This is a genomic window from Bacillus sp. FJAT-29814, from assembly GCF_001510715.1.
Classification (GTDB): Bacteria; Bacillota; Bacilli; order Bacillales; family Cytobacillaceae; genus Neobacillus.
Map to the genome: position 1 here is coordinate 386,872 of NZ_LMTJ01000003.1, position 57,671 is coordinate 444,542.

54 protein-coding genes are annotated in these 57,671 nt (G+C 42.8%); 40 read left to right on the forward strand and 14 right to left on the reverse strand.

Going from position 1 to position 57,671, the window contains the following annotated elements; genetic code table 11:
* Nucleotides 1-72: 72 nt before the first annotated feature.
* The 4 genes from AR334_RS09625 to AR334_RS09640 all read left to right on the forward strand — a co-directional run bounded on the left by AR334_RS09625 (nucleotide 73) and on the right by AR334_RS09640 (nucleotide 5,081).
* Nucleotides 73-1,590: a malate:quinone oxidoreductase gene (locus tag AR334_RS09625; RefSeq protein ID WP_066309388.1), complete on the forward strand. Its 1,518-nt coding sequence runs from the start codon at nucleotides 73-75 to the stop codon at nucleotides 1,588-1,590.
* A 111-nt stretch (nucleotides 1,591-1,701) separates the two neighbouring features.
* Nucleotides 1,702-2,637, forward strand: coding sequence for an HPr(Ser) kinase/phosphatase (gene hprK, locus AR334_RS09630; protein ID WP_066308817.1), 936 nt, complete (start codon nucleotides 1,702-1,704; stop codon nucleotides 2,635-2,637).
* Nucleotides 2,638-2,876: 239 nt separating this feature from the next.
* Nucleotides 2,877-3,488 carry a hypothetical protein gene (locus AR334_RS09635; protein ID WP_066308820.1) on the forward strand — a complete coding sequence of 204 codons (612 nt, stop codon included), beginning with the start codon at nucleotides 2,877-2,879 and terminating at the stop codon, nucleotides 3,486-3,488.
* Nucleotides 3,489-3,569: 81 nt separating this feature from the next.
* Entirely contained in the window at nucleotides 3,570-5,081 is a 1,512-nt protein-coding gene (locus AR334_RS09640) for a hypothetical protein (protein ID WP_066308821.1), read from the forward strand.
* 93 nt (nucleotides 5,082-5,174) lie between these two features.
* Here the strand turns inward: AR334_RS09640 and gntK are convergent, their stop codons facing one another.
* Together gntK and AR334_RS09650 are read right to left on the reverse strand one after the other, a co-directional pair.
* Nucleotides 5,175-6,713, reverse strand: coding sequence for a gluconokinase (gene gntK / locus AR334_RS09645; protein WP_066308822.1), 1,539 nt, complete (start codon nucleotides 6,711-6,713; stop codon nucleotides 5,175-5,177).
* 14 nt (nucleotides 6,714-6,727) lie between these two features.
* The gene (locus AR334_RS09650; RefSeq protein ID WP_066308825.1) at nucleotides 6,728-7,552 is read right to left on the reverse strand and encodes a TetR/AcrR family transcriptional regulator; all 825 of its coding nucleotides are present in this window, start codon (nucleotides 7,550-7,552) and stop codon (nucleotides 6,728-6,730) included.
* Nucleotides 7,553-7,649: 97 nt separating this feature from the next.
* Here AR334_RS09650 and AR334_RS09655 point away from each other — a divergent pair, with 97 nt between their 5' ends.
* A complete protein-coding gene (locus AR334_RS09655; RefSeq protein ID WP_066308827.1) occupies nucleotides 7,650-10,733 on the forward strand; it encodes an efflux RND transporter permease subunit in 3,084 nt (1,027 codons plus the stop codon).
* A 129-nt stretch (nucleotides 10,734-10,862) separates the two neighbouring features.
* Nucleotides 10,863-12,002 (forward strand): hypothetical protein, encoded by a 1,140-nt coding sequence (locus AR334_RS09660; RefSeq protein ID WP_066308833.1) that lies wholly within the window; start codon nucleotides 10,863-10,865, stop codon nucleotides 12,000-12,002.
* 33 nt (nucleotides 12,003-12,035) lie between these two features.
* Here the strand turns inward: AR334_RS09660 and AR334_RS09665 are convergent, their stop codons facing one another.
* Complete coding sequence (locus AR334_RS09665) at nucleotides 12,036-13,442, reverse strand: LysM peptidoglycan-binding domain-containing protein (RefSeq protein WP_066308836.1); 1,407 nt, start codon at nucleotides 13,440-13,442, stop codon at nucleotides 12,036-12,038.
* Nucleotides 13,443-13,594: 152 nt separating this feature from the next.
* Between AR334_RS09665 and AR334_RS09670 the strand changes: the two genes are divergently transcribed.
* The 9 genes from AR334_RS09670 to AR334_RS09715 all read left to right on the forward strand — a co-directional run bounded on the left by AR334_RS09670 (nucleotide 13,595) and on the right by AR334_RS09715 (nucleotide 22,826).
* Nucleotides 13,595-14,653, forward strand: coding sequence for an LLM class flavin-dependent oxidoreductase (locus AR334_RS09670; RefSeq protein ID WP_066308839.1), 1,059 nt, complete (start codon nucleotides 13,595-13,597; stop codon nucleotides 14,651-14,653).
* 151 nt (nucleotides 14,654-14,804) lie between these two features.
* Entirely contained in the window at nucleotides 14,805-16,073 is a 1,269-nt protein-coding gene (locus AR334_RS09675; RefSeq protein WP_066308843.1) for a nitrate/nitrite transporter, read from the forward strand.
* Nucleotides 16,074-16,240: 167 nt separating this feature from the next.
* Nucleotides 16,241-17,863 carry an ATP-binding protein gene (locus AR334_RS09680; protein WP_066308850.1) on the forward strand — a complete coding sequence of 541 codons (1,623 nt, stop codon included), beginning with the start codon at nucleotides 16,241-16,243 and terminating at the stop codon, nucleotides 17,861-17,863.
* Between the two features lie 149 nt (nucleotides 17,864-18,012).
* Complete coding sequence (locus tag AR334_RS09685) at nucleotides 18,013-18,858, forward strand: VOC family protein (protein ID WP_066308855.1); 846 nt, start codon at nucleotides 18,013-18,015, stop codon at nucleotides 18,856-18,858.
* 607 nt (nucleotides 18,859-19,465) lie between these two features.
* Nucleotides 19,466-20,428 carry a peptide-methionine (R)-S-oxide reductase MsrB gene (msrB, locus tag AR334_RS09695; protein ID WP_066308859.1) on the forward strand — a complete coding sequence of 321 codons (963 nt, stop codon included), beginning with the start codon at nucleotides 19,466-19,468 and terminating at the stop codon, nucleotides 20,426-20,428.
* Between the two features lie 521 nt (nucleotides 20,429-20,949).
* Nucleotides 20,950-21,330, forward strand: coding sequence for a hypothetical protein (locus tag AR334_RS09700; RefSeq protein ID WP_066308864.1), 381 nt, complete (start codon nucleotides 20,950-20,952; stop codon nucleotides 21,328-21,330).
* Between the two features lie 23 nt (nucleotides 21,331-21,353).
* Nucleotides 21,354-21,656, forward strand: a complete 303-nt coding sequence (locus tag AR334_RS09705; RefSeq protein ID WP_066308867.1) for a hypothetical protein — start codon at nucleotides 21,354-21,356, stop codon at nucleotides 21,654-21,656.
* Nucleotides 21,657-21,732: 76 nt separating this feature from the next.
* Entirely contained in the window at nucleotides 21,733-22,131 is a 399-nt protein-coding gene (locus AR334_RS09710) for a hypothetical protein (protein WP_253701242.1), read from the forward strand.
* Complete coding sequence (locus tag AR334_RS09715; RefSeq protein ID WP_066308871.1) at nucleotides 22,128-22,826, forward strand: aspartate/glutamate racemase family protein; 699 nt, start codon at nucleotides 22,128-22,130, stop codon at nucleotides 22,824-22,826. The genes AR334_RS09710 and AR334_RS09715 overlap by 4 nt, the downstream gene beginning before the upstream one ends.
* 13 nt (nucleotides 22,827-22,839) lie before the next feature.
* On the opposite strand, the gene AR334_RS09720 is transcribed toward AR334_RS09715, so the two are convergent.
* Nucleotides 22,840-23,463, reverse strand: coding sequence for a hypothetical protein (locus tag AR334_RS09720; protein ID WP_066308877.1), 624 nt, complete (start codon nucleotides 23,461-23,463; stop codon nucleotides 22,840-22,842).
* A gap of 240 nt (nucleotides 23,464-23,703) precedes the next feature.
* Here AR334_RS09720 and AR334_RS09725 point away from each other — a divergent pair, with 240 nt between their 5' ends.
* The 7 genes from AR334_RS09725 (at nucleotide 23,704) to AR334_RS29890 (ending at nucleotide 29,391) form a co-directional block, all read left to right on the forward strand.
* The gene (locus tag AR334_RS09725) at nucleotides 23,704-24,396 is read left to right on the forward strand and encodes a response regulator transcription factor (RefSeq protein ID WP_066308886.1); all 693 of its coding nucleotides are present in this window, start codon (nucleotides 23,704-23,706) and stop codon (nucleotides 24,394-24,396) included.
* A complete protein-coding gene (locus AR334_RS09730; RefSeq protein ID WP_066308892.1) occupies nucleotides 24,374-26,614 on the forward strand; it encodes a sensor histidine kinase KdpD in 2,241 nt (746 codons plus the stop codon). The genes AR334_RS09725 and AR334_RS09730 overlap by 23 nt, the downstream gene beginning before the upstream one ends.
* 31 nt (nucleotides 26,615-26,645) lie before the next feature.
* Nucleotides 26,646-27,158, forward strand: coding sequence for an RNA polymerase sigma factor (locus AR334_RS09735; RefSeq protein ID WP_253701243.1), 513 nt, complete (start codon nucleotides 26,646-26,648; stop codon nucleotides 27,156-27,158).
* A gap of 12 nt (nucleotides 27,159-27,170) precedes the next feature.
* Nucleotides 27,171-27,293 carry a hypothetical protein gene (locus AR334_RS30615; RefSeq protein ID WP_301337158.1) on the forward strand — a complete coding sequence of 41 codons (123 nt, stop codon included), beginning with the start codon at nucleotides 27,171-27,173 and terminating at the stop codon, nucleotides 27,291-27,293.
* Between the two features lie 41 nt (nucleotides 27,294-27,334).
* Nucleotides 27,335-27,706 carry an immunity 22 family protein gene (locus tag AR334_RS09740; RefSeq protein ID WP_066308898.1) on the forward strand — a complete coding sequence of 124 codons (372 nt, stop codon included), beginning with the start codon at nucleotides 27,335-27,337 and terminating at the stop codon, nucleotides 27,704-27,706.
* 110 nt (nucleotides 27,707-27,816) lie between these two features.
* Nucleotides 27,817-29,187, forward strand: a complete 1,371-nt coding sequence (locus tag AR334_RS09745; protein ID WP_066308901.1) for an MFS transporter — start codon at nucleotides 27,817-27,819, stop codon at nucleotides 29,185-29,187.
* 63 nt (nucleotides 29,188-29,250) lie between these two features.
* A complete protein-coding gene (locus tag AR334_RS29890) occupies nucleotides 29,251-29,391 on the forward strand; it encodes a hypothetical protein (RefSeq protein WP_172799194.1) in 141 nt (46 codons plus the stop codon).
* Nucleotides 29,392-29,447: 56 nt separating this feature from the next.
* Here the strand turns inward: AR334_RS29890 and AR334_RS09750 are convergent, their stop codons facing one another.
* Nucleotides 29,448-30,254 (reverse strand): GDSL-type esterase/lipase family protein, encoded by an 807-nt coding sequence (locus AR334_RS09750; protein ID WP_066308904.1) that lies wholly within the window; start codon nucleotides 30,252-30,254, stop codon nucleotides 29,448-29,450.
* Nucleotides 30,255-30,391: 137 nt separating this feature from the next.
* Here AR334_RS09750 and AR334_RS09755 point away from each other — a divergent pair, with 137 nt between their 5' ends.
* Entirely contained in the window at nucleotides 30,392-30,943 is a 552-nt protein-coding gene (locus tag AR334_RS09755) for a DUF421 domain-containing protein (protein WP_066308906.1), read from the forward strand.
* 33 nt (nucleotides 30,944-30,976) lie between these two features.
* On the opposite strand, the gene AR334_RS09760 is transcribed toward AR334_RS09755, so the two are convergent.
* Nucleotides 30,977-31,888, reverse strand: coding sequence for an MBL fold metallo-hydrolase (locus AR334_RS09760; protein WP_066308911.1), 912 nt, complete (start codon nucleotides 31,886-31,888; stop codon nucleotides 30,977-30,979).
* Between the two features lie 72 nt (nucleotides 31,889-31,960).
* Here AR334_RS09760 and pepF point away from each other — a divergent pair, with 72 nt between their 5' ends.
* Complete coding sequence (gene pepF, locus AR334_RS09765; RefSeq protein WP_066308921.1) at nucleotides 31,961-33,793, forward strand: oligoendopeptidase F; 1,833 nt, start codon at nucleotides 31,961-31,963, stop codon at nucleotides 33,791-33,793.
* Between the two features lie 349 nt (nucleotides 33,794-34,142).
* Here pepF and AR334_RS09770 read toward each other — a convergent pair whose 3' ends face one another.
* From AR334_RS09770 to AR334_RS09780, 3 genes are all read right to left on the reverse strand, one after another.
* A complete protein-coding gene (locus AR334_RS09770; protein WP_066309397.1) occupies nucleotides 34,143-34,940 on the reverse strand; it encodes an EcsC family protein in 798 nt (265 codons plus the stop codon).
* Nucleotides 34,941-35,305: 365 nt separating this feature from the next.
* Nucleotides 35,306-36,517 (reverse strand): MFS transporter, encoded by a 1,212-nt coding sequence (locus tag AR334_RS09775; RefSeq protein ID WP_066308925.1) that lies wholly within the window; start codon nucleotides 36,515-36,517, stop codon nucleotides 35,306-35,308.
* 13 nt (nucleotides 36,518-36,530) lie between these two features.
* Nucleotides 36,531-36,950: a MarR family winged helix-turn-helix transcriptional regulator gene (locus AR334_RS09780; protein ID WP_066309400.1), complete on the reverse strand. Its 420-nt coding sequence runs from the start codon at nucleotides 36,948-36,950 to the stop codon at nucleotides 36,531-36,533.
* A 192-nt stretch (nucleotides 36,951-37,142) separates the two neighbouring features.
* On the opposite strand from AR334_RS09780, the gene AR334_RS09785 reads away from it, so the two are divergent.
* From AR334_RS09785 to yiaA, 3 genes are all read left to right on the forward strand, one after another.
* Nucleotides 37,143-37,556 (forward strand): MerR family transcriptional regulator, encoded by a 414-nt coding sequence (locus tag AR334_RS09785; protein ID WP_082692872.1) that lies wholly within the window; start codon nucleotides 37,143-37,145, stop codon nucleotides 37,554-37,556.
* A 63-nt stretch (nucleotides 37,557-37,619) separates the two neighbouring features.
* A complete protein-coding gene (locus tag AR334_RS09790; RefSeq protein WP_082692873.1) occupies nucleotides 37,620-38,930 on the forward strand; it encodes a hemolysin family protein in 1,311 nt (436 codons plus the stop codon).
* Nucleotides 38,931-39,153: 223 nt separating this feature from the next.
* Nucleotides 39,154-39,624 carry an inner membrane protein YiaA gene (gene yiaA / locus AR334_RS09795; RefSeq protein ID WP_066308930.1) on the forward strand — a complete coding sequence of 157 codons (471 nt, stop codon included), beginning with the start codon at nucleotides 39,154-39,156 and terminating at the stop codon, nucleotides 39,622-39,624.
* Nucleotides 39,625-39,701: 77 nt separating this feature from the next.
* Here the strand turns inward: yiaA and AR334_RS09800 are convergent, their stop codons facing one another.
* Nucleotides 39,702-39,995 (reverse strand): hypothetical protein, encoded by a 294-nt coding sequence (locus tag AR334_RS09800; RefSeq protein WP_172799195.1) that lies wholly within the window; start codon nucleotides 39,993-39,995, stop codon nucleotides 39,702-39,704.
* Between the two features lie 197 nt (nucleotides 39,996-40,192).
* Between AR334_RS09800 and AR334_RS09805 the strand changes: the two genes are divergently transcribed.
* From AR334_RS09805 to AR334_RS09820, 4 genes are all read left to right on the forward strand, one after another.
* Nucleotides 40,193-40,780 carry an SMI1/KNR4 family protein gene (locus tag AR334_RS09805; protein WP_066308937.1) on the forward strand — a complete coding sequence of 196 codons (588 nt, stop codon included), beginning with the start codon at nucleotides 40,193-40,195 and terminating at the stop codon, nucleotides 40,778-40,780.
* A gap of 139 nt (nucleotides 40,781-40,919) precedes the next feature.
* The gene (locus AR334_RS09810; protein WP_066308939.1) at nucleotides 40,920-41,525 is read left to right on the forward strand and encodes a hypothetical protein; all 606 of its coding nucleotides are present in this window, start codon (nucleotides 40,920-40,922) and stop codon (nucleotides 41,523-41,525) included.
* A 193-nt stretch (nucleotides 41,526-41,718) separates the two neighbouring features.
* Nucleotides 41,719-43,173 (forward strand): glycoside hydrolase family 1 protein, encoded by a 1,455-nt coding sequence (locus tag AR334_RS09815; protein WP_066308946.1) that lies wholly within the window; start codon nucleotides 41,719-41,721, stop codon nucleotides 43,171-43,173.
* A 115-nt stretch (nucleotides 43,174-43,288) separates the two neighbouring features.
* The gene (locus AR334_RS09820; protein ID WP_066308949.1) at nucleotides 43,289-43,591 is read left to right on the forward strand and encodes a hypothetical protein; all 303 of its coding nucleotides are present in this window, start codon (nucleotides 43,289-43,291) and stop codon (nucleotides 43,589-43,591) included.
* A 15-nt stretch (nucleotides 43,592-43,606) separates the two neighbouring features.
* Here AR334_RS09820 and AR334_RS09825 read toward each other — a convergent pair whose 3' ends face one another.
* The 4 genes from AR334_RS09825 to AR334_RS09845 all read right to left on the reverse strand — a co-directional run bounded on the left by AR334_RS09825 (nucleotide 43,607) and on the right by AR334_RS09845 (nucleotide 47,709).
* Entirely contained in the window at nucleotides 43,607-44,179 is a 573-nt protein-coding gene (locus AR334_RS09825; protein ID WP_066308957.1) for a GNAT family N-acetyltransferase, read from the reverse strand.
* Between the two features lie 295 nt (nucleotides 44,180-44,474).
* Nucleotides 44,475-45,419 (reverse strand): ABC transporter permease, encoded by a 945-nt coding sequence (locus AR334_RS09835; protein ID WP_367576356.1) that lies wholly within the window; start codon nucleotides 45,417-45,419, stop codon nucleotides 44,475-44,477.
* Between the two features lies 1 nt (nucleotide 45,420).
* Nucleotides 45,421-46,326, reverse strand: coding sequence for an ABC transporter ATP-binding protein (locus AR334_RS09840; protein WP_066308970.1), 906 nt, complete (start codon nucleotides 46,324-46,326; stop codon nucleotides 45,421-45,423).
* Between the two features lie 612 nt (nucleotides 46,327-46,938).
* Entirely contained in the window at nucleotides 46,939-47,709 is a 771-nt protein-coding gene (locus AR334_RS09845) for a trans-aconitate 2-methyltransferase (protein ID WP_253701244.1), read from the reverse strand.
* Between the two features lie 135 nt (nucleotides 47,710-47,844).
* Here AR334_RS09845 and AR334_RS09850 point away from each other — a divergent pair, with 135 nt between their 5' ends.
* The 9 genes from AR334_RS09850 to AR334_RS09890 all read left to right on the forward strand — a co-directional run bounded on the left by AR334_RS09850 (nucleotide 47,845) and on the right by AR334_RS09890 (nucleotide 57,438).
* Nucleotides 47,845-48,348: a hypothetical protein gene (locus AR334_RS09850; RefSeq protein ID WP_066308983.1), complete on the forward strand. Its 504-nt coding sequence runs from the start codon at nucleotides 47,845-47,847 to the stop codon at nucleotides 48,346-48,348.
* Between the two features lie 276 nt (nucleotides 48,349-48,624).
* A complete protein-coding gene (locus AR334_RS09855; RefSeq protein WP_066308986.1) occupies nucleotides 48,625-49,347 on the forward strand; it encodes a FadR/GntR family transcriptional regulator in 723 nt (240 codons plus the stop codon).
* Between the two features lie 19 nt (nucleotides 49,348-49,366).
* Nucleotides 49,367-50,344 carry a fumarylacetoacetate hydrolase family protein gene (locus AR334_RS09860; RefSeq protein WP_066308993.1) on the forward strand — a complete coding sequence of 326 codons (978 nt, stop codon included), beginning with the start codon at nucleotides 49,367-49,369 and terminating at the stop codon, nucleotides 50,342-50,344.
* A gap of 147 nt (nucleotides 50,345-50,491) precedes the next feature.
* Nucleotides 50,492-52,063: a bifunctional 3-(3-hydroxy-phenyl)propionate/3-hydroxycinnamic acid hydroxylase gene (locus AR334_RS09865; protein WP_066308995.1), complete on the forward strand. Its 1,572-nt coding sequence runs from the start codon at nucleotides 50,492-50,494 to the stop codon at nucleotides 52,061-52,063.
* A gap of 36 nt (nucleotides 52,064-52,099) precedes the next feature.
* The gene (locus AR334_RS09870; RefSeq protein ID WP_066308996.1) at nucleotides 52,100-52,984 is read left to right on the forward strand and encodes a VOC family protein; all 885 of its coding nucleotides are present in this window, start codon (nucleotides 52,100-52,102) and stop codon (nucleotides 52,982-52,984) included.
* A 14-nt stretch (nucleotides 52,985-52,998) separates the two neighbouring features.
* A complete protein-coding gene (locus AR334_RS09875; protein ID WP_066309001.1) occupies nucleotides 52,999-53,289 on the forward strand; it encodes an antibiotic biosynthesis monooxygenase in 291 nt (96 codons plus the stop codon).
* 135 nt (nucleotides 53,290-53,424) lie between these two features.
* Entirely contained in the window at nucleotides 53,425-54,603 is a 1,179-nt protein-coding gene (locus AR334_RS09880; protein WP_066309004.1) for an acetyl-CoA C-acetyltransferase, read from the forward strand.
* Nucleotides 54,604-54,633: 30 nt separating this feature from the next.
* Entirely contained in the window at nucleotides 54,634-55,416 is a 783-nt protein-coding gene (locus AR334_RS09885) for an enoyl-CoA hydratase/isomerase family protein (RefSeq protein ID WP_066309006.1), read from the forward strand.
* A 24-nt stretch (nucleotides 55,417-55,440) separates the two neighbouring features.
* Nucleotides 55,441-57,438: an acetoacetate--CoA ligase gene (locus AR334_RS09890; RefSeq protein WP_216638020.1), complete on the forward strand. Its 1,998-nt coding sequence runs from the start codon at nucleotides 55,441-55,443 to the stop codon at nucleotides 57,436-57,438.
* Nucleotides 57,439-57,671: the final 233 nt, after the last annotated feature.

A 57,671-nucleotide genomic window follows, 5' to 3' on the forward strand; every position in this document is an offset into this window, starting at 1 on the left:
TTTGTTTGGCTGATTATGCGCTCTTCGCCTGCATCCTTTCTGTAAATGATAGGATAATAAGGGATGGGAAAAATGAGTAACATTCAAACGAAAACAGACGTAATCTTAATTGGTGCCGGGATCATGAGTGCCACATTAGGGACACTCTTGAAAGAATTAGTACCGGAATGGAACATTACTGTATTTGAGAAGCTAGATAAAGCAGGGGAAGAGAGCTCCAACGAATGGAATAATGCAGGAACTGGGCATGCTGCACTTTGCGAGTTAAACTACACCGTTGAAAAACCGGACGGAACGCTCGACATAAATAAAGCAATCAAAATTAACGAACAGTTCCAAGTTTCCAGACAGTTTTGGTCTTATCTAGTGAATAGCAATCTAATCCGGAATCCGCATGACTTTATCATGCCATTGCCGCATATGAGCATGGTGCAGGGTGAAAAGAATGTGGAATTTTTGAAAAAACGCTTTAAAGCGCTTTCCAACAATCCTCTGTTCCAGGGAATGGAATTCTCCGAGGATTCGAAAAAATTAAAGGAATGGATTCCATTGATTATGGAAGGGCGGACCTCGAACGTACCGATTGCCGCTACAAAAATCGATTCTGGTACGGATGTCAACTTTGGTGCGTTAACGCGCATGTTGTTTGACCATTTAAAGAAGCAAAATGTAGAAATCAAATATAATCATCAAGTTGAAGATATGAAACGTAAAGAGGACGGTTCATGGGAATTGCAAGTGTGGAATATGGCAACCGGTAACATTGAACGTCATTCCGCTAAGTTCGTCTTTATCGGGGCTGGCGGTGGAAGTCTTCATTTACTGCAAAAAACCGGTATCCCTGAAAGCAAACATATTGGTGGATTCCCAGTTAGCGGGTTATTCCTTGTATGCAAAAATCCTGAGGTTGTCAAAAAACATCACGCAAAAGTATACGGCAAAGCAGCCGTTGGCGCGCCGCCGATGTCTGTGCCGCATCTTGATACACGATATATTGAAGGCAAAAAATCATTGCTGTTTGGACCGTTTGCCGGCTTCTCGCCAAAATTCTTGAAAACTGGTTCTAATATGGATTTAATAACTTCTGTGAACCCGAATAATCTCGTGACAATGTTGGCGGCAGGCGCTAAAAATATTCCGTTAACAAAATACTTAATCCAGCAGCTTATGCTATCAAAAGAGCAGCGGATTGAAGAATTACGCGAATTTATTCCAAACGCGAAAAGCGAAGATTGGGATATCGTCGTAGCAGGCCAGCGTGTACAAGTGATCAAAGATACTGAGGCTGGCGGAAAAGGTACGCTTGAATTTGGAACAGAAGTAGTCAGTGCCGCTGATGGTTCAGTCGCTGCCTTGCTCGGAGCTTCACCAGGCGCATCCACTGCCGTAAACGTCATGCTTCAGGTGATCAAAAAATGCTTCCCGCAGCAGCTAAAAGTATGGGAGCCGAAAATTAAGGAAATGATCCCTTCTTATGGTGTGTCACTGATGGAAAACCCAGAACTTTTGCAAAAGGTGACTTCTTCAACTGAGCGAGCGCTTGGTCTGCGAGAACAACAAGCCGATAAGAAAGGCCGAAACGTATCGTAAGCAGGAAATTTCTTCTTTTTTTTAAAAACTGCGCCTCCGATTGGGGGTGCAGTTTTTTTGTGTATGTTATAATCTTTTTATTAATAAGCTTTTTAGGACGGAGAGGTTATTGTGAAAAGAGTAACAGTTGAAAACTTGGTTCATAGGTTTTCATTAAAGGTACTGGCCGGCGAAGGTCAACTTCAGAATGTGATTACCCAGCCGAGGGTGCATCGTCCAGGCCTGGAATTTGTCGGGTATTTTGATTTTTTTCCGACTGAGCAGGTACAAATTCTAGGAAAAAAGGAAGTTACCTATTTACATAGGTTAAGTGAAGAAGAACGTAAAATACGGATTGGAAATATTGTTCATTATCATCCGCCATGCTTTATTGTCACCTGCGGCGAAGAAGGACTTACCTATTTAAAGCATCATTGCGTAGAGCAGGGGATTCCATTGTTAGTCACTAAGGAGCCAGAGGTGACTTCCGAGTTTATTACCAAATTAGATGGGCATCTGGTGAAAGAATTGGCCGAGGAAATTGCGGTGCACGGGGTTTGCATGAACGTGTCCGGAATTGGCATCTTAATCCGTGGCAATTCAGGTGTCGGAAAAAGCGAGACGGCCCACACCTTAATTCGCCGGGGACATCGGTTGGTAGCAGATGATATCGTAGTCTTAAAGAAATTAAGCCATCAAACGATTCTGGGCACCCACGATGAAAAAACCAAGGAGTTCTTGGCGCTGCGCAGTATTGGATTGTTGAATGTCGTTCGCCTGTACGGCCGCAAAGCGTTTCAAGACGAAACGCGAATAGCGCTAGATATCCATTTAACGAAATGGGAAAAAGATGCCTTATACAATGATTTAGATCAGGAATTTCAGTATGAGGACTACATGGGTGTCAAGATTCCTTCGATTGAAATCCAACTTCAGCCAGGGCGTGATGTAGCCGGCTTAATCGAGGCGGCAGCCAATAACTGGTATTTGAAACAGCAAGGCTACAGTGCCGCGGAAGAATTCATGAGCAGGATTGAGGCTGATATGGGGAATTCAGAGACGAAATAGGTATTAAAGACATTTTGCCAAAAAAATAATAAACCATAGGTTTGAAAAAGATGGAGCTGAACATCGTTCACAACGATTGTTTGTTCTCCATCTTTTTTCTTAGGACTTTTGTCGAGGATGTAAAAATGATGTTGTAAAAATTGGAAAGTTTTTAGATTTAAAGATAGGCTCCCTATAATACTCTTTAATGGTAGCCCAAATTTCCTATGTGGGTGTTACTTTATAAGGGAGGTAAGTGGATGAAAAAATGGATTTATTCGGTGCTAACGGCAGGGCTGATTGCAGTGTTACTGGTTCCATTAATGGGATTCAGTCCTAACGCAAAAGGCAAACCAAAGATTAGCCCGAATCAGATTACATTGGAAAGTGGCGGGGTTGGGGTTCCATTAGGAGAAGCCAATGAATATTTCCCAGGTGTTTACCATCTGCCAACTGATGGGATAATTGGTGGTGTTGCTGGCGGTCTTGGATTTGGCTGTGTTCCTGATGTGCATGAGTTTAGCAAGAGTGTTGAGGGAGAACATATTGTCTTTACAGCCGGCGTTAAAGAGTTTGCCTCTCATGCGGATGCAGAAGCATTGCTTGATGAATTCACTATTTATGTTGAAATCACAAGTAATGGTCAAAAGGTAATAGAGTTGCCTTTCTTTTATCATGGTGAGGATCCGAATGAAAACAAACCGTTCTGGGTAAGTGCTCTCTATTTCAGCGATGCGTATCCTGGTGCTAATGTGATCAACCTGCCTACTGGAGAGTACAACTATAAATTTAAAGCAAAAGCTAATGAGAAAAACGGTCATGTCCTTGCTGTCTGGGTACCGAAAAATCATAAGTTTACAATTGTAGATTAATAGACGTTAGGGGGGATGAGGAGCAGTAAAAAGCTCCTCATTCTATAAATAACAAGATTTTTTTAATAAAGGAGCCAAAAGATGAATAAAGTCTATAAAAATATTTATATCGCCGCAGTATTCATTCTCACAATAATTGTTGCGGGCTGCAGCACGATCAGCACTGCAACAACATCAACAGATAAAAAGAGTGAAGCGAAAAACACTAAAGGTGAACAGGCCAAACAAGAAAAAACACCTGTTTTTCCAGGTGAAATCACCCTTTCCACGGACAAAGGCGAGGTAGGGACACCCGTCCATTTTTCCATAAAGGGGCTTGATCCAAATACAGAAACACAATTGGAGTGGAAAACGGTAGAGGGCAAATATGATCTTAATGGATTGTATGAATTTACTGGCGTTTCGTTTAAGGACAAGGTGGTTCCATTAACTGCTGGTAAAAGTGATGCAAATGGGGTGCTTGAAGGGGACTTTGCTGTTCCAAGCGGATTTGGCGGTAATCATACGATTTTTGTCAAGCAAGGAGACAAATTAATGACGCAAGCCAACATCCATGTCAATCCAACCTTTAAAATGTCACCTGAAAAAGGCCCTGTCGGCACTGAAATCACCATTACGGCTGATGGAATGGGCTATGCGGATATGGAGCGAAACTGGCAGCTGACCTACGATAATAAATTTACAGGCCTTCTAACGGCAATTACGACAGACGGCAAAGCGGTTGCCAAAATTCGTGCTTCAGGCGGAGTGGGGAAGCATACATTGACTGTCTGGCATGGCTATTTAGGAATGGCCTATATTAATCATGAACAAGCACCAACTTCCTATTTGCCTGTACCTTTTTTCACATTTGAAGTGACAGATGGAGAGATCGATAAAAGAAATGTGGTTGAAGCCTTACCAACAGCTGCAGATGGCGGTGTCGTCATGCCAGAGCTAAAGAATGAGTCTGGTGTAAAAGTCAGTTTGGATAAAGATTCTGGCACTGTAGGCGAAACTGTTACCATGACCGCAACCGGTCTCCCGAAGAATCAAAAAGTGGAAGCCATTTTTAATACAATGAGAGGCAGCCGTGTATCCGGAAATGGGTTTGGCGAAAAGCAAATAGAGTTGTTCACAATGGAAACTGACGAGCAAGGTGCGTTGACAAAAACATTTCCTGTTCCAGATGATTTAGGGGGAATTCCACATCGGATTGACTTGAAAGTAAATGGAAAAATATACGGACAGACCTATTTAAGTATTACACCGTCCATTGTAAAAATTACACCAGCATCCGGCCCGGCCGGCACACCATTTCAGATTGAGTTAAAGGGAGTCGGCTGGACCGAATATGATAATACTTACCAGATAGCTTATGATAATGGATATGTTGGCTATGTCTGTGGCTTTAATACGGCCGGCACAGTCATCGTCAATATGGTCGCTTCTGGGGAACCCGGGTACCACATTATCGACTTCTACCCTGGAATTTATCGAGGAAAACAGCAAAAACCTGATATATACTTGGCACCTCAGTTGACATATGGAGACGATCACCCGGGCAGTGCAATTCCGGCCATCAGGTTAGGCTTTGAAGTTACCCGCCCGTAAAATTACCCCTATAAAGTTAAATAAACTTAAAGGCACACTTATAAAAAATGACCGGAAAAATTCTAAAATTCCGGTCATTTTTTATGTGAAATACTAGCTCTTTCCTATTTCCCTTTGATACTTCGCAATTCGGGAGTAATCTTCCTTTAAAACCTCTGTTAAGTGCATGAAAATCGGCAGTAACTGACGGTATTCCTTGACAGCACCCGGGTCAGGTGTGTGTTTATAGGTACTGCCAACCAACTCAGATGCGATATCAAAAGAATTGATTCTCCCTAATGAATATAAACCCAGTATGCAGGCCCCGAGGCATGAGCTTTCAAAGCTTTCAGGCACGACCACTTCAGATTCAAAGATATCGGACAGCATTTGCCGCCAAACAGAGGATCGAGCAAAGCCGCCGGTTGCCTGAATCCGTATAACAGGTCCGTCCATGCATTCTGTTAATGCCAAAAATACTGTGTATAGGTTGTAAATGACTCCTTCAAGGGCAGCCCGAATCATATGTTCCTTTTTATGAGCCATTGTCAGCCCGAAAAACGAACCGCGGGCATTCGGATTCCATAATGGAGCCCGTTCGCCGGCTAAAAAGGGATGGAAAATTAATCCATATGCACCAGGTCTAACCCCTTCGGCAATCTTCGTCAATACCCCATACGGGTCCATTCCCAATCGTTTTGCCGTTTCTACCTCTGCTGCGGTCAGTTCATCGCGAATCCAGCGGAGAACGATGCCGCCATTGTTGACCGGGCCGCCAATGACCCAATGATTTTCCGTAAGCGCATAGCAAAAGGTTCTACCTTTTTCATCGGTTTGCGGCTTATCAATAATCGTGCGGATTGCCCCGCTTGTCCCAATTGTAACGGCAATTTCACCTTTCCCAATCGCGTTTACACCAAGATTAGAAAGCACGCCGTCACTGGCCCCAATAACAAAGGGGGTACTGGGATCAATCCCCATCTGCCTAGCCAAATCCGGATGACAGTCCGTAAATAAGTTGGTTGTCGGTACAAGCTCTGACAATTGTTCCCGACTAATGCTGGCAATGGTTAATGCCTCCTCATCCCAATCTAAGGTGTTGAGGTTCATCATGCCCATGGCTGAAGCGATGGAATAATCGACCACATATTGATCAAAAAGCTTTTTAAAAATATATTCCTTAATACCGATATATTTTTTCGTATTGGCGGCGATTTCGAGATGGTCATTGACAATCCAGGCAATTTTGGAGAGGGGGGACATTGGATGGATCGGTGTGCCTGTGCGCTTGTACACCTCATGGCCATTCCATTCGCCTTTGATTTTTTCTGCCCATCCCGCACTTCGGTTGTCTGCCCAAGTAATGCATGCAGTCAGCGGCTGATCATTCTCATCCATGGCAATCAAGCTATGCATGGCACTGCTGAAGGAGATAAACAGGAGCTTTTTATCCGCGTGCTGTGTAGTGATATTCGATACTGCACGCAAAACAGCTTGAAGGATTTCCTCAGGATCTTGTTCAGCAGTCGATAAATCAGGTGTGTACAGCGGGTAACCAATATTCTCTTGCTGGATGACCTTGCCGTTCTCGCTGAATAACACCGCTTTGGTACTCGTCGTACCGATATCTACCCCTAACATATAGTTAGTCATTTTTTCATTCTCCCTTAAAAAGCATAACGGCGGAGCAAATAAGAAATCCATTTGCAATCCGGATTATTACGGATGTTTTCTAGCAGCCCGTTTACAATGGCAGGACTTAAAGATGGTTCCACCAGCTGCTGTCTTAACAAGATCAACGATTCTTTTTCGATTGGTTCTTCGATTTCCTCCATCTTTTGGCCAATCAAATCAATTAGCTGCTCCTTTGATACTTCTTCATCAATCGGCTGGATCATTTTGATCAGCTCAGCCGAAACAAATGGGATCGTGGCATGCCGTGCCAGCAGGTTTGTTTTTTCCGCAAGCGATTCCGCTAGAAGCTGCAAATCTACTGGAACATTATAGAACACAAATAGATGGGCATAAGTATTCATAAACCCTTTAATAGTATAAATTAAATCATATTTTGTATGTTTGACTGAATTCCCATATAAGCGCTCAATCATCAATAGAATGTTTTTTTCAATTAATTGGTCGTAATATTGCATTTTGGAAAAGAGCTCTTTGTTAAGCGTTTGTGAAAATTCCTTCATAAGTACTTTGGCAAAATCGGAATGCTTGTGAAACGATTGGTAAATCGCAAAATAAAATTCATATAAAAGCTGGTCATCCTTCGTGTTTCTGACTATGTAGTCAATATCGGAAACGCTTTGCATCATAAACTGGTCAATCAAGGCGATAATAAGCTCGTCTTTTGATTTGAATGACAAGTAAAAAGCACCTTTAGAAATCCCGCAGCGCTCGGTGATTTGCTGGACGGATGTGGCCTCAAATCCTTGCTCTGCAAATAGCTCCAATGATTTTTCCATGATTAATTGTTTCTTTACCATGTGATTGTCTCTCCCGAAGTCTTTGATTGACAAATGACTATTTGGTCATTATTATAAGGAATTGAGTGTAATAAGTCAATTTAGGGCAGGTGTAATAGTGAAAGGGCTAGTTAACTTTGTGATTGGAAATAAATTGGCGGTTTGGTTGCTGACCATTATCATTACCGCATCCGGTATTTATTCTGGTACACGAATGAATATGGAGACGATTCCGAATATCTCGATACCATACTTAATGGTTACGGATGTCTATCCAGGAGCTACTCCTGAAAAAGTCATGAACGATGTATCGATGCCGATTGAAAAGGCAGCGGAAAACCTTGACCACGTCAAGGCTGTGTATTCAAATTCTTATTCCAATATGGCAAGCATTCAGGTCGAATATGAATATGGCATCGACATGGATGAAGCGAAACGCGAATTAAAGTCGGCGCTTGATTCGTTGAAATTGCCAGAAGGCGCTGAAAAGCCGACGACAACCGCCATTAGCATGAATATGATGCCGATTATGGCGCTCAGTGTTAGCAGTTCAAAAGAGGATATTGTGGAATTAACCTCAACGGTTGAAGAAAGTCTCGTTCCGAAAATCCAAAAACTTGAAGGTGTTGCCTCGGCCACCATCACCGGTCAACATATTGAGGAAGTTGACCTTACGTATGATCAGGCAAAATTGTCGGAACTGGGTTTAACCGAAGACAAAATAAAAGATATGGTTAAAGCGAGCAACATGGCCGTTTCCCTTGGACTCTACGAGTTTAAAGAAGGGGAGCAGGCGGTTTCGATTGACGGCAAGTTTATGACTGTTGATGAATTAAAAAACATGCTCATTCCGGTTACACCTTCTGCGGCCAGTCCATCACCATTCGTGAAGCTAGGCGATATTGCCAAAATTGAAACGATCGGTAAAGTCCAATCAATATCCCGAACAAATGGGAAAGACGCGATTGCCATCCAGATCGTAAAAGGCCAACAGGCAAACACAGTTGATGTTGTAAATAGTGTTAAAAAGCTAGTTGAGGATGAAAAGAAAAAATATGATGGCCTGGACATCGATGTGACCCTTGACCAAGGTGAACCGATTGAAAAATCAGTGTCAACGATGGTGGAAAAAGCAGTATTTGGCGGTTTGATTGCCGTTCTGATTATCCTACTGTTCCTCCGAGATTTTAAATCAACGATCATATCAATCATCTCGATTCCAGTGTCCGTGTTTATGGCGTTCCTGCTATTACACTGGATGGATATTACCTTGAACATCATGACTCTCGGTGCAGTAACGGTCGCAATTGGGCGGGTCATTGATGACTCCATTGTTGTCGTCGAAAATATTTATCGCCGGCTTCATTTAAAGGATGAACAATTAAGGGGCCGTGCTCTGATCCGTGAAGCAACCATTGAAATGTTTAAGCCGATTCTGTCTTCAACACTTGTAACGGTTGCCGTTTTTGCACCGCTTATGTTCGTTGGTGGCATGGTTGGCGAATTGTTTGTGCCGTTTGCGCTGACAATGGCGTTTGCGCTTGGTGCGTCACTGCTTGTGGCGATCACCATCGTTCCGGCCCTTTCACATACGTTGTTTAGGAAAAAATTATATGGTGAAAAGACGGCGAAACGTCACAAAGAAGCTGGCGAACTGGCAAAATGGTATAAATTTTTCCTAGAAAAATCTCTTAATCATAAGGTGATCTCGTCGGTTGTCGCCATTTTGCTGCTGGTAGGCAGTTTGGCGCTGACACCGTTGATTGGCTTCAGTTTCCTTGGCAGTGAAGAAGATAAGGTCATGTACCTAACCTACACACCAAAAGCTGGGGAACTTCATGATGAGACTTTGAAAAACGTTCAAGCAGTGGAAGACAAAATGCTTGAACGCGATGATGTTGATATCGTTCAAGTTTCTGTTACCGAATCAGGGGACCCGATGGCAGCGATGATGGGCGGTGGTTCAAACGGGGCGTTAATGTTCCTGATTTTTGATCCTGACATGAAGAACTTCCCTGATGTGAAAGCGAAGATTGAAAAATATGTAACGACATTGGATCAATCCGGCACTTGGAAGAGTCAGAACTTCTCTTCGATGGGCGGGGCGTCTGATGAAATCAGCTACACGTTCTACAGTGAAGATTTGACGAAGCTTCATCAATCGGTGAACAAAGTCGAAGACCTCATGAAGAAAAATAAAGATATTAAAGATGTTTCATCCACCGCAGAAGAAGCTTACGTCGAGTATACCCTTCGTGTCGACCAGCCAAATCTGTTGAAGTATGGATTAACAACCGGGCAACTCTTAATGATGCTGGGTCAGGACAGGAAGAAAGATGTATTGACGACAGTGGAAAAGGATGGCAACTCTCTTGAAGTCATCGTCCAGCAACCACAAACCTCCCTGCCGGAATCGATTGATGAAATGCTGGCAAAACAAGTGCCTACAGCGCTTGGCACAACAATGCCACTTTCTGAACTTGTAGAGGTGAAGAAGGGGACAACATTGAATACGCTGGCTCGCAGTAAAGGGGAGTACTTCGCGACTGTTTCCGGAAAAATCACCAGCAAGGATATTTCCAAGGTTACCTCTACTGTAGGGGATAAAATTGATAAAATGGAATTCCCTAAAGGAGTGACTGTGAGCGTTGCCGGCGTCCAGGCGGATATGAATGAAACCTTTACTCAGCTTGGCGTGGCGATGGCTACAGCAATTGCGATTGTATACTTTATCCTGGTTGTCACCTTCCGTGAAGGGGTCGCGCCGTTTTCGATCCTGTTCTCGCTTCCGTTTGCGGTCATTGGGTCATTTGTCGGCTTATTCCTTGCCGGCGAAACGATATCCGTACCGGTCATGATGGGTCTGTTGATGTTAATCGGGATTGTCGTTACAAATGCTATCGTTCTTGTTGACAGGATTATTCATATGGAACGCGATGGATTGAGGATGCGTGAGGCCGTACTTGAAGCAGGGTCAACACGACTTCGTCCAATCTTGATGACAGCCATTGCCACTGTCGGCGCATTAATTCCATTGGCGCTCGGCGAAGGCGGCGGTGGGTTAATCTCGAAAGGACTCGCAATTACCGTGATCGGCGGCTTAACCAGTTCGACATTACTGACGTTATTCGTCGTGCCAATTGTGTATGAAGTACTATCGAAGCTCTTCAAGAAGAATCGCAGAGAAATCATTGAAGACTAATTTTTAAAAAGAAAGACCCATCCGTGAACGATAAAAGCGGAGGGGTCTTTTTCGTTATAAGAAGGAAAATCAGCATTTTTATCGAAATAAATGAAGAGGGAAATTGTCATGGAAGTGTGGTGACCCTGAATGAGAAGCCGGCCGTTCCTGCTCATCTTCAGTATAATAACTGGTGCAATCCTATCATTATTAGTTTACTTTACGATCTTTGTTGAACCTTCCATAAAGTTAAGCGGGATTGAGAATGGAAAGGTGTACGCTGTCCAGCCTATCGTTAAATTGGAGGAAAGTTTCGGCATCACCCGGGTCACGTTAAATGGCACAGAAATAACGCCAAACTATCTTGTGGAGAAGAATGGAACCTATCTCTTACAAGGGGAATCTAAGCTGCTTTGGAAAAAGAAAACTGTTTCCTACAAATTTGAAGTTGATGATCAGCCTCCGCTTGCACCGCGTCTCAAAGAGGGAGTTAAAAAAGTTTACTTCAAACAAGCGTTGTTTAGCCTTGATAAGGAAGAGCGGGTATCTTATACAGCGCAATTGGACGGAAAGCCTGTTTCCCTTGATCAGCCGATAGATGCGCCTGGCGAGCATAAACTAACGATACTAGCTACGAAAATTAATGGATTGACCGCAGCCAAAGAAGTCGCTTTTTCCATTGATAACCGAACCTTTTCGGAAGGAAAAGTGCGACAATTTTTGGATTATTATTTTGGGCAAGATGTCGACAAGCTGAATAAATTTACCGATAAAGTCGCGATTACTCTTGAAGGGGAGTACAACCAGGACGATGTCAAAATGGTGGAGAAGGCCATTGCCGAAATCAAAACCTTTTTTCCATATGAAATGAAGATTGTCGATGACCTCTCTAAGCACGCGGATTTTGAGCGAAGTATTAAAATGAAATTTATGCCAACAGAAGGCTTTAAAGAGTATAACATCTATTTAGATAATGTCCTGGGGGTTGAGATGCCAGTCAGGATCTCCCCGGTTTACGGGAAGATGGAATCGCTTGTTCTGATTGGCACGGACAGATATATTACAAGAGATTATCGGAACGGGGTTATTTTACACGAACTTTTGCATGCAGTCGGCCTCTCTAATCATATCCCGTCACCGGAAAGTAGCCCGCTGTTTGAATATGGAAATACAACCGTGACTTTGGGGGAAGTCGAGAAATTGTACGGAGAACTCCTCTATCTTGATGAACTGACGCCAAATGCTACAAAAAACGTAGCCATGGAACTGTTGTCCAAAAGAATTCAATAGAAAAAGGAATGGTGCCGCCATTCCTTTTTTCTATCATTTTTTTATCGTAAAATTATCCCTCAACAATGCCCAGTTCTGCGGGTAAGGATACCCTAAAGCCCAGTAGCTGACACCTCTTAAATTATAGTCTTTCACCATGTCGAACTTGGCTTGTGCACTTCTGGCATCTTCGAACCAGACTTCATGAGCTTGACCAGTTTCGTCCACGTATCTGAAAAATGGTGATTGGGCAGTGGTGTCATATTGAATGTTCGCTCCATATTTGATTGCCCTTCTGATCGCTTCCTGTGGACTAAATGTTTCCGCCTCTTGCCCTTTTACATGAGGAATTTTCCAATCCCTGGCATAAATTTGGAAGCCCAAAAAGATTTTTTCCGCAGGCATAACAGACAACGCGTATTCAACAACTCTTCTCATTTGGTTGATAGGCGAGATGGCTTGCGGCGGACCGAGCCGGTACCCCCATTCATACGTCATCAGGACAACAAAATCGGCAATTCTTCCATGTGCCTCATAATCATGCGCTTCATATAAGAGGCCTGCTTGTGTTGGGCCGGCCTTTGGCGCTAACGCGGTTGAAACAAAATATCCCTTTGGATGGAGCCGGTCCACAGCCATTTGTAAAAACTGATTGTACAACTCGCGGTCCGCAGGCAAAACATTTTCAAAGTCAATATTTAACCCTTTATATCCTTTACGGTCCATCACTGCAACGATGTTTGTGAGCACTTTTCCTCTAATCTCCGGAGTAGCCAAAATCGTATGAGCCACATTTGAGCCGGCATGGGAGGATGTAAAGTTGGTAACGGACATCATAGGGACAACCCGGTTGGCAACAGAAGCCTGAATAGATGCATCGTCCTTAACCGGCTGTAGTGATCCATCTTCTGCAATTAGATAAGCGAAGGGGCTAAAATAGGTGAGTAAACCTCCTATTTCATTTACGGATTGGGCAGCTGCTTCAGGTGCTTGGTAAGAATAAGCATTCACTTCAATGGCAGGTTTTGCTCTGGGAATGACGAGCTTTAATCCGGGATAAATTAAGTTAGGGTTTGTGATTTGATTTTCACTGATGATTGCTTGGACTGATGTTCCATACCTGCTGGCAATTTGCCATAGTGCTTCACCAGGCTGGACGGTATGGGTTATGGCCGGTATAAACAGGGTGGTGCCAGGATACAAAAGATTCGGGTTTGTTAACTGGCTTGCTTGAACAATGGACTGAATGGTAACTCCGTACCTCTGGGCAATCGCCCACAGTGTCTCCCCAGATTTCACCACATGGGTCGTACCAGGTTTCGGAATCACCAACGCCTGGCCAATCAATAATTTGTTTGGGTCAGGTAGTTCATTTGTTTGAATAATGGAATTCATCGGTACAGCGTAGCGATTGGCTATTTGCCAAAGCGTCTCGCCACGACTGACAACATGGATGATCATACATACTCCCCCATAGGCATTTTGCATTAATTCACTATATGACATTTAGGAAAAAATGTTCAATTGGGCCTATAAGATAATTAACTTGAAAAACTTATCGTAATATCTCAAAATAAAGATATTCATTTTAAAAATAAATTGGAGGCTATTTTGTGGAAATAGGAATCAGTACATTTGTAGAGACAACACCAGACCCCCAAACCGGCGAGGTCATCAGCCATGCCCAGCGTATACGGGAGGTAGTGGAGGAAATTGTGCTGGCTGATCAAGTTGGCTTAGATATCTTCGGTGTCGGTGAGCACCATCGCAAGGATTACGCAGCATCTTCCCCAGCGATTGTTCTGGCTGCTGCGGCATCACAAACAAAACGGATTCGTTTGACAAGTGCAGTGACTGTTCTTTCATCCGCGGACCCTGTTCGAGTTTTTCAGGACTTTGCCACCCTTGACGCGATTTCAAACGGACGTGCCGAGATAATGGCAGGGCGAGGCTCGTTTATCGAATCGTTCCCGTTGTTTGGCTATGATTTAAAGGATTACGACGAGCTTTTCGATGAAAAATTGGAGCTGTTGTTAAACATTCGTGAGTCAGAGGTCGTGAACTGGACAGGTAAACACCGCCCGGCGATTCATAATCGCGGAGTGTATCCAAGACCGGTTCAGGACCCGCTGCCAGTCTGGATCGGCAGCGGGGGAAATACCCAATCATGTGCGCGTGCCGGATTACTCGGCTTGCCGCTGGTATTAGCGATTATCGGAGGCAGACCCGTACAGTTCGCACCGCTTGTTAAGTTGTATCAAAGAGCTGCTGAACGGGCTGGGCATGATGTTTCAAAGCTTACGGTTGCGTCACATTCCCATGGCTTCATTGCTGAGACAACGGATGAAGCGGCCGAAAAGTTTTTCCCATCAACTCAACAAGCAATGAACGTTCTTGGCCGGGAGCGGGGCTGGGGCCATTATAGCCGTGAAAGCTTCGATGCGGCCCGCAGCTTTGATGGAGCACTATATGTAGGCGACCCAGAAACGGTTGCCGCCAAAATCGTCCATCTCCGTAAAAATGTCGGCATCACCCGGTTTATGCTACACTGCCCTGTCGGAACAATGCCACATGAAGATGTCATGAAATCAATTGAATTGTTAGGTAAGGAAGTCGCACCACGGGTTCGCGATGAAGTGGCCAAGTGGGAAGCAGAACAAGGAATTTCATAAGACTATTGTAGAAAAAAGGCTTTCTGGCAGCAGAAGGCCTTTTTTGATTGTGTACTTAAAATGAAATCGCCTCCAAATAAAAAAATAATCCAGACCAGAAAAAAAGGAGTATAATTGAAAATTAGATTGAAACGAACAGGGGAAGAGATCATTGGAGAAACAAACTAGCAAGTATCGGTGGGTTGTGTTTTCTGCCGTTTTATTTACGTATTTTTTAATTGTCAGTCAACGGACGGCGCCGGGACTGATTACCGATCAATTAATGAAGGATTTCAATATCACCGCTTCAACCATTGGGCTGTTGGCAAGCATTCAATTCCTGGCCTATGCAGGCCTGCAAATACCGATCGGGATTTTGTCAGACCGATATGGACCTAACTTTTTCTTAATTATTGGGACGATCCTCAATGGCGTTGGCACTGTTATCTATAGTTTGGCTCCGCATGAATTCGTACTGATTTTGGCCAGATTACTGGTTGGGATAGGGGATGCGGCTATTTGGGTCAATCTGGTGTTAATTTTAAGCCAATGGTTTAGGGCTCAGGAATTTGTCCGACTCCTTGGCTTTGCCGCGATGTCTGGCAGTTTTGGGTTCCTAGTGGCGACCGTTCCGTTTGCCTCATGGATTTCCTTATCCGGATGGCGGGCACCATTTTTCATTACCGGAATGATTCTGTGCCTTTCCGGTTTCATGCTTTATTTCATTCTTGAAAAAAAATCAAACCAACTGTTTAAAAAAGCAGGAGGAAAAGGTAAGACAAAAAAAAACCACGAAAAAGTATTACCATTGCTCCGGAGAGTTTTTTCCAGCCGGCAGGCGTGGGCTGCATTTTTTTGTCACTTCGGCCTGATGGGAACCTATGTGGGCTTTATCGGGTCATGGGCAGTCCCGTACGGAATGCACGTGTATGAAATGTCCCGGTCTGCTGCCAGTCAATTAGTCATGTTCGGCCTTTTTGGCGCTTTGGCTGGTGCGCCGTTAACCAGTTGGATTTCCAGCCGGCTTGGTTCCATTAAGCGGCCATATGTTTTGGCCCATGCCATCGTATTTTTAAGCTGGTCTGTATTTCTATTGTTTGATGCCAAGCCGCCATTCTTTATTCTTTTAGTGTTATTCTTTATCATTGGATACGGTAATGGGGCAAGTTCCCTAACATTTGCCGTCGTCCGACAGTCCTTTCCAGTGCAAGAGGTTGGGATTGTTTCAGGGTTCGCGAATACGGGCGGATTTATAAGTGCCGTCCTATTGCCCTTCTTTTTTGGCAGGGTAATTGATCATTTCCAACTTGCTTCAAGCAACATCGCATACTACTACGGGCTATTAATCCCTGTCGTCTTCTCAGTCATTGGCCTAGCAGGTGGATTATTGATTCAAGAAAAACAGAAAGAAACGAAACAGGCAGCACAAGCAACAGCTTAGGAAGCAGAGGGAAGCCCTCTGCTTTTTTTAGTAAGCAAAAATGGCGAAAATTTAATTTTTTGTCTATTTTTTTAAAAAAATTTTTCTTTGACCAGAGTTAACGAAGGAGTTACGGTGCGGGGTGTCGAATTTTTGGAAAATGAGAACTTCTGAAAGGACTACAACCTATGTGGAAACGTCACATTAGAACCTTGCCGCTTTATCGAAAAATCCAATTTTTTTCATTATTGATCACCTTCTGGCTGGTGGTTTCAACTGCGGGGTTCACCTTCATGTTTGAAACAAGACAAATAACAACCCAGTTGACTGAACGTGCTGAGGGCATTGTTAGGCTTTGGAGTGTAACCATTCCTGTCCAAGATGTATTAACAGCCATCCAATCTCGTGATCCCAATAATCCATCATCAAAGCAGTTAGGACAGTTAGTTGAGGTAATTAATCAAAAAGACTCGGAATATATGCAAGGCTATTTGATGAATATTGATAAAAAGGATGATAATGAATTAACTCTTTTAGCAGTATCATACAAATATGAGGATATGGGACTAAAGAGTTTCAGCCCATATAAAGCGGGAAAGATCTATATGGAGGCTTTTGACCGGGCCATCGATCAAAAAACCACCTCCAGCACCCCGCATTATGATGATGATTATGGCTCCTGGATAACGGCATTTGAGCCTATCCTCGGTCAAAATAACCAGGTAATTGCCGTTTTGGCTGTCGATGTGGATGCTTCAGTCATTGATACGTATAAGCGAAAAATGGCTTTTCATTTACTGTTGGCACTGGTGATTGTAACTTTGTTGGTCTATTTTATTTTAAACTGGGGCATTAAAAAAGTGCTTGAACCGGTGGAAGAGATTATCTCCGGGATTGATGCTGTTAGTTCAGGAGATTTTCAAGTAAAAGTGAAAATCACCAACCAACCTGATATAGAAAGATTAGGGGAAAGGTTTAACCAGATGACGTCACACCTATCCGTCCTGTTCGAACGGCTATCCGATACATATAAGGAAGTTGGCGCTGGAACGGAACATGCTGGTTATACGAATCGAGTCGAAGCGGCAATTGATGAAATGGAACATATTATGGAAATAACAAAAATTCATAAGGAACTGCAGCATGCGGAAAAGATGAATGCGATCGGGCAGCTGGCAGCATCGGTGGCCCATGAAATTCGCAACCCGATGACAGTGGTAAGAGGCTTCTTACAAATTTTTCTGGCAAAGGATCACTTAAGTGAAACAGAACTATCTTATATTCGATTAATGATAGAAGAGCTAAACCGGGCAGAGCAAATTATTAATGAATACCTATCCCTCGCCAAACCAGATCTTGAACAAGTAGAAAAAGTAAATGCCGGCGAATTGGCAAAACAGGTGGCGGAATTAATGAACTCCTTCGCCTTACTGTCAAAAAACATTTCATTACAGGCACAAATAGAGGATGAAATTTTTATTAAAGGAAACCGTGGCGAATTAAAACAGGTTGTCATCAATATCGTCAAAAATGGCATTGAATCCATGCGTGCCGGGGGGGTATTATCCCTTAGCGTTCGCAGAAGCGGCGGCTTTGGTGTCATTGAGGTTGCTGATTCGGGCATCGGCATGTCCCCTGAAGAAGTCGCCCGGTTAGGAACGCCGTTTTATTCGTTGAAGGAAAAAGGAACCGGTATGGGGCTTATGGTTTGTTATCAGATTGTTGAGCGCTGGAAAGGCCATATAGAGGTTCAAAGCGAAAAGGGCATCGGCACAACATTCAAGGTCCATATCCCGTTGTGGGAAGAGTAAAGCAGAGAGAGGTCGGGTCTCTGCTTTTTTTTGTGAAATTTTCTCTTTTACTTTACATTTTTTCTGTTTTGAATTAAAATATCTTTAATTCGAGATAATAATTTTCGCCATGTATAGTCATGATAAATAATAAAAAAGGAATGGTTTATATGGAAAAGTTCCATCAAGCGCCAAATGTATATGTTGGAGAGGTCAATATTAAGGTTAAAAATCTGGAATACTCGCTCGCATTTTATCAAAATATTATCGGGCTTAAGATATTGGAAAAATCGGAGCGCCGGGCTGTATTAACGACGGACGGGAAGACAGCGCTGATATCGCTTGTACAGCCTGTCGACGTGACTGCGAAACCGCAGCGCACGTCCGGCTTATATCATTTTGCGATTTTATTGCCGTCACGCGCCGATTTATCGGTATTTTTACGGCATTTGCTGCAAACGGGCTATCCACTTGGCGCGGCGGATCACTATGTCAGTGAAGCATTATATTTGAATGACCCGGATGGGAACGGCATTGAGGTTTACCGCGACCGCCCTTCAAGTGAGTGGACGTGGAAGGGCAACTTGGTTGAGATGGCCACAGAACAACTCGATGCTGAAGGAATATTGGCCGAAAGCAATGCCGAATGGACTGGTCTCCCAGCAGGCACGATCATGGGACATCTGCACCTTCATGTCGGCGACTTGAAAAAAGCGGAGGAATTTTATACAAAGGGTCTAGGATTCGAGGTCGTCAGCTACTATCCACAAGCAGCCTTCCTTTCGACAGGAGGTTACCACCATCATATTGCCATTAATACTTGGCAAGGAGTCGGGGCACCGACACCACCGAAAAATAGCGTGGGGCTAAATTGGAGTACACTAGTTTTCCCAAATCATGAGGCGAGGGAAGAAGTGATTGACCGCCTTGGGAAAATGGGCGTAAATGTCAGTGCTGAGGAAGATTATTTTGTGACTAGTGACCCATCCGGGAATGAATATAGGTTGATTATATAAAGGTTGATTGGTGAAGCAGGGACGCGGGTCTTTGCTTCATTTTTTTAGGTGTGATGGGGGTATCAGGGAGATGTAGCGGGGGGTGTGGCAGTTTTTTGGGGGATGCGAGATTGCAGCGGGTTGAACGTCAGTTGGTGTGAGTTGTACGACAATTGGTGGGGGTTGTACGACAGTTGGCGTGGGTTATGCGACAGTTGGAAGGGGTAATCCGACAGTTTGAGGAGGCTATGCGACAGATAAATGGGGGCGACATTGTTGAGAGTGCCCACCGAGCGATAAGATTGTTTATCCGAGAGATATGCCCTCCTTTCCGAGAGTAAAGTGACCTTATCCGAGAGAAAAATCCATCTATCCGAGAGTAAACACAACACATCCGCAAGTAAGCGAGTCTTATCGGCAAGCCGGAGAACGCCATCCGCAAGTAAGCGAATCTCATCCGCAAATTGGAGAACGCCATCCGCAAGTAAGCGAGTCTTATCCGCAAGTTGGAGAGCGTTATCCGCAAGTAAGCAAACCGCACCCACAAAATCGCATCCGACATTCAGCATCAACATATTTGTGTTACTAGTAATTTAAGGGCTAGAATAGGGCATAGGAGTTGATAAAAATGTCTCAACATTATGAACTGGCGACCTTCGCTGGAGGATGCTTCTGGTGCATGGTCTCCCCATTCGATGAACAACCAGGGATCAAAGAAGTTATCTCGGGCTACACAGGTGGCCATACAGAAAATCCAACTTATGAAGAAGTGTGCTCTGATACCACTGGCCACTTTGAAGCGGTACAAATTAAGTTTGATCCCGCGATTTTTCCTTATGAAAAATTGCTTCGTCTCTTTTGGCAGCAAATCGACCCTACCGACCCCGGCGGCCAATTCGGTGATCGCGGCATTTCCTACCGCACAGCGATTTTCTATCACAATGAAAAACAGAGGAAGTTGGCCGAAGCATCTAAGGCGGAGCTCGCTGCAAGCGGACGTTTTCAAAATCCGATCGTTACGGAAATCCTGCCTGCGAGCCAATTCTATCGAGCTGAGGAAAAACATCAAAACTACTATAAAAAAATCCCTTTTCACTATAACCATTATTTCGAGGCTTCGGGCAGGGCGAAATTTATCCGTGAAAATTGGAAGAGGCGCAAAACAGATGAGGAGTTGCGCCAAGAATTATCGCCGCTTCAATATGATGTAACGAGGAAAAACGCCACCGAACCGCCATTTAAAAATGAATATTGGGATCATACCGAAGAGGGGATCTACGTCGACATTACTTCAGGAGAGCCATTATTTAGCTCGACCGATAAATACGATGCCGGATGCGGTTGGCCGAGTTTTACCAAGCCTATCCGTCGAATGGAACTGGAGGAGCGGTTTGATACCTCGCATGGGATGAGGAGGATTGAAGTACGAGCGAAAACCTCAGATTCCCATCTCGGCCATGTATTCGATGATGGGCCAGGGCCGGACCGGGCTCGGTATTGCATCAACTCGGCCGCACTGCGGTTTGTACCCAAAGAAAAGCTTGAGGAAGAAGGGTACGGAGAGTTTAAGAAGCTGTTTAATGGTAAATGACCAAGTTAGATGATTTATTTAAATCATGTTTCCTAACCTAAAGACATATTGGCGACCGAAAAATCAGACAGGCCAAGGTTTTGGTAGCCAATCAAGGCTATTGGCGACCGAGAAGTCAGGCAGGTCAAGATTTGGGTAGCCAATCAAGGCCATTGACGACCGAAAAGTTAGGCAGGTCAAGATTTGGGTAGCCAATCAAGGCTATTGGCGACCGAAAAGTCAGGTAGGCCAAGATTTGGGTAGCCAATCACGTCTATTGGCGATCGAAAAGTCAGGTAGGCCAAGATTTGGGTAGCCAATCAAGGCTATTGGCGACCGAAAATTCAGGTAGGCCAAGATTTGGGTAACCAATGAAGTCTATAGTTCTTCCGAAAACGTCAATTTAAGCAAATAGGGTATTTATGCCACAGTCCAATGGAGGGCTGTGGTGTTTTATTATTCATAATACTTTCACTTTTTAGAATAAACATTAGTGGTAAAATAAGGTAAAGGGAGATATTTCATTAAAGGAAGTGTGCTATATGAAAATAAAACTATGGCTTTTCATAGCATTGTTTCCAATCTTATTAGTGGGCTGTACTGGAGGATCCTATGTCATAAAAACTGGAGGACTTCATAGTACTTCAGATTCAATTAGTGGAGAATATAGTAAATTTTCTGGGTATTACTTTAAAGAAATTGATTTTTCCAAAGGGGAAAACATTAAGTTTTCCTATTTGGCTTCAACTAAGAATGGAACACTGACTGCAAAACTACTGAACTCCTCCGGGGATGTAATGGAAGAAATCACGAAAGACATGACCATAACGATACCTAAACAGGATACGTACAAAATTCAAGTAGACGGCCAAAACCATAAAGGCAGTTTTATGATAACTTGGGATAAAGTAGGTCGAGAATAATACCCATGTTGGAGGGTGTTACAATGAAAGTCCTATTGGAGTTAGCGCGTATTGCTTTTATCTTTGGAATATTCAGCAGCAGTCTCGGTTCGATCGTAAATTTCATTTACAAAAAGCTTGGAACGGACACGCATGTTTACGGTTGGTTTGGATTCGCGGCTATTTTTATCCTGTTTTTGGTTCTGTATCGAAATAGGTTACAATTCAGCCGCTGGAATCCCGTGAAAGGCAGGGAGAAATTCTCAAAGAAGGTAACGAACCTGCTTTTATCAGGTTCCCTTTTCTTAATCATTTTGCCTCCGTTATTAAGCTATTTGTTTCAGTAGCTAAAAATTTTAATGCCACAGTCTTCGGGCTGTGGTATTTTTAAATTATAAAAAGGAAGTTTTTGGAGGGAAAGCCTTGCGAATTCTCTTATTCGTTTTTACTATGTTAATTGGATTAGCTGGCTGTGGTCTCGAAACAAAAACGCTGCCCGAGTTCTACGGAGGAAATATTGAAAAGGTAACTAAAATAGTGATTCTTGACGGGAGTACAGGATATAAAAAGACGGTCAAAGACAAAAAGGTAATTGATGACTTTTTGATAGAGATAAAGGATATTAAGTTTATTCCGGAGGCTAATCAAGAAAAACAGGTAGGGTACCGGTACTCGATTACTTTTTTTGAAGATGGCAAGAAAACCTTCCAGTTTACCCCAATTGAAATAAATGATGACTATTATTATAGTAAACCCGATATCCATCCGTTTCTGGACAGCTTTTATGAAAAACTCGAGGTGAAAGAGGAGGATCCACATTGAAAACAATCGGCCTAATTGGCGGGATGAGTTGGGAATCGACTGCCGAGTATTACCGCATCATTAATGAAGAAGTGCAAAGGAGACTTGGCGGTCTGCATTCGGCGAAGTGCTTCCTATACAGCGTTGATTTTTCAGAGATTGAACAGATGCAGGCGACAGGTGAGTGGGAACAGGCAGGCCGATTATTGGGAGAAGCGGCCCATTCATTAGAAAAAGCCGGGGCTGACTTTATCGTGATTTGTACAAATACAATGCATAAGGTCATCGATCAAATAGAGGAAAGAATCAATATCCCAATCTTGCATATTTTAGACGCAACCGCTACCCAAATCGAAAAAGCTGGGATAAATAAAGTCGGCCTCCTGGGAACGAAATACACGATGGAACAAGACTTTTATAAATCAAGGTTAATCGCAAACAACCTCGAGGTAATGGTACCGGAATCCCAAGAGCGTGAAATGATCAATAATATCATTTTTGAAGAGTTGTGCTTGGGAAGAATAGAACGATCTTCAAAGGAATATTATAAACAGGTTATTCAGAAGCTTGTTGAAGCTGGCGCAGAAGGCATCATCCTCGGTTGTACGGAAATTGAATTATTGATTAAACCCGAAGATGTTGAAATCCCGCTATTTAATACGACAGAAATCCATGCAAAAGAAGCGGTGAACTTTGCTTTAAAGCAGGGAACCTAAAATGGTTTCCTGCTTATTTTTTTCCTATCCACATCTTCCTTCCAGCCTCAATTTCGCGATATATATCATCCTTCAGTTGAAATCTTACCCGCCAAAAATCTTTTTTCCAAAGTGAACAATCTTTTTCAAAATGACATAGAAGTTCCAACATAGAGATAGTCTCGCTAGCTTCAATATCGATCACTTCATTTTTATGACAAAGTGCTGTTAAACCATGTTCAATGGAGAGAAGGCAATCTTTGAAAAAATTGATGCAGAAATAGGACTGTCCTTCTTTTTCATAGTCAGGGACAATTTCCAGGACTGGTTTACCCAGGAAAGGGTGAATTTCTTCTGCCGACTCAAATACAATCGGGTCAAAGTTGTACGTTTCTTTATCAAAAACTTCAAACTCTTGTCCCGTTGTCTGCCATTCAAACAAAGTCTTTAAAATAGTTTCATAGATTTCATCGAAATGGTCCCGTACATAACATAAGGCATGGTAGTTTGCCTCAGTTAATGGTTCCTGGCTATCCATCATGCTTTTTAAAGCCAGTTCCGTCTGGCCAAAAAGGCCTTCGGAGCACTTTACCTTAAGATCCCCCTCCCAGCACCGAAATTTCTCAGAATACTCAAATCCCTCAAACTTGATCGACATAGGTTCCTCCCAAAATTAAAATATTCTACTAAATTTTACCACCTAAACCCAGATTTGCGAATCAATCCTCTCTTTTTTCTTTTAAAAAACATTGGTATTCTATTAAAGATAGATTTTCAAATTTTCCCTTAATAGGAATTTAAATAAACCTTAAGAAAATCTTAAGATTTATACTAAGTTAGTTTTAAGATTTTCTGTTTAGGATAGAGACAGGTAAGGATAGAAAGAAGGCGGAGGAAAATGACCAAATATAATGTGCTAGTGGTTGACGATGAAAAAGAAATCCGTGATGCGATTGAAATATATCTTAAAAATGAGGGCATCACCGTTCTGAAAGCACAGGATGGAATTGAAGCGCTGGAGATTTTAAATGAACGGAATGTTCATCTAATCGTTCTTGATGTAATGATGCCAAGGCTTGATGGGATATCGGCGACCTTTAAAATTCGCGAAAAACAAAACATTCCTATCATTATTTTAAGTGCAAAAACTGAAGATACCGATAAGATCCTGGGACTCCAGGTAGGCGCGGATGATTATGTCACGAAACCATTTAATCCGATGGAGCTTGTCGCCCGCGTGAAATCGCAGTTGCGAAGATATGTGACACTCGGGACCTATGATGGGATTAAAAAAGTCATTGATCTTAATGGGCTTACACTTGACCAGGCGGCGAAGGAAGTGTGCGTTAACGGGGAATCGGTTAAGCTGACGCCGATTGAATACAAGATTGTCGAGTTATTGATGACCAATGCCGGCCGTGTATTTTCCATTGACGAGATTTATGAACGGGTTTGGAAGGAACCCGGTTATAATGCGGAAAATACGGTGGCGGTCCATATTCGAAAAATCCGTGAAAAAATTGAGATTGATCCGAAAAATCCAAGATATTTGAAGGTGGTGTGGGGCATTGGCTACAAGATGGAAAAGTAGTATTGTCCTCTATATTTGGGCCTTTTTTCTAACATTTGCGCTTGGTGGAATTATGACATTTTTCACGTCTGGCCAAAGATACATACATCAGGACTATTTCCACACTCCTGAATTTCAATCTGAGCTTGACCAAATCGCCTCCTACCTCGCAATGTTTGAACTGAACAAGACGACACCGGAAGAGGCGAAAGCAGCGATTACTGTCAGCGCGGAAGAAATTGACGAGCACCGCTATCGATATGGAGACTTGGATTCGCAAATTTCCAACATTAAAGAGCAATACGAAAGTCGGATTCAGGATGCATTAGCGTCCAATAATGAAGAAGTCGCCAATGTCTACATTAAGGAAAGAGACACGAAGATTGACGACATTAGTAAAAACTTTTCAAGTGACGATCATGTCCGGCAAAAGATCCTCAAGGAAAAAGAAGCGAAAATCGATAAGTTTTTTAAAGAACGGAACCAATATCTTGCAGATTTTTCAAGATACAGCAAAACCTTTACCTATTATTATAAAGACCCGAATACCGGCGAGGTCCATACCAACCTAGCGGATTCCAACCAAGGAAGCTTGAAGCAAAGTGACATGCTGTATGTGACTGACTTTTCGATTCCGAGTAATTACTTCATCCATTTCGGTTCCGGAGGGTACGATGAAATTTCTGAAGCATTAACGGCAGCAAACAATAATGTGTCGTTTGAAGGACAGCTTGGGATTGCCAAAAACCTTGAAGATTCCAACTTTATTATGAGGGAATACAACAACTATAAACAAAATCAATCCATCATGCTTGTCTATGTCTTGGCAAGTGGAGTTGTTCTGTTATTGTGCCTATTTTTTTCAAGAAGAATGGCTGGAGTAAATGCGGATTTGGGGAATTGGCGGCCGTATTACAACAAGTTACCAATTGACATCAGGGTGGCATTGTTCGCAGTAGTGGCGATTATTGGCGTCATTACAACGGCGGTCATGAGTGACAGTATTTCATATCTCCCGCTAAACCCTTATCTTTCTAATGTAGTGGAAATTGTATTCAATCTGGCCATCGCTGCTTTATTGGTCATGGTTGCGTATATTCAGTTGAAATTTTTGATGACTGATCTCAAGGATTGGCCTAATTTGAAAATCCAGTGGGAAAAGAGTCTGATGAAAAAGTCCTGGAAACTGACGAAGCAATTTTTCATTTCTGCAAAAGAAAATTTGGTTGAAGCGTTCCTTGTCCAAAGTATTGGTGTTCAGGTGTTTGTTCTGTTGGCTGCTGTGTTTTTTATCGGGATGGCGTCATTCATGACTGCAATAAATCCGATTTTTATTCTATTTTATCTAGTGCTGCTGGCGGCAGCCGGTGTCCCACTTGGGATATTCCTGCTCAAAAAAGTCGGATATTTTAACCGAATTGTGAAAAAAACAAACGAACTGGCTGAAGGAAAACTGGGGGAAGATCTGCCAGTCAAAGGGAAATCGGTGTTTGCCACCCTTGCAGGCAACATCAATGTCCTGAAACAGGGAGTAAAGCAATCCCAGTCTGAGCAAGCCAAGAGTGAACGACTGAAAACAGAGCTGATCACCAACGTCAGCCATGATTTAAGAACGCCATTGACATCCATTATTACCTATACGCAGCTGTTGAAGGAGAGCGGCTTATCGGAGGACGAGCGGAAAGCGTATCTTGAAATTATTGACAGAAAATCAAAGCGGTTAAAAATATTAATCGATGATTTATTTGAAGTGTCAAAAATGGCCACTGGCAACATCAAACTTGTCAAGGAGCGAGTCGATCTCAATCAACTTTTGGAGCAGGCACTTGCGGAATATGACGAAACAATACAGGCGTCCAGCCTGCAATTCCGGGTGACCAAAGCCAGCGAGCCGGTTTATGCCCTAGTGGACGGACAAAAGCTCTGGCGTGTGTTTGATAACTTAATAGGCAATATCTTGAAATATTCATTAGAAAATTCACGGGTTTATATTTCGATTGTAACCCATGAGAATCAAGCGGTCTTAACGTTTAAAAACGTTTCAAAATATGAACTAAGCGACAATGCCGATGAACTGTATGAACGGTTCAAGCGCGGCGATACATCACGCCATACGGATGGGTCTGGCCTCGGCCTTGCGATTGTTAAATCCATCATCGACCTTCATGAAGGCAAAATGGATATCGAGGCGGACGGGGACTTATTTAAAGTGATGATTACGTTATGGATGGAGAGTTAAAGGGTTAGAAAAATGAGAGGGGATTGGCAAGATGGTATTGGATTTCTCAGAGATTTATTCTCTGTTTTATAAACGGCTGTACCTGAACGCATATTCAATTACAAGGGATCGATATTATGCGGAGGATATTGTCCAAGAGACGTTTATTAAGGCAATGAACAAAATGGATACTATTGAAGATGTGCGAAAAATGGGGGCTTGGTTATCGGTAATAGCCACCCGGACGGCGATTGATTTTATCCGCAGGGAAAAGAAACGAAAAGGTGTCCTGATGGACCAGGAGACACTTGAGTTCATAGGAAAAGAAATGAACCAAAATGTGCTGCAAGAGGTCGAGGCATCCTGTTTGTTTGACCAAATTAAAAATGCCGCTGGCAAACTGTCCCGCGAACAGCAGGGGCTGTTGACGCTAAAGGTGTTGAAGGGGCTGAAGGAAGAGGAAATCGCCCATTTATTGCAACTCAACCCATGCACCGTAAAGACCAAGATTTATCGGGCAAGGAAAAAACTAAAAACGCTTGTGTTTGAGACGAAAATAGCATGAGGAGTTGGATAGATGGAAAAAGCTGCTGAGGCGGCTTTTTCGTCGTATGACGGGGTTTATACTGCCCATGAAGGGGTTCAACCGGGAGGAGCAAATTTAAAAGAAGGAATTATCTTACCCGTGGAGAAGTCTTAAAATGGGGCAAACGGAAAAAATTAATAGGCAGGGATCATTAAATGGAAATTGAAGGCTATGTATCACTTTGGGTTGGCAATTTTTCTAGCAAGGAGGAATTGAATAATTATTTATACATCTCCTACGATGAGGATGGTGATGCCATTCCATCAAAATTTGAAGAGGATTTTGAAATCGACTACTATGACACCGATTTTCGAGAAGCCGGGTTTTTCGAAAAAGAAATAACGAGCATTCAAGAAATACTTAAAGGCTGCTCCTATGAAGAGAACATCATCCCAGCTATCATTAGCACAATTGGAGAAACGCTGGAAAAACCGGTAAACAGCATGATTTTGCTATACAACTTCAAATATAATGGACAACCAAGCAAGCGTCCGATGACTTTCCTAGGCACTCTCCACTATAAATAACCCGGTTTTTACTATTGGCATAGTCTAAAAAATGAGTTTGTTTCATATTATGAAAGCGCATACATTTCTGACGCAGAAATCAACATTCCGAATCAGGAGCGTGAAATGAAATGAGTCAAACCATTATTGAAGGGCCATGGGTCAGCCAGCAGACTGTAGATTTGGAAAAACCAAGCAAAAAAGAGATGTGGTCATACGGAATCGGCAGCTTTGGCATTTTTTCCGTAACGACCCTTATTAGTTCCTTCTTAACCTTCTATTACACCGATGTCGTGGGTTTGGCTGGCGGATTGGTCGGAACAATGATGCTGATTGCCCGCCTGTTTGACGGCGTCACAGATGTTTGGATGGGCTCAATCGTCGACGGCACGAAATCCCGGCACGGAAAAGCGCGGCCCTGGCTACTATGGATGACCGTACCGCTTGGGATTACCATCGTAGCGTTATTTTCAGTCCCGGACCTTGGGCTCACCGGCAAGATTGTTTACGCATATATCACCTACATGCTTTTCATCCTCCTGTATACAGCAGTTTCGATCCCGTACAAAACATTACTTGGCGTAATGACACAGCACCAGCATAGCCGCTCACTTTCCAATATCTATTCCACCATCTTCACCATGACTGGGACTCTCATTGTCATGACCTTCACCCAACCATTGTCAAAATTAATTGGTTGGACCGGACTTGCTTCCTTTTACGGAATCCTTTCCGTTTTCACCCTGTATATTACTTTCCGATCTGTGAAGGAAAGGGTAGGGGCAGATTCAAACTCCCAAGAGAAAATTCCGTTTGCCACCGGCTTCAAAGCGTTATTGAAAAATAAATATTGGATCATCATCACGATTTTTTGCGTCACATTTTATACGACGATTTGCCTTGTTCAAGGTGCAGGACTTTATTATGCACAGTGGGTAATTGGCGACATCAACAAATTTCCGATTATCGGGCTCACTTTAACTGCTCCGATGATCATCGGTTTATTTTTCATCGGGCCGCTAGTGGCCAGGTACGGGAAACGTAAAGTTGCCATTATTGGAGCGGTTATTGCGATTGTCGGCCAAATTATTAAGTGGGTCGATCCGAGCAATTTGCCGATGTTTTTAGTGGGGAGTGCCATCGCGGGCTTCGGGGTAATGCCTACGCTCGGTCTGATTATTGCGATGGTCAATGATACGGTGGAATATGGCGAGTTTAAAACAGGGATTCGTACCGAGGGCTTGGTCAATAGTGCCGCAAGCTTCGGCATGAAATTTGGGACTGGACTCGGTTTGGCGTTGGTCGGTTGGCTGCTCGGCATCGGCGGTTACGTTGGCGGGGCAGCCGAACAGCCTGAATTGGCTGTTACTATGATCAAAGCAGTTAACATCCAAATCCCGCTCGCATTAGCTGTCATTCAGATTATCCTTATGCTGATGTTTAAAATTGATAAAGAATATCCGGCCATCGTGGCAGAACTTCAACGGCGGAAAACAAAGTAGAATTTATTTTTCAAAAGTAAGCAAAATAAGAGGGTAGATAAGCATTAACAAGGAGGCTAAACTTTGTCCAAGAAAAAATACACACCCTCGCCTGATGTGGACCAAAAGAAATTATTGGATGATAAAGTGAAAAAAGCGCGAGCTAACAACTTTGAAGATGACCATGTGCGCCGAGTCACGCCAAATGGAGCAGATGGGCAATAGCAACACAGCCTATTCGTCTACAATAAAAAAACGAAGGGGAAGTTCTCCTTCGTTTTTCACGTATTCCGATATTGGTGCTTTAACTGGTAAATCATTTGCTCAGAAATGGCCGCGTACCCTTTTGGGCTCGGATGAATCCCGTCTGTAGAAAGATTATCAAGATTATCTCTATTAATCACCTTGGTTGTTTCGACCACAACGCTTGAGGCGAGTTGGTTGGCAGTTTCGTAGATTATAAGATTCCATTTCGGCAGCAGCTGATCAGCAAGGGAGTACAGACTGTCATTCGGTGGAATTGGATTGTACTGTTCTAGAAACACAATGGTAGCGCCAGGATTGATCCTATTTATTTTTGCCGATATGTCGGTTAAATTTTTTGAAAAATGGTCCTGTAGTTGCTGAAAAGATTGGATCACCGTTGTCAGGTCTCGTTTGTTCGACGCATGGAGAATATCATTACCGCCAACATTGATGGTAATGATGTCGGCATGCCGGATGGCTTCATCAAACTTTCCCGCTTGAACGAGTTCATTTAACTCTCCGCTGGTTAGACCGTTTATTCCTTCATTTTGAGTGTAGACCGGTTTATTGATTTGCTGGCCCAATTTTTCGGAGAACTGGGTGACCAAATCTTCATTTTGGCCCGCGCCAAAACCGCGAATCACTGAATCCCCTAGTGCCAATTGATTGATTTGTGTCGCCTTCGTATCCCGAAAGAAATCGATATAGGAGACTTTTGCAGATGCGGATTGAACTGTTTGTTTTTTCAGTTTATGGATTTGATAGTGCGGATAATAGAACCATGAAGCCATTCCAATGCCAATGACTGCCACTGATATAATCAAATATTTCAACACTTTCATTCTATCACCTCTTAATTTTCCTATTATAACAGGGAAAAATGGCAGTGGTAATTAGGAGGTGATTTCCAATTTATGTGTTTAATCGGGCCGCCAATGGTTAAAAATAAGGTAAAAATTAGGTTTGGCGTGTGGTTAATTTGAACTTTATTGTTGAAGCCTTCATTCTTTTGATTACAAGCGTCGTACTACTTAGATTTACCGGGAAAAAATCGGTTGCCAAGATGACTAATTTGGAAACCGTAATTATTTTAGCAATTGGGACGACCATGGGGCATGCCATAAAGGAACATAAGTTTTGGCAGGTCATTCTGATTTTGATCTTTTTTGGGTTATTTTTGGTTTTTTTTCAGAAACTTCAAATGAAATCCAGTAAGATTGAACGGTATATGACTGGCGAAGCAACCTTGGTGATTAATAATGGAAAATTTATAATGGAAAACATGAGAAAGCTCAGAATGTCGGAAGGTCAGCTGGAAATGCGCCTTAGGCAGAAAGGAATTTCGTATGTTTCTGATGTCAAAATTGGTACCATTGAATTGGATGGTGAATTCGGGTACGAACTGATGCCCCATGCAAAACCGATCACACAGGACCAGCTGTTGCAGATTTTGGGTAAACAAGGGAGCGAAGTTCGAACCGAGGCAAAAGGGGAGAACATCTTTGATCAGGTGGTTAAGAATAATAAATAAGGGCGTCTAAGAGTCTTGACGCCCGAGATTTTTTTAGATAACTGTTTCGCCTATCTTGAGAACCTTTAGCTGTTCCTGTGGAAGGCTCAGTCTATGCCATTCCCTAGTTAGCCGCTCGAGTGCTTCCGGCCCGGTATCATCCGCCAACCTGTACGCCCCGTAATGCATGGGTACAAACATCTTACCACCAAGCTCTAGGTAAGCTTTAATACTGTCCTCCGGGTTAATATGCGAATCCTTCATAAACCACTCTGGCTCATAGGCGCCAATCGGCATAAACACAGTGTCAATAGTAAACCTACGGCCAATCTCCTTAAACCCAGAAAAATAACCGGTATCGCCGACAAAATACATCGTTTCACTGTGACCTTCAAAAATGAATCCACCCCAGTGGGAGGTATTCATATCGGTCATCGTCCGACGCGTCCAATGCTGTGCCGGTACAAAATGGACTTTCATTCCTTCATAATCAATGCTGTCCCACCAATTCATTTCGATAACCTTTTTATAGCCTTTTTTTACAAAAAGCGATTTTAAGCCGGCAGGAACGAAATACTGCGGATTGCCCTTTAACTTTTTCAAGGTTGGGAAGTCCAGATGGTCATAGTGGCCATGAGAGATCACCACCACATCCATTTCAGGCAGTTCCTCCAAGGGCAGACCTGGCGCCGTTAACCGCTTTTGGAAGCCCATTCGCTGGGCCCACACCGGGTCTGTTAGAATATTCAGCCCGTTTAGTTGAATCAAAAAAGTGGAATGGCCAATCCAGGTATACGAGGTGCGATTGCGGTTTTCTAGGATTTCTTCCACCCGTTTAATCGGTGATTGTGGAATTTGAACCGATAAATCCTTCACCTTACTCCGTCTTTCCTTGTTCCATTTCAGCATATCCTTAAATGATTTAGCGTTTGACACATCGTCCAAATTCGCATACCGTTTGCTCATAAGTTCCACCTGATATTCTTTTTGAAAAAATTATAACAACAATCAGGGAAAGCATCAAAATTTAATAACATAATGGTAAAATTAAGGGACATTCAACTAAAGGGGGATGCAAAATTGACAGTCACTTACAAATCCAGGGCTGATGTGCCCGAGAAAGAAAAATGGAATTTTGCTGACATCTATCCATCCATTGAAAAGTGGGAAGAGGATTATCAATCTATTCAATCGAAGACGGAAAAATTAAAACAATATGACGGGGCAATTAACGACGGAGCGTCCCTTTATCAATTTTTAGCAGAAAAAGAAGAAGTGTCGAGTAAATTTAACCTTATCTATGTTTACGGAATGCTGCAAACCGATGTAGACACGCGTGATACCGCCGCGCAGTCGCTTGTGGACAGGGCTAAGCAGTTAGCCGTGAAACTGAATGCCGCGACATCATTTTTCATGCCGTATCTATTAAGCTTGGATGAGGACACCTTGAAGACGTATATTCGCGAGGAACCGCGTCTCGACTATTTTGAAAAAGATATTTTTGAATCTTTCCGTTATAAGACTCATGTATTGAGCAAGGAAAAAGAAGAGATTCTGTCCAATTTGGGGGAGGCGCTCTCGGCGCCAAGCAACACCTATAGTATGTTGAATAACGCCGACATTAAGTTCGGTGAGGTAACAGGGGAGGATGGAGAGAAAATTGAATTAACCCGGGGTATGTATTCCAAGCTTATTGAGGACGAGGACCGGGCCAAACGGCGGGAAGCCTACAAAGCCTATTACAAGCCTTACTTACAGTTGAAAAATTCGATCGCCTCCACGCTGGCAGCGAGTATTAAAACGAACACAACCCTTGCCAGGCTGCGAAACTATCCTTCAGCATTGGAGAAGGGCTTGTTCGGGGATATGGTTCCAAAGGAAGTTTATGAAAATTTGATTGGTGCGACGAAAGCAAATATTGCCCCAATGCACCGATATGCGGCTATTCGGAAGGAAAAGCTGGGAGTCGATGAACTGCGCCAATATGACCTAAATGCACCCCTCGTTGATGGGGTTAAGTTGGAAATTATCTATGATGAGGCGTATGACACAATCCTTGAGGCACTGGCACCGCTTGGCGAAGAGTATGTGAATACCTTGAAATCGTTCAAGGATCTTCGTTATATCGATGTTCGCGAAACACCGGGCAAGCGTTCTGGCGCCTATAACCTCGGAGTGTATGGCGTTCATCCGTTTGTGCTGCTGAACCAGCACGACGACCTCGACAGCATGTTCACGATGATTCATGAGTTTGGCCATGCGATGCATTCGTATTATTCAAGTTCGCACCAGCCGAGGATTTCCGCCGGCTACAGCATTTTTGTCGCCGAGGTCGCCTCAACCGTCAATGAAGTGTTATTAATTAACTATTTATTGAAAAAAGAAACCGACACTGAGATTCGTAAATATTTACTTAATCATTTTATCGACCAATTCAGGGGCACCTTTTTCACCCAGGTGATGTTTGCTGAGTTCGAAAAAATCACTCATGAACTCGCGGAAAGCGGCCAGCCATTAAACGCGGATGTGTTTAGCAAAACCTATGAAACCCTGTTCCGCGAGTACAACGGGGACAAAATCGTGTTTGATGACGAGGTCAAATACGGCTGGGCGCGAATCCCGCATTTCTACCGGCCATTCTATGTATACAAATATGCGACCGGCTTCGCGGCTGCGATTCATATAGGGGAAAAGCTATTTGCTGGGGATGCCGACACTTTGAAGGCTTATTTAGAGTTCTTGAAAAGTGGTAGCTCCGACTACCCGCTCGAATTGTTAAAGAAAACTGGCGTTGACTTGACTACGCCTGAGCCAATTGATAACGCTTTGAAGCGGTTTGGGTCGCTGATTGAGGAATTTGCAGGGTTGTAATTACAAGATTATGGGTCATGAGTAACAGTTTTGTTTTTTAGATTCCAGAAAAACCTAATTCAAAGACAATTTGCACTTAAATCCAGGCAGTTTTGTCTTTAAGGAGGCCTATCAAGGACAAAATGCCCCTTAAGGAGGGTAGTTTTGTCTTTGGGATTCCAGAAAAAACCAATTCAAAGACAATTTGAACTTAAATCCAGGCAGTTTTGTCTTTAAGGAGGCCTATCAAGGACAAAATGCCCCTTAAGGAGGGCAATTTTGTCTTTGATATTACAAAAAAATCCAAAACAACTCTCAACTAAGAGAAATTCCTTCCCGAGGACTCTAAAATCCTCGGGAATGTTTCTTTTTACATTGAAGCTGTCCGCTGTTCCTCAAGCCGCTCCAATATCCTTCTTTTTCGATAAAGCATCATCCCAGCCTCGGCCACATCGCCGATCGATGAACGATTGACGAAAGCCCCGAAAATGATACCGGCAATCGGGACCATTTGCAAAAGCTTTTTCCAGCCAAAACTATCGCGGTAGGTCATTACGACCTCGCGCCAGCCTTGCAATTGCGAAATCACCCGCTTGTTTTCTATGCCTTGGTCATAGGCGGACAGTTCCTCCAAAATGGCCTTTTTCCCGACAATATCAGAAGAGGTAAACTGGAGGCATTTCACAATGAAAATCCGTTCCGCCTTATCCTTTGGGTCAAAGCCATAGCACAAGGCAATTTCTTGTAATGTCTTCAGGGAAATTCCGAGTAACAACGGGATATCGATAGCAAGAGTAAAGATGCCGCCAATTCCAGTGGTCGCCCCTTGAACGGTGGCCATTTTCGTACGGGAGTTCTTTAGCTGGTCGGCCACTTCATCCATTTTGCTTAATGGCAGCAGCCGGAGGTCCTCCAGATGAGAATCGCTCAAATCAAACTTTTTATAAATGCTTTCTTCATTAATTAAATATCGTCCGCCAGTTTGGACGTAGCTCCCCAATTCATCAATCGCAACCCCAATTTTCTCTTGAATGAACTTGGGGGTCACTTTATCGAGCAACATGAATGGGAGCCGGCCGATTTTCTCCCAGAACCATAATCCCTTTTGATCCTTTTCCCAGGCTTCAATCTTTTGTAATTCATCTTTTAAAAATTCCACTGATTCCAATTCATTCCACTCCAATTTTCGTAGTCCACCTTATATATACGAGCAATTACAATACTAGTTTCAACTTTAAGTAAAAAGTTATGTTGAAAATGGAATATTCGCCCAGATAATATGATTTGTTAGTTTTAAAAAGAAAAGGAACCCGTTAATGGGTTCCGGCCCTAAAACATTATTTAGTGAAAGAGACTCCCTAGTACGACCATCAGCATGACTCCAAACGATACACCAATGAGCGAGAAAACAAATTTCATCCTTTCCATTTCAATTCCACCTTTATCATTTGATGGTTTAATCATAACGATTAAGAGTGAAATCCAACTGAAAAATAAAAAAAGACTATCAGGAATTTGATAGTCCTTCTGAATTTAAATAGAGCTTGATGTATCAACCACCCGTGCAACGTCCTTGCGTTCTTTTTTTCCATGAAGGAAATAATAAAGAATCAGAGCGGAAACGCCGACTATGCTCATGATGATGTATAAGCTGCTGTAGCCCGTCATCGGGATGAGGAAACCGAGCAGGTATGGACCGAAGCCGAGACCGGCATCCAAAAAGATGTAATAAGTGGAAGTCGCCAGACCCATTCGGTGAGGCTCAGTCCTTTTTACAGCGACAGCCTGAGAAACAGACTGCATATTGCCGAAGCCAAGACCAATGAGTGCACCAGCGAGCAGCATGGCCCAGCCTGAATGGGCCAAACCTAACAACAGCATTCCTCCGCCTAAAATAATAAACGCCGGATACATTATGATGTTTGCGCCCTTAATATCCATCAGCCTGCCCGTTACAGGACGGGAAATCAACACGGCCAGGGCGTACACAACAAAGAAAAAGCTTGCTGCATCAACCTGATCAATTTCAATTGCATAAAAATTAATAAACGAAAGCACACTTGAATAACAGAAGGACACAATTAAAAGAACGAAAGAGATCGGCAGCGACTTCGGTTCCACAAAATTCGAAAGCTTGAAGCCCTTTGTTTCTTCTGTCTGTGCCTGACTGGATAATTCCTTTGTTTTAACAACAAAAGTGATCAGTAAACAAATCACACATAAAACAAAACAAAAGCCAAAGATCATTTCAAAGGTAGTATGCTGGCTCATTAACAGCCCGATAAATGGACCAATGGCAGTGGCAAGGGTGGCGCTCATGCTATAGTAACCGATGCCTTCGCCTCTTCTTCTAGCAGGAATGACTTGGGCCACAATCGTACCTGCAGCAGTACTTGCCACCCCAAGAGTCACACCATGAATAAAGCGGTTGATCAGTAAAAAGGTAATTCCAAGATGGACAAAATACAACAGCGTGGTAATGGTAAATAGGATCAATCCGATAACCAATGTTCGTTTTTGGCCGAATGTCCCAATCTTGCTGCCGATGTAAAGCCGTCCGATTAACGTCCCGATAATGAAGATTCCGGTCACCAGCCCAGCCTGGCTCGTCGACGCATGATATTCATTAACAGCATAAACGGCTATTGTCACCACTAACAAATAGAAAATCAGCGTTAAGAAAAAATTGACGGAGGACACAATAATAAAATCCTTCGTCCAAAGTTTAGGTCTCGTTTGATCCAACTTGTTCATCCCCTTATTTTACGATGTTGTTCCGGATTTCTTCCATGATCCGGATTGCTTCTAGCTGTTCTTGTTCTGTAATTCCTTTTAAAATTTCTGCTTCGAATTCGTCTATCGGCACGCGGATTTCCACGTAAACCTTCTTTCCAAGCTGTGTAAGTATGATTCGTTTTTCCCGTTTGTCCTTGCTCGGAACCTGCTCGACAAGGCCTTGTTCCTCCAAACGGTTTACCGTTCTGGTCACAGTCGGTTTCTCGACCCCCTGATAATGAGCAAGCTCAACCAGCGTCGCCGTGCCAAAATGGTATAAGTAGTACAAAATTGTCCATTGCGCCCGTTGAATGCCATGTTCACCAAGGAGCACATTCAGCTTATTTTCAAAAGGGCGGTAGAGCATCATAAAATGATGAAAGAATTTTTGCGAAGATTTAATGATAAACACCTCTTCAGGAAAAATAGTTACCTAGGGTAACAGTTATCAAAGGTAACTAATATAATATATCAGATATGTTAACAAAATGTCCATAGACAGGTGCGCCTTTTTTGAAAAACCGGCACGTTGACTGTACAGTTATGAGTGTGATATAGTTATTTCTATGAAGAAAGGGGTGAGTAAGTTGGGAAGTTGTATCGAATTGGCGAGTTAGCTAAATATATGAATCTATCAAAACGAACCATAGATTACTATACCCAAATAGGCTTACTGAACCCTGTGAGGGCGGACTCGAATTATCGAATGTATAGTGAAGAATGTATTCAGATTTTGGAATTGGTGGAACACTATAAGAACTTGAATATGCCGCTTGAAGAAATCAAGGATACGATTGAAATGATGAAGGCCGATTATGTCATCGACCAAGAGAAAGTCAAAAAGCACGTCGAACAGATTGCTGGCATAATGGAGCACCTGGAAGAAGAGATTAAGCTGATCGAACCTTTTTTGCAAAAATTATCTGGCAGTGAAAAAGAACAAGTTGTCAGCAAATTATCGCCTCAGGGGATTACGTTGGCGAACACATTACTTTTACTATTAAACTAGTTTACTATTTTTTAAAACAACAGGAGGTGTATTCCTGCTTGACTTGGGTTGAGCAGGAGACCATTGATTGCTATAAACTTAATCGTAATTGCAATTTTAATTGCTTTTACAGCTTTTTTCGTAGCTTACGAATTTGCTATTGTAAAAATCCGTAGTACCCGAATTGACCAGCTCGTCGGCGAAGGCAACAAGAACGCCATTGCCGCGAAAAAAATCATCACCAACCTGGATGAATTTTTATCAGCCTGTCAGTTGGGGATTACCGTGACAGCGTTAGGACTAGGTTGGTTGGGCGAACCAACAGTTGATAAAATCCTTCACCCGCTGCTTGCTTATTTACATCTGCCAGAATCGGTTACGAATATCGCTTCTTTCGCCATTGCGTTTTCCGTTGTAACCTTCCTCCATGTGGTGGTGGGTGAATTAGCGCCGAAAACGGTAGCGATCCAAAAAGCAGAAACGGTCACGCTTGTATTTGCTAGACCAATGATTATTTTTTACAAGCTCGCTTATCCAATAATCAAAGCGTTAAACGGTACGGCCCGCTACATTGTCGGGATTTTCGGCTTAAAGCCTGCATCTGAACATGAAACAGCTCACTCGGAAGAAGAACTGCAATTAATCATTTCAGAAAGCTATAAGAGCGGGGAAATCAATCAATCGGAATACAAGTATGTGAATAACATTTTTGAATTTGACGATCGTGTGGCCAAAGAGATTATGGTGCCGCGAACTGAAATTGTTGCCTTTGACAAATCGCAAACATTAGAAGAGTGTATGGATATTGTCAAGTCAGAAAACTATACCCGCTACCCGGTTATAGACGGAGAAAAGGATAACATTCTCGGCATGGTTAACATGAAAGAGGTATTGACAGATTACATCTCCGGCAAGAATTTGGAGAAGACAATGGAAGAATATGTCCGTCCGGTTATTCAGGTGTTTGAATCAATTGCGATTCACGATTTACTTGTGAAGATGCAGAAGGAACGGATTCATATGGCCATCCTGATGGATGAGTACGGCGGAACAGCCGGCCTTGTAACGGTAGAAGACATCCTTGAGGAGATTGTCGGTGACATTCGCGACGAATTCGACGCCGACGAAGTTCCAGACATCAACAAAATCAATGAACATAAGACGATTGTCGACGGTAAAGTCCTGATTGAGGAAGTCAATGATCTATTTGGTTTGGACCTCGATGATTCGGAAATGGACACAATCGGCGGCTGGATTCTCTCGCAAAAAATGGACGTCGCCGCTGGGGACAAAATTCAATACGGTGACTATGAATTTACCATTCTAGAGGTTGACGGCTATCATATTATCTCATTGGAAATTGCAAAAATAATAACACATGCAACCTCTGCTTAAAATGAATAAGGATTCCTTTCTAGGTGTCTCAGGCACCGCGAAGGGTGTCCTTTTTATTTGTTGTTTTTTGGTGTGGGGCAGATAAAAAGGAATCATAATTCTTCCAGTTTTGAAAATTCTTGTTTTTTGTTTCAAGGAAATTCTATATAATGGATTAAGATGTGGCAACTTAGTCTATACAACTTGGTGCAATTATAAAGATATAGAGAATGGGGGAAAAGTGATGTCGAATGAGAATGATATTTTGCTGGAAAAAGGAAAACAAAACGAACCCAAAATAAAAGTTGAGAGGAAAGAGGGAGAGCCGACTGCAGCTTTTAAAGGGGCATCTTGGGCAGCATTGTTGGTAGGGGTTGCGGCCTATCTCATCGGTTTGTTTAACGCAACAATGGAACTGAACGAAAAAGGCTATTACTTTGCCGTTTTAATCTTCGGACTTTATTCATCGGTGTCTCTACAAAAAGCAGTAAGAGATAAAGATGAGGGAATCCCAGTTACGAGTATTTATTATGGGATCAGTTGGGTAGCACTTATCGTATCTGTTTCCTTAATGGGCATTGGTCTTTACAATGCAGGAAGTATTGTTTTAAGTGAAAAGGGATTTTATGGGATGTCTTTTGTCCTTAGTATCTTTGCAGCGATCACCGTTCAAAAGAATATCAGAGATACACAGAGGGCTAGGGAAAGAGATTAGTGAGCCAATGGGAAAAATGATATAAGTCATAAAAAAAAACAACCGCTATGGTTGTTTTTTTGTGACCAGATAAGATTCTAAACTGTGAAACTAATGTTTCCATCTTCGGTGATTTCAACTGTTGAATAGCTTTTAAACGTATCTGGATTTGTTATTTCATGCTTGACCGGGTGGCCGAAGCTTTCCATGTAATGCTGATAAACCTCAGGATTTTTAACAATATGGTAAAAATAGACCCTTTTTCCTTCGACCATATCACTGGTTCTCAATAAGAATCGATCTTGGTACAGGTTCTTAAACCATGCTCTTGCTTCATCATGGCTTTGAAATTTAGGCACGTCTTCATGATTATTTATTAAGTCGATGTCCAATTCATTTGCTCCTTTCATAAAAAGACTAGTTTCTAACTCATTGTAGAAGTTCCCCTTCAAAAACGAGTCTGTTCTTAAAGAGCTGAATGGGATTAGTATGTCTATTTTTCTGTTGAATATCCACTAAAAATTTTCTTTAAAGGAAGAAATTGTATGTTATATTAATTCTAAATTAAGTCTTTCAGGAGGGGAAATAAATGAGTGAGCAATTTTTTAAACGAATTGCACCGTATATTCCAAATTTGAACGAATATTTAAATGACGGGGCATCAGACATAAGTATGTTAGAAAAAGAGACCGGATTTACCTTGCCGGATTCCTTCAAAGCTCTCTACTCTATACATAATGGCGATAAAGATTATATTGGCCTATTTTTCGGATTGGATTGGCTTTCAATAGATGATATTCTGTTTCATTGGAAGAACAATAAGAAGTGGCATAATGAGTTTTCCAGCAGCGATATCGTATCCTTTGAAAAAGGGAAAATAAAAGAGGAATACTACCATCCTGGTTGGCTGCCAATTGCTTATGACGGGGGCGGGAATTATATTGGATTCGATTTTTCTCCGGGACCAGACGGCACCGTGGGGCAAATCATCAGTTTTGGGCGTGATGAAGAGAAGCTTTTTGTCATAAGCAATAGTTTTCAAGAGTTGTTGGACTTATTAATTCAGCAATTTGAATGTGGCAATTGCAGAGTAGTCGATGAAGATGAGCCGCATGTTGCATGGAGAGAAGAGGGTCACTTTTTTGATGATTTACAAACAATTTTAGTTAAGAAATAGGGTAACCCTAAAGACCTAGCAAAGGGACTAATCTCCTGAAAGTGGAAAAAAGGTTTAAGACAATTATTTTTTATGATATTATCAACAAGGCGTCTAGAAATAATTGGAAAAAACGATTTTTACACAAGGGGGAGAAAAGGTGAAAAAATTAATAAAGGGATTGGCTATTTTCATATTGATAGCAAGTTTGGCAGCTTGTACAAATCAAAAGGATGTTTCTACAAAAAGTGAAGAGACAAAACAAAAAGAAGAGAATACTAGCGTACAAGAGAAGACAGAAACAACAAAAAATAATGAAACAGCCAATACAGAAACGTCAGTTGAAATGAAGAAGGTCGGTGAAGAGGAATACGGATATGTTCATGTGCCAAATGACTGGGTGAAGTTTGTGGATGTGAATCCCAACACCAGCTACCAGGTAAGCAGCACGGACACGAAGAAAATTATCTCCATCAATGTATTTGAAGATGCCGGCCAAGATGCGAACCTGGAAACGTATGCCACGATTGTCTGGACTAACATGGAAAAAAACGGCGGCAAGGACATTCAAGGCGCAAAGGTAAAACTAGGCGATTACGATGCCCTTCAAGTTTATGGAGTATATAACAATGGTACCATGTTTTTGGTCACTTGGGTTTTCCAAGCAGAAGATGGAAAATACCGTTATGTCAGTGCAGAGGGGCCAAAAGAAGGGATTACAGATGTTGTCGGCTACGTTGAAAAAGGCGGTTGGAGCTTGAATTGACATATAAGCAGCTTGTTAATATCAAGGTGGAAAAACACCGTGTTTCACATATGTAACAATTTCCTTCCGTCGTGATATATAACTAGATTTGCCGTCCTTGTTTACTATTTCACAAAAAGAACTTAGTATTGGATTATGGATTATTTTTTGTGGAAAAGTGAAACCCATTGAAGGTTTCGAGGAGGTCATACATATGAAAAAATCAGCTTTCCCTGATGGATTTTTATGGGGCGGCGCCACTGCGGCTAACCAATTTGAAGGCGCATATAATGAAGGTGGCAAAGGCTTGTCCATCTTTGACATGGTTACGTTTGTTCCAAAGGAAGAACGTGGTGTGGGTCACTCCATGGATGTTCACAGCGAACAGGAATTAGAAGAATTGCTGGCGGGGAAAAAAGGGGATAACTTCCCGAAACGCCGCGGCATTGATTTTTACCACCGCTACAAGGAAGATATCGCGCTATTTGCGGAAATGGGCTTTAAAACATTCCGGATGTCGATTTCTTGGCCACGGATTTTTCCTAACGGTGATGACCTGGAGCCGAACGAAGAAGGGCTTGCTTTCTATGATAACGTGTTCGATGAGCTTTTAAAATATGGCATTGAGCCATTAGTAACTCTGTCTCACTATGAAATGCCGCTTCATTTGGTGCGAAAGTATAATGGCTGGACAGACCGCCGCTTAATTGAATTCTTTGTCAATTATGCAGAAACAGTATTCAAGCGTTACAAGGATAAGGTAAAATACTGGTTAACCTTTAACGAAATTAACATTTCCACGTTCTCGCCATACATCGGCAGCGGTATTCTGGTGGATCGCGTCGAGAATAAGGAACAAGCCGTTTATCAGGCACTTCACCATCAATTTGTGGCCAGCGCCAGAGTAACAAAACTATGTCACGAAATCATTCCGGATGCCATGATTGGCTGTATGCTGGCCCGCATGGAAACGTATCCGGAAACGTGCAACCCAGATGATGTTTTAAAAGCATTAGAGGACGACCAAAAGAACCTGTTCTTCACAGACGTTCAAGTGCGCGGCTACTATCCAAGCTTTATGAAACGTTATTTTGAAGAAAACAATATCAAAATCGAAATGCTGCCAGGCGATGAAGAAATCCTGCTTCAGCATCCGGTCGATTTCTTATCGTTCAGCTACTACATGTCCATGGTGTCAAGCGCCAATCCGGATAAAGTTCAAGAAAAAGGCAACATCTTCAGTGTCATCAAAAATCCATATTTAAAAGCATCCGACTGGGGCTGGCAAATTGATCCGAAAGGCCTGCGGATAACATTGAAAAAATTGTATGACCGTTACCAAGTGCCTTTGTTTATTGTTGAAAACGGCTTAGGGGCTTATGACAAAGTCGAGGAAGACGGATCCATTATCGACGATTACCGCATCGACTACATGCGCGAGCATATCGAGCAAATGGAAGAGGCCATCAAGGATGGCGTAGACCTCATCAGCTACACCAGCTGGGGCTGCATCGACTTAATCAGTGCCAGTACTTCCGAAATGTCCAAGCGGTACGGGTTCATCTACGTAGACCAGGATGATTACGGTAACGGTACATTAGAGAGAAGAAAGAAAAAATCATTTGATTGGTATAAAAAGGTTATCGCAACAAACGGAGCAGAACTTTAAATAAAAGGAAAACCCGGATAATGATCAGCTATTCGGGTTTTCTTTTTATTAAACTTCGACCAAATAATGGTAAAGTTAATTGTAGTGGAAACTGTTAAAGATTTGAGGTGTTGGTATGAACAATAACTTAGACTTGCTTGAGGAACTTCTTTTAGGTGATGACGGATTATTAATTAAGATTCGTTCGGCTGATGGATTGGACAAAGAAAAGGCTGAACAAATATATAAGGTCCTAACAGACCTAGCTCTAGAATGGAAGGACCGGGATTCCATCCCCAAAAAGGCAGCCGACTTGTTTATTGATATTTACCCAGCCATGCTAAACCAAAGTGACTATTACAGTGAGGAAAAAGCAATCGAGATCATGGACTGTTGTGATAAAATGTTAGATTTAATAAGAAGGTGTATCACTGAATAAACAGAAAAACCGTCATCACTGACGGTTTTTTTGCAGAGTTTCCTGTTTATTGCTCCAATCCTTCGCCAATAAGCTATATTCAACTAAATCCTCATAATGGTCATAGAGCCATTGGCCATCCCTTTTGATACCTTCTTTCACAAACCCTAATCTCTCTGGGATCGCCAAGCTTTTATGATTATTACCCGCACATTGAATTTCGACTCTATTGATTTTTAATGTACCAAATAAATAATCTAATAAAGCTTTCACAGACCGGGTAATAATACCATGGCCTTGAGAATCTTCCGACAGAAAATAACCGATGCTTGTTGAGCTATTTTTCCAATCAATATAGTGAAGTCCGATCATCCCAACCAGTTTCCCGTTGTATCTAATGCCTGCATCAAATCCATTGTTATCCGAGTAATTTCGAATCCAAATAGGGATGATTGGCTCAAAATCCTCCGCAGATTTCCTTTTATCAACCCAAAGTAACCATTTCCTTAGATATTCACGATTTGTATCTACTAGTTCAAACAACTCTTCCTTGTGATGCTGCTGGAATAATTCTATTACAATCTCCTCATCTACCTTAAAAGTAAACAAACAGATTCCCCCTTTTATTTTCAAAATTATAGCATAAAAATGGGGTGGAAATTGAAATATATTCCTGATAAAACACAATTGAGGAGGGACAGGTTAAAAAGAAGGGTCTATTTTACCCGCGAACTATGGGAAGAAGGGGTCATCGGTAAAAAAGAAGCCTTTATTTTACCCGTAAACTATGGGAATATGGGGTTACCGGTAAAAAAAAAGCGTTTATTTTGTCCGTTAAAGCGGGTAGGAGGTCACGGGTAAAATGATTCGGTTATTTTACCCGTGACCCCATTCTATAGTAAGCCTAAGCCGCAACATCCCTTTTATTAAAAATCATCCAGGTTAATCCATTAAACACTACAAAATAAACCACTAACATCACAACCGAGAAGGTCATCGTCATTCCTTCCACGAGCGGAACACCATCGATATAACGCGTTAAATCCATATTGGCAAATAGAATATATTTTGCCCAATCGAACTTTAATGCGATTACCTGGGTGCCCTGTGCCCCCATAAACATTAAGAAGATTGCTAGACCAATGGATAAAGAGCTGTTTCGAAAAATCGTCCCCACCATAAAGGCGAAGGTCACCATCATCAATAAACCGACGCAAGCTAATCCGTAAACTTGAATGGCATGGATAAACATACTCGTTTCGATCACCTTGCCATCATGATAAGCCAAATGCGGGGTGCCAATTGTATCTGTCCCAAAGAATATCGCACCAACCGCAAAGGACAGCCCAAACAAAAGGATGAGTGTAATCAGGGCAAAAGTAAACGTAGAAATATATTTTGCAAAAAGTACTTTGGAACGACTGACAGGGCGAATCAGCAAAAGTTTAATAGTTCCCCAGGAAAACTCAGATGCCACACTTCCTCCGGCGATTATAATCGTAAATAAAGTGACGACGTTGATGATCGCTACGTTATTGATCACGTTTTCCCATGCACCATCTACATTGGGATCTAAATCATGGTCGAGACGGTACTGATTCAGTGCTAAATTCTTTTTTGAATTTGCAACGATAAACGCTGGAGCATCCTTATCTTTAATCGTTTGCTCATATTGTGCATTTTGTTGCTGTAAATCACCTTTCCAATTTGCGTTTGCTTGTTCGTCATCCGAGTTTACTTTTTGAAGGATCGCACCAGTAAAAATAATCACAACCAGTAATCCGAGCATGATCCAGGTGGGAACACGTCGAAAGATTTTCATATTTTCATTTTGAATTAATGCAAGCATGCTAGACAATTTGCTTACCCCCTGTAATCTCCAAGAATATATCCTCGAGCGATTTCTCTTTCAATTCAATTCCATAAAGCTTAATGCCATTCTCAACGAGCGTCACGACCATTGATGGAATCGACTCTTTTTCGATCTCGACTCCGATTTGGTTGTCTGAAATGATTTTCGCTTGATGGAACAGTTCGCGAACAAATCCTGGATTATCAACCGTGAAAACAACCTCATGTTTGTCTCTATCATTGGTAAACTCCTTAACATTCTGTACATCAATCAGTACACCATGTTGCAGGATCCCAATTCGGTCACACATCAGTTCCATTTCTGAAAGTAAGTGGCTGGATACCAAGACAGCTAATCCTTCTTCTTTTGCCAGCTTTCGTAAATAGTCTCGAATCTCGCGAATGCCGGCTGGGTCCAATCCGTTTGTCGGTTCGTCCAAAATTAATAAAGAGGGCTTGTGCAAGAGAGCCTGCGCTAGCCCAAGCCGTTGGCGCATCCCAAGCGAATACGTCTTGACCTTATCGTGGATCCTTTTCTCCAGTCCGACTAATTTAACTACCTCGTCTATGCGCTCCTTATTGATACCAGACATCATTCGGCTATAATGGATTAAATTTTGATAGCCAGTAAGAAACTTATACAGTTCCGGATTCTCGACAATCGCGCCGACATGCCTGACCGCATTTTCAAAATCCTTCGCCACACTTTTTCCGTTAATCAAAATTTGGCCATCTGTGATTGACATTAACCCGACAATCATTCGGATCGTTGTCGTTTTTCCGGCACCGTTTGGTCCTAGAAAGCCAAAGACCTCGCCTTTATAAACTTCTAATGATAAGTCATGAATAATGGTCTTTGTCCCGATTCTTTTCTTTAAATGGGATATTTGCAGAATATTTTCCAAAGTAAATCCTCCCTTAAGTCACTTTCTACAATTCATGATAATTTAAAAGAACACCCATTCCTATTGGAACCGGGAAGTATTCTGGAGTAAGGCTTAGGTCTTAGAATGTGGTAAGTGAAGGGGGAGGTGTGAAAACAGATTTAGCCAGTGATAGGGGAAGATTCTACGTGCTCAAAACAGCTGGAAAAAAGAGCAACCGGTCACGTAGCGGGGCTCTAGGTGCTTAAAAACAGCCGAGTAACCAGCAAAAGTAAAATAAGCGTATATTTCCGGTTATTTGCTGAATGGAGACTCTTCCGGGGATAAATAAGGGGAGATTTCCGGTTAATTCAAAGAAAAATCCCCCATTTTCACGTCTTTCGAGTCAATAGGCGGACTTCTCCGTCTATTTCAAGCTGTTTTTTACTTTATTTACTAATTAAAAGGATTTTTCCGACTATTTACAAGATTGAGTGATTTGGTGCTTTACTTGATTCCCAACCGATAAGTTCGGACCCTCTTAATCCTAAGAGCAGGAATCAACAGCTTCTTATCCGACCTGCTTTACCCGTGCACCAGGTAAAATAAAAAAATAATCCTCATCATAATTAGATAAGGATTATTTTTAAAATCTTATTCTTTTACTCCGATTATACGAATCCTTTTATAATCCGCCAGCCAATGACTGTCATTATATAAAACCTCCTTTAAGTTATTTTCCACGTTTGATATGATCCATTCTTTCTTATCGAAGGGGATAGCTTCAAGTAGGCTCATTCCAAACATATCAATCCAGTTTCTCAAGCCATTTTCACCATCTAATTTCGTCGGCCTATCAAAGTGTTGCGCAAAGGTTACCCTAAAACCTGCTTCCTCCATCAAAGTTGAATACTCCGCAATGCTCGGATAAAACCACGGGAAATGTTCCTTTTTGAATGCGATTCCTTCCTGACCTATTTTCTTTATGATTTCATCGGTAATCGTTTGTACGTTCCCTTTACCGCCAAATTCAGCCACAAACCTGCCGCCGTCTTTTAAACTCTTATAAATGCTGTTTAAGGCCTGCTCTGGTGGTTTTACCCAATGCAGTACAGCATTGGAGAACACGGCGTCAAATTCATTACAATAACCCAAGTCCGTCGCGTCTTTCACAGCAAAATGTATATGGGGGTACTTGCTTTTAGCCTGTACAACCATATTCTCGGAGTTGTCCACACCGATCACATCCACTCCGCAATCGGACAACTGCTTGGCCAAATCTCCAGTTCCGCAACCAAGGTCAAGAATTCGTTCCCCTTTTTTTGGAGCCAATAATTCTACTAAACTTTCCCCCAATGCAGAAACAAATGAATGTTTACTATCGTATAAAGCGGCATTCCAGCTGTCCTTTTTACTTTTACTCAAAATGAACCTCCCCTTTCCTATTAACTTATTATCGCATAGTAAGGCTGATTATTTTAAACACCAAGATTCCTTTTTTTCATGATAAAATAGATTAATAGTCTGGATATATGGTATTAACTGCATGGGGGAACGGTTATGGCTAAAGTGAAATCAGTGAAATTCGATGGGGAGCTCATCCACGTGTTTAACAGTGCAATCTATGTTTTCGAGTCTGGCCAGGACCTTACTCTGCAGCTGGACATGATCGTCAGCGAGATAGTCGTTAAAAAGGTCCAACAGGTAGAGAACGTAATCGCTGAAATTGAGTTGGAGGATGGCAGGATGATCGATTCCATAATGCATGTAAAAATAATCCCCGGCGTGCTGCCACAGCTTAGTTTATTTGTTGAACTGGATGATAGGCAGGATTATGACTTTCTTGATATCGTTAATGAAAATGATGCATGGTTTCCAAATATAGAAGAGGGTATCACGATTGAAGAGATAAGAAAAGTAGAGATGCCGGATGAAGAAATCCGCCTCAAGCTCAAGTTGCCGATTGACCAGGTGGAGTGGCTGAAAGCGCAAAAGAAGACTCGTTTGACTGAATTGCTAAAGGAAATGATTTATGAATATTGGGAGAAAGATAACTCAAATTAATGCTGCACAAATCGTGCAGTTTTTTATTGAGATAAATTAATTTCAGAAATTTTAAAATACATATTGACATAAAAATAAATAATATTTATTATAAAAATCAGATAAATAATATTTATTTCTCGCAAAAAGGATGGTGTTCAACATGCTTTAATCAATTCCGACAAAATGAAAACGGTTACTATCAAAATAAATTTCCTCTAAACCTACAATCCTGCAGAATATCATGTATTCTATTGGTAAGTTTAGAATGTGGTAATGGCAGGTGGATTAAATTTTATGAAAAATATAAGTGATCAGTTAGTCCATGAATTAGGAAGAAAAATTGTAACAGGGGAGTACCTTCAGGGGGGAATTCTTCCTAAAGTAGAGGATTTAAGCGAAACATATGAGGTAAGCCGCACGGTCGTTCGCGAGGCTTACAGGGGATTATCTACACTTGGTCTTGTGCGGTCTAATCAAAGGGCTGGGACAGTGGTACTGCCGCGCTCCGAATGGCAATGGTGGAACCTGGATGTCTTAACATGGGTACTCGAAGATGAAAACAATACCGACTTCTTGCTTCATCTCACAGAAATAAGACTCGGATTAGAACCGACAGCGGCAGCATTGGCAGCCAGTAGGGCAACAGAAGATGAGCTTCTAAAAATAAAAGATGCCTTTGAACGGCTTGAGAAATCAATCGGTGATGAAAAGGCCTGGGCAGTTGCAGACTCTGATTTCCATGAAAGCATCTTGCAAGCTTCTCATAACCATTTAATGATCAATACGGTTAAAACACTTCGTAAAGCATTACTCGTTAGCCGCGAGAAAACGCTAGAAGCAGCGAAAAATGAGCCTGAATCGCCTTTTGACACGCCAACACAAGAGGTTTTAGAGAGACATCGTTCCATATATGACGCCATCATGGCACGAAATGAAATGTTAGCTCATCATAAAATGTCTGAATTGATTTTGCGTGTAAAAAATATTTTAGAAAAAATTTATGGTTACCAAGGTTAAAAAAGGGAGGAGAAAACAAATGGGTTTACAGATTGTTAGATTTGAAAAAGAGGGAAAAGAGCAGTGGGGAGTAGTATCGGATGAACAAATTCTAGTACTAGAGAATTCCTATAGCTCTTTAGCCGAATTCTTAAAAAATGGGGCAGAAGAAGCAAGAAAAGTAAAAGAAAGTGGAGCAGGTAAATCCGTAGCAATGGATGAGGTCACATTGCTTAGCCCAGTCACCAAACCGGCAAGAATTGTCTGTCAGGGGGCAAATTATTCTTCACATCGGGCAGAAGCTGGACTTGAAGCTGCCCGCCCTCCATTTAATCTGATCTTTGGCAAAGCAGACAGTTCACTTTGCGGGGCCTATACTGAGATTGTCCGCCCTGCTAACGTGCAGCTATTAGACTATGAAATTGAATTAGGGTTGGTCATTGGGACAGAAATAGACAATGCAGTGCAAGTGACAGATGAAACTTTGCATCAGTACGTTGCCGGACTAGTGATTTTTAATGATGTATCCGCCCGGGATGTGCAGCTGACAGAAGGCCAGTGGTTGAAAGGGAAAAGCTACCGGACATTCGGACCTACTGGACCATTCCTCTACCTGCTGAACAAGGAAGAAACGGCACTGATCCATGACCTTGAAGTAAAATGCTGGGTCAATGATGAATTGCGTCAATCAGCTAATACCAATCAGCTACTTTTCAAACCTGCCGAAACCATTACAGAGTTGTCAGAGATTATGGACCTTTCAACTGGCGATTTAATCGTAACCGGTACTACAGGCGGTGTTGCGCTAAATCTTACCCCGGACGTTCTCGGCAAAGTTTCAGGGATGGGAACTCCTTACCAGGAAAAACTGGAAGTACTTGTCGAAAGTCAAATCAACAATGGCAAATACTTAAAAGATGGCGATGTTGTTCGCTGCCAGATCAAAAGCGCAGATGGAACTATTGACCTTGGTGAGCAAGTGAACAAGGTCGTTCCTAGTAAAGTAGCTATTTCCTAAAAATCTAGCTGGGATTTAATTTAGTTTAAATCCCGGCTCCTTCAAATCATCTTACCCATCATAGAGAAAGCTTTTATATACTTCTTTAACAATTATGTATCCGCTTACAACCTAAAACTACTAAAAAATAACGAAGGGGAATGATTGATGAAAAACGAAAATTTTGATGTGGCGATTGTAGGGTATGGTCCGGTATCAAAGGTGTTGGCAGCATTGCTCGGCCAAAAAGGCTGGAGGGTAGGCGTTTATGAGCGGTTCCCAAAAGCGTATCCGCTTCCTCGTGCCGTCCATTTCGATGACGAAACGGCTCGCATTTTACAATCTGTGATTCCTGCAAGCGAAATTGAAAGAATCACCGACGTTGCGGAAGATCTCTATACCTGGTGTAACGCGGAAAGAAAAAATCTCCTAGAAATAGACTTTTCCATGTTTGGTGTCTCCGGTTGGCCAGGGCATATGTTCTTTAATCAACCTGAACTGGAAGATGTATTGGACCGCGCCTGCCAAGAGCAGCCTACCGTTAGCGTCAATTTTGGCGAAGAGGCTGTTGGATTGACAGAATTTGAGGATCACGTCGAACTCGTTGTAAAGGATCTGCAGGGGGTAGTAAGCAAAATCCAGGCCAAATATGTGGTAGGCGCTGATGGAGCCAACAGTTTTGTGCGAAAAAATATGGAACATAGTATCACGGATCTCGGATTTGTCGCGGATTGGCTTGTGGTGGATATCATTCCTCAAACAGAAAGGGAATGGAAACCGATGAATCTGCAAGTCTGCGACCCTGCGCGCCCGACAACGGTCGTTTCAGGCGGGCCTGGCAGAAGACGCTGGGAATTCATGGCCCTTCCAGGGGAAACGAAGGAAGAGCTGAACAAGGAAGAAGTGGCGTGGGAATTACTCAAGCCATGGGATGTTGCCCCAGAAAATTCCATTTTGGAACGTCATGCCATCTATACCTTCAAAGCCTTATCGGTGGATGAATGGCGCAAAGGAAGATTGATATTAGCTGGAGACTCTGCCCATTTAACGCCGCCATTCGCGGGCCAAGGCATGTGCGCAGGGCTTCGTGATTCCAAGAATTTAGCCTGGAAGCTCGATTTGATCCTATCAGGAAAAGCAGACGACGGCATCCTCGATACGTATACGAAGGAACGGAATCCACATAACCGCGAGGTGGTCGAATCTGCCTTGTTTTTAGGGAAAGTCATTTGTGTAACGGATCCGGAAGCCGCCGCTCAGCGTGATGAAATGTTCTTTACAGGTCAAGTCCCGCCATTTCCGGAATTTCCGTATTTGACCGACGGCCTTGTTGATCAACAAAGCAGCAAATATGCAGGAAAACTATCATTCCAAAGCACGGTCAGTTATCAAGGCCAGACAGGACTATTCGATGATCTTGTCGGCAATGGTTGGATCATTATGAGCCCAGTGGATGATCCAAAAAATATCCTGACGGAAGAACAGTTGGCTTTTCTGGAGAGCATCGGTACAAAATGCATCAAGATTTCAGAACCTTCAGATATCACATCGGAAAATCAGGTAGTGGATATCGATGGAAAATACCAACAATATTTTAACGAGACTGGTTTGGAGGCTGTTGTAGCCCGTCCAGACTATTACCTCTTCGGTGCAGTAGACAATTTATCGGATTTGCCGTCACTTGTTGATAATTTGACGAAACAACTGGGCCAATACATGAACACCGTTACGGTGGGCTAAAGCGATTTTTTAATCAAATATTAGGGGGAATTAACGATGTCAAATGTAAAAGTATTCCGTTTAGGGTATGTCGATTTTTATGCAAAAAATCCTGTTGAGATGGTGGACTATTATACAAACACAATGGGGTACCGGATTACGGAGGAAAAGGATGGCGTCACCTACCTGACCAACGGGTTTGATCATCACAATGTCGTCATCACACCTGCTGATGAAAAAGCAATTCGCCGATATGGATACCAATTGGATGGAAAATTAACCTTAGAAGAGGTACAAGCACACCTACAATCACAAGGAATTGCTTCCAGTCTAAAAATAGATGCCAAGCCGGGCGTTGCCAAATTACTAGAATTGCAAGATCCGGCAGGAAATGTTCTTGAATTATTTACGGAAATGGAGCAAACAGCGGTTGGCTTCGGCACTGCTGGTATTGTTCCAATCAAATTGGGGCATATCGCCTTCTTGGCCAAGAATTTCACGGAGACGATCGAATTCTACAGGGATGCATTAGGTTTCTATTTTACCGACCAAATTGGCGAGGAATTTGCAAACTTCCTAACCTGTAATACGGACCACCATGTCATCAATGTTGTGGCTTCTGACGAGACAAGGCTGCACCACATTGCCTACCAGCTTAAGGATGCAAGCCATCAATACGCCAGTTCGGATGTATTAGCGAAAAACGGTCGGTCGGTCATCTGGGGGCCTTCCCGCCATACAGCTGGCCATAATATCGCAACCTATCATTATGATCCAGATGGAAATGTTGTGGAATTGTATATTGATATGGATGTCCTGGTTCCAGAACTCGGAATTTTCGAGCCGCGCTCATGGCATGAGGTACTGCCGATGAAACCTAGAGTTTGGGAATCCCTCAGTGCGTGGGGAACGGAATTTGAATTCGATTTGGCCAAAGTATAAGGAGACCGAAATTAATGGTGCAAGAAACCTTTTTCATTGAAGTGAAACCAGGAACGCAACAGGGGTTTGAGCATGCTTTTAAAAAAGCAGCTGTGCTGATGACAACTGCTAAGGGCTTCTTGGGATCTGAGCTGCAGCAGTGCGTGGAACAAGAGAATAAATACCTAGTCTGTGTTCATTGGGAAACCGTTGAGGATCATGTGATTGAATTTAAAAATTCCCCAGCGTTTCAAGAAATGAAAGCTTTAATCGGTCCTTTCTATTTGCACATCCCGCAAGCAGAGCATTATAGACGGATTGTTTAATAGAAAATGTGATAAGACCTTGAAAGATGAAATAGGATAGAAGAATGGGACTATGGGGTCGTAGGTTATGGACTTTCCGTCCCTCTTCTTTTTTTGTATTGAAAGATTACATAGGAATGAATGGAGGGGCAGCAGATGAACACTTATTTGATAGAAGGAGCAAGAACCCCGTTTGGGACGTATGGCGGTTCTTTAAAGGATGTAAGTGACCTGGACTTGGGGGTTATAGCGACAAAGGGGGCAATTGAAAGAAGCGGGATTCCTGCATCTGATATCGATGAAATTATCTTTGGCAATGTAATTGGGACAGGGAGCCATTCCCCCTATTTGGCCAGACATATCGGCTTGAAAAGCGGAATGACCGAGTCATCAGCAGCGCTCACGCTCAATCGGTTATGCGGGTCTGGCCTTCAGTCGATTGTATCAGGGGCACAAGCGATTGCTTTAGGGGAAGCCAGAGTGGTAGCGGCTGGGGGAAGTGAAAGCATGAGTAGTGCACCTCAGATTTTAAAAGGGACGCGCTTTGGTTCACCAAATAAGGCTCCTGAAGTGGTTGATATGCTGTGGGGGACCTTAATCGATCAATATGTTGGCTGCGGTATGGGAATGACGTCAGAAAATCTAGCCGAAAAATATCACATTTCTCGCGAAGAACAGGATGCGTTTGCAGTTCTGTCGCAGGAAAAGGCAGGGAAGGCAAGGGATGGCGGCCGTTTTGGGGATGAAATTGTTCCGGTTGTCATCAAGGATAGAAAAGGAAAAGAAAACCTAATCAACTTAGATGAGCATATAAGAGATGGCGTCAGCGTGGAGGGCTTGGCGAGATTAAAGCCTGCTTTTAAAAAGGACGGTTCAGTCACGCCGGGAAACGCCAGCGGGATCAATGATGGGGCTGCTGCCGTCATCTTGGCATCAGAGGACTATGTACAGGAACATCAATTAAAACCGTTAGCTAAAGTCGTTTCATGGGCCGTAGCAGGTGTGGATCCGAAAATAATGGGAATCGGGCCTGTTCCGGCGAGTAAAAAAGCTTTGGAAAAAGCCGGCTTAACCTTTTCTGACATTGACTTGGTCGAGCTGAATGAGGCATTTGCCGCTCAATCATTAGCCGTAATCAAAGAGTTGGGTGTCGATCAGGAAAAAGTAAATGTAAACGGCGGGGCAATCGCGTTGGGGCATCCCCTTGGTGCAAGCGGTACGAGAATCACGTATTCTTTAGCAGTTGAACTGAGGAAACGGAACTTGAAATATGGATTAGCCACCCTTTGTATCGGCGGCGGCCAAGGAATTGCCATCATCATTGAATCAGTATAGTCATCACAAAATCGGTTAGGAGGAATCACGATGGGAAATAATCATGTTACGTTATCAATTGAAAATAATGTGGCCATTGTCACATTAAATCGTCCCGAAGCGGGGAATGCGCTGGACTTGCAAATGGCCAAGGAATTGATGGAAGCAGCGATTTTTTGCTCGGAAAGTGAAAAAGTAAGGGCTGTTGTGATCACCGGTGCGGGGAACAAGTTTTCTGTCGGGGGCGATTTAAAAAGCTTCGCGGCGCATGGGGAGGAAATAAACGCTCATTTGAAAAAGGTGACCTCTTACCTGCATCAAGCCATTTCGTTTTTTGCCAGGATGAATAAACCTTTCATTGGAGCTGTTAATGGTGTAGCCGCTGGCGCTGGGATGAGCCTGGCGTGTGCCTGTGATTTGGTATACGCAACTGATAAGGCCAAGTTTGTCATGGCCTATAATCGTATCGGATTAACCCCGGATGGCTCGGGAAGTTTCTTTTTGCCCCGCTTAGTAGGAATGAGACGGGCTTTAGAGCTTATGTACACCAATCGCGTGTTGACTGCAGAAGAGGCATATGAATGGGGAATCGTCAATCAGGTTGTGGCAGATGACAAATTAATGGAAGTAGTTATCGGATTAGCTGAAACGTTAGCAAAGGGACCGATGAACGCTTTCGGAGAAACGAAAAAGCTTTTTCTTCATTCCTTGCAGGAAACACTGGAGTCGCAAATGGGCAAGGAGTCGATGCTGCTTGCTGAGCGAGCGAGCAGTCAGGAAGGAAAAGAAGGGATTGCCGCTTTCCTTGAGAAGCGGGAGGCAAAGTTTTTTTAAGGAAATTATCTGGAGGGGATAGGATTGAAGACAGAAAAGCTGCAAGGGAAATTGCTCTGGGAGCCCTCACAGGAAATGCAAACTCAGTCCAATATTAAAAGATTTATGGTTTGGCTGGAGGAAAATCGAGGGCTGAAATTTGACCAGTACGAACAATTATGGGAATGGTCGGTTACAGAAGTGGAAAACTTTTGGGGTGCCATTTGGGATTTTTTCGAAATCAAAGCCCAGAGGCCTTACGATGAAGTGCTGTCCGGCAGCAAAATGCCGGACGTTCAATGGTTCCCGGGGGCCGTGCTGAACTATGCAGAACACATATTCAGGAATGAAGAACCGGGTAAAACGGCCGTTATCCACCAGTCCGAACTACGGGAGCAACAGGAGCTGACGTGGGATGAATTGAAAAAGAATACGGCCGTCATCGCTCAATATTTAAAGTCGATAGGAGTAAAGAGCGGGGACCGGGTCGTAGCGTATGCTCCAAATATACCTGAGACGCTAACTGCCTTTTTGGCTTGCGCCAGCATTGGCGCTGTTTGGTCGAGCTGTGCACCGGAATTTGGCATTAAAAGTGTCATTGACCGTTTTAAGCAAATCGAACCAACTGTCTTGATTGCAGTCGATGGCTATCAATATGGCGGGAAGAAATATGACCGGCTCGAACTGGTGAAAAATTTACAAGCAGAGCTGCCATCCTTAAAGAGCACAGTTCTTATTCCGTATTTGGGAGAGCAGCCAGAGATGTCTGGACTCCAAAATACAGTTGGTTGGGATGATATTTTAGCAGAATACGAGGATGCGCCTCTCACCTTTGAATCTGTCCCTTTTCAACATCCACTTTGGATCTTGTATTCGTCAGGCACAACCGGAAAGCCAAAAGGAATTGTTCAAAGTCAGGGAGGAATCCTGCTGGAGCATCTGAAATTTCTCAGTCTGCAAGGGGACTTGAAGAAAGATGATCGATTTTTTTGGTACACGACAACGGGCTGGATGATGTGGAATATTACCGTCAGCGGACTGCTGACCGGAGCGACCGTAGTGATGTATGACGGCAATCCTGCCTATCCTAATCATGATACGTTGTGGAAGCTGGCGGAATCTACGAAAATGACAACTTTTGGTACGAGTGCGAGTTTTTTAATGGCCAGCATGAAGGCTGGTGTGAAACCGAAGAAACAGTTCGATCTGTCTCACTTAAGAAGTATCGGGTCTACGGGATCTCCATTGCCTGAAAGCGGATTTCAATGGGTTTATGAGGACGTTAAAGAAGATGTATGGCTTTATTCCACCAGCGGGGGAACGGATATTTGTTCCGGATTTGTCGGCGGCAGCCCGACGTTGCCTGTCCATTCCGGCGAAATCCAAGCCCGGTCATTGGGAGCCGCTGTTAAGGCCTATAATGATGGTGGTCATGAGGTACTGGATGAAATCGGGGAACTTGTGATTACAGAACCAATGCCATCCATGCCGATTTATTTTTGGAATGATGAGGATGGGCTGAGATATAGGGATAGCTATTTTAACGTTTACCCTGATGTCTGGCGCCATGGAGACTTTATCGAGGTTACCTCGAGGGGGTCAGTTGTGATTTATGGCCGTTCGGATGCGACGATTAACCGCGGGGGAATCCGGATGGGAACAAGTGAAATATATGGCGCTTTGGAAATCATCCCGGAAGTGGTGGATAGTTTAATTGTCGACATTCCCATCAGTCCTGAAGAATCCTACATGCCGTTATTTATTGTACTGAGGGATGGAGCGGAACTTTCAGCCGATTTAGTGACGCGCATTAACCAAACCATACGTGTAAACTGTTCTCCAAGGCATGTGCCTAATGATATTTATTGTGTGAAGGACCTACCGAAAACACTCAATGGCAAGAAACTGGAAGTGCCGGTTAAGAAAATTTTAATGGGCATTCCAACTGAACAGGCTGTTAATGAAGGTTCCCTTTTAAATCCGGAAACGTTGCAATACTTTGTTGAGTTTAGGAGCAAGTTGGTTTCGGGTATCAAAAGGTGATGTAATCCAACGCGTCGTTTGACAGCCGCTCATGACGCGTTGGAAGAGTTGTTTGGAAGGAAATGTATTTTGTTTGTATATTTATGGATAATCAAAGACAAAATTCCCATGGAAAGGGGCCAAGTTGTCTTTGAACAAGCTTCTCAAAGACAAAATGCGTTAGGAATGGGTGGAAACTGTCTTTGATTTGTAATTATCTGGGTAATCAAAGACAAAATCCTCTTGGAAAGGGG

Excerpts from the sequence above, each read along its gene's own strand:
- AR334_RS09625 (WP_066309388.1), top strand. The coding sequence starts at position 73 with ATGAGTAACATTCAAACGAAAACAGACGTAATCTTAATTGGTGCCGGG.
- AR334_RS09635 (WP_066308820.1), top strand. The coding sequence starts at position 2,877 with ATGAAAAAATGGATTTATTCGGTGCTAACGGCAGGGCTGATTGCAGTG.
- AR334_RS09640 (WP_066308821.1), top strand. The coding sequence starts at position 3,570 with ATGAATAAAGTCTATAAAAATATTTATATCGCCGCAGTATTCATTCTC.
- gntK (WP_066308822.1), bottom strand. The coding sequence starts at position 6,713 with ATGACTAACTATATGTTAGGGGTAGATATCGGTACGACGAGTACCAAA.
- AR334_RS09650 (WP_066308825.1), bottom strand. The coding sequence starts at position 7,552 with ATGGTAAAGAAACAATTAATCATGGAAAAATCATTGGAGCTATTTGCA.
- AR334_RS09660 (WP_066308833.1), top strand. The coding sequence starts at position 10,863 with ATGAGAAGCCGGCCGTTCCTGCTCATCTTCAGTATAATAACTGGTGCA.
- AR334_RS09665 (WP_066308836.1), bottom strand. The coding sequence starts at position 13,442 with ATGATCATCCATGTTGTCAGTCGTGGCGAGACGCTTTGGCAAATAGCC.
- AR334_RS09680 (WP_066308850.1), top strand. The coding sequence starts at position 16,241 with ATGTGGAAACGTCACATTAGAACCTTGCCGCTTTATCGAAAAATCCAA.
- AR334_RS09685 (WP_066308855.1), top strand. The coding sequence starts at position 18,013 with ATGGAAAAGTTCCATCAAGCGCCAAATGTATATGTTGGAGAGGTCAAT.
- msrB (WP_066308859.1), top strand. The coding sequence starts at position 19,466 with ATGTCTCAACATTATGAACTGGCGACCTTCGCTGGAGGATGCTTCTGG.
- AR334_RS09700 (WP_066308864.1), top strand. The coding sequence starts at position 20,950 with ATGAAAATAAAACTATGGCTTTTCATAGCATTGTTTCCAATCTTATTA.
- AR334_RS09705 (WP_066308867.1), top strand. The coding sequence starts at position 21,354 with ATGAAAGTCCTATTGGAGTTAGCGCGTATTGCTTTTATCTTTGGAATA.
- AR334_RS09720 (WP_066308877.1), bottom strand. The coding sequence starts at position 23,463 with ATGTCGATCAAGTTTGAGGGATTTGAGTATTCTGAGAAATTTCGGTGC.
- AR334_RS09725 (WP_066308886.1), top strand. The coding sequence starts at position 23,704 with ATGACCAAATATAATGTGCTAGTGGTTGACGATGAAAAAGAAATCCGT.
- AR334_RS09735 (WP_253701243.1), top strand. The coding sequence starts at position 26,646 with ATGGTATTGGATTTCTCAGAGATTTATTCTCTGTTTTATAAACGGCTG.
- AR334_RS30615 (WP_301337158.1), top strand. The coding sequence starts at position 27,171 with ATGGAAAAAGCTGCTGAGGCGGCTTTTTCGTCGTATGACGGGGTTTAT.
- AR334_RS09740 (WP_066308898.1), top strand. The coding sequence starts at position 27,335 with ATGGAAATTGAAGGCTATGTATCACTTTGGGTTGGCAATTTTTCTAGC.
- AR334_RS09745 (WP_066308901.1), top strand. The coding sequence starts at position 27,817 with ATGAGTCAAACCATTATTGAAGGGCCATGGGTCAGCCAGCAGACTGTA.
- AR334_RS09750 (WP_066308904.1), bottom strand. The coding sequence starts at position 30,254 with ATGAAAGTGTTGAAATATTTGATTATATCAGTGGCAGTCATTGGCATT.
- AR334_RS09760 (WP_066308911.1), bottom strand. The coding sequence starts at position 31,888 with ATGAGCAAACGGTATGCGAATTTGGACGATGTGTCAAACGCTAAATCA.
- pepF (WP_066308921.1), top strand. The coding sequence starts at position 31,961 with ATGGTAAAATTAAGGGACATTCAACTAAAGGGGGATGCAAAATTGACA.
- yiaA (WP_066308930.1), top strand. The coding sequence starts at position 39,154 with ATGTCGAATGAGAATGATATTTTGCTGGAAAAAGGAAAACAAAACGAA.
- AR334_RS09805 (WP_066308937.1), top strand. The coding sequence starts at position 40,193 with ATGAGTGAGCAATTTTTTAAACGAATTGCACCGTATATTCCAAATTTG.
- AR334_RS09815 (WP_066308946.1), top strand. The coding sequence starts at position 41,719 with ATGAAAAAATCAGCTTTCCCTGATGGATTTTTATGGGGCGGCGCCACT.
- AR334_RS09820 (WP_066308949.1), top strand. The coding sequence starts at position 43,289 with ATGAACAATAACTTAGACTTGCTTGAGGAACTTCTTTTAGGTGATGAC.
- AR334_RS09835 (WP_367576356.1), bottom strand. The coding sequence starts at position 45,419 with ATGCTTGCATTAATTCAAAATGAAAATATGAAAATCTTTCGACGTGTT.
- AR334_RS09850 (WP_066308983.1), top strand. The coding sequence starts at position 47,845 with ATGGCTAAAGTGAAATCAGTGAAATTCGATGGGGAGCTCATCCACGTG.
- AR334_RS09855 (WP_066308986.1), top strand. The coding sequence starts at position 48,625 with ATGAAAAATATAAGTGATCAGTTAGTCCATGAATTAGGAAGAAAAATT.
- AR334_RS09860 (WP_066308993.1), top strand. The coding sequence starts at position 49,367 with ATGGGTTTACAGATTGTTAGATTTGAAAAAGAGGGAAAAGAGCAGTGG.
- AR334_RS09865 (WP_066308995.1), top strand. The coding sequence starts at position 50,492 with ATGAAAAACGAAAATTTTGATGTGGCGATTGTAGGGTATGGTCCGGTA.
- AR334_RS09870 (WP_066308996.1), top strand. The coding sequence starts at position 52,100 with ATGTCAAATGTAAAAGTATTCCGTTTAGGGTATGTCGATTTTTATGCA.
- AR334_RS09875 (WP_066309001.1), top strand. The coding sequence starts at position 52,999 with ATGGTGCAAGAAACCTTTTTCATTGAAGTGAAACCAGGAACGCAACAG.
- AR334_RS09880 (WP_066309004.1), top strand. The coding sequence starts at position 53,425 with ATGAACACTTATTTGATAGAAGGAGCAAGAACCCCGTTTGGGACGTAT.
- AR334_RS09885 (WP_066309006.1), top strand. The coding sequence starts at position 54,634 with ATGGGAAATAATCATGTTACGTTATCAATTGAAAATAATGTGGCCATT.